We start from the raw sequence: 57,671 nt of genomic DNA on the forward strand, positions 1-57,671 counted from the left end.
CATCCGCGAAGAGCTCGTCTCTTACGTGGAGCGGACGGAAGGCAAGCAGGCCGATCAGGGACCTGTCGAAGGCGAAGCGGACTTAACGCCGATCCAGCGCTGGTTCTTTGAGAAAAACTTCACGGACAAACACCACTGGAACCAATCCGTCATGCTTCATGCGAAAGACGGCTTTGATCCGGACCTGGTGGAAAAAACCCTGCAAGCATTGATGGAACACCATGATGCACTCCGTATGGTTTACCGTGAGCAAAAGCCATATTACAGAGGGCTTGAGGAGGCGTCTGTTGAACTGAACGTCTTTGAGCTGAACGGACTCAGCGAAGATCATGAAGACCGTATCGAACGGGAAGCAGACCGTCTTCAAAGCAGTATTTCACTGGAAACAGGATCTCTGCTGAAGGCCGGGCTCTTCCGGGCGGAAGACGGAGACCACCTTCTCCTTGCGATCCATCACTTAGTCGTAGACGGTGTATCTTGGCGGATTTTACTGGAGGACTTCACCTCCGTTTATACACAGCTCAAGCAAGGCAATGACCCGGCGCTGCCGCCGAAAACACATTCATTCGCCGAATTTGCCGAGAGAATCAAAGAATACGCAAATACGAAGGCGTTTCTGAAAGAAGTTGATTACTGGAAAGAGCTTGAGGAGAAAGAGGTATGCACTCAGCTCCCGAAAGACAGGCAGTCTGGGGATCAGCGCATGAGACATACAAGAACGGTCAGCTTCTCTCTGACGGCTGAACAAACTGAACAGCTGACCACAAACGTCCATGAAGCCTACCACACAGAAATGAATGATATTCTGCTGACGGCGCTCGGACTGGCGCTCAAGGAGTGGACGGGTGAAGACACGATCGGCGTTCATTTGGAAGGCCACGGACGTGAAGACATTCTTGACGGCTTGAATATCACCCGGACGGTCGGCTGGTTTACGAGCATGTATCCGATGATCCTTGAGATGAAACACGCCGACGACCTTTCATATCAGCTGAAACAAATGAAAGAAGACATCAGGCATATCCCGAACAAAGGAGTCGGCTACGGCATTCTGCGTTATGTAACGGCGCCTGAGCATAAAGAGAATCTTTCGTTTGAGATTGATCCGGATATCAGCTTTAACTACTTAGGCCAGTTTAATGAGATGTCGGATTCCGGCTTATTTACAAGATCCGATATGCCGTCCGGACAATCGCTGAGCCCGGACACAGAGAAGCCGAATGCGCTTGATATTGTCGGATTTATAGAAAATGGGCAGATGACGATGACGTTTGCCTATCATTCTCTCGAATTTCATGAAAAAACCATCCAATCGTTCAGTGACAGCTTTAAAGGGCACCTCCTGAAAATCATAGATCATTGCCTGGCTCAAGACGGTCCTGAACTTACGCCTAGTGATCTTGGTGATGATGATCTGACGCTTGATGAACTTGATAAATTAATGGAAATTCTCTAACAGAAAAGACAGAGGTGACATATGAGCAAAAAATCGATTCAAAAGGTGTATGCACTCACACCGATGCAGGAGGGAATGCTGTATCATGCGCTGCTTGATCCGCATTCTTCCTCCTACTTCACACAATTAGAGCTTAGGATTTACGGAAGTTTTCAGCTCGAGCTTTTTGAAAAAAGCGTCAATGAGCTGATCCGGACATATGACATCCTGCGAACGGTATTCGTGCACCAGCAGCTTCAAAAACCGCGCCAAGTCGTATTGGCCGAACGGAAGACGAAAGTGCACTATGAAGATATCAGTCAATTAGATGAAGCTCGTCAAACCGAATATATTGAACGCTATAAACGCGACGTGCAGCAGCAGGGCTTTCATCTGGCGAAGGATATTCTTTTTAAAGCGGCGGTATTCAGACTCAGTGAGAAGGAGCTTTATCTCGTCTGGAGCAATCATCATATCGTCATGGACGGCTGGAGTATGGGCGTTTTGATGAAAAGCCTGTTTCAAAACTATGAAGCGCTTCGTGCCGGCCGGCCCGCCGGAGGAAGCCAGGGCAAACCTTACTCTGACTATATCAAATGGCTCGGAGGCCGGGATTATGATGAGGCGGAACAATATTGGAGCAGCCGCTTAGCGGATTTCGAACAGCCAAGCCTGCTCCCGGGCCGTCTGGCAGCGGAAAAGAAAGACTATCAAAATGAAGAATATTCTTTTGTCTGGGATGAAGAGCTGGTTTCGCAGATTCAGCAGACCGCCAACCGGCATCAAGTCACGGGGCCTAACCTGTTTCAAGCGGTGTGGGGCGCAGTGCTCAGCAAATACAACTATACAGACGATGTGGTGTTCGGCACTGTTGTATCAGGCCGTCCTTCAGAAATCAACGGCATAGAAACAATGGCCGGGCTGTTCATCAATACGATCCCTGTCAGAATCAAGATTGACAAAGAAGCAACCTTTTCTGACGTGATGACGGCAGTTCAGAAAAACGCCGTGGAAGCCGAGCGCTATGATTATGTGCCGCTCTATGACATTCAAAAGCGCTCTGCTCTGGACGGCAGCCTTTTGAATCATTTGGTCGCCTTTGAAAACTATCCGCTGGACAAAGAGCTGGAAAACGGGGGCATGGAGGAAAGACTCGGCTTTTCCATTAAAGTTGAACATGCTTTTGAGCAGACGAGCTTTGATTTCAATCTCATCGTGTATCCGGGAAAAACGTGGACTGTCAAAATCAAATACAACGGAGCGGCTTTTGCTCATGATGCCATCGAACGAACGGCGCACCATCTGACCCGCATGATGAAAGCGGCGGTCGGAACGCCTGACGCGCCCGTGCGGGATCTCGGCCTTGTTTCAGGCGAAGAAGAGCGGCAGATTGTTGACATATTCAATGATACGAAAACGGCGCTTCCGGAAGAGGAGGCCGTTCACCGTTTGTTTGAAGCACAGGCAAACCGGACGCCCGCAAGCATCGCGATAAAAGAAGAGGGGCGCGAATGGACGTACCGTGAAGTGAACGAAGCGGCCAACCGCCTGGCGAGATATCTTGTGAAGAACGGGCTGGAAAAAGGCCGGACCGCCGCTATTATGAACGACCGGTCTGCGGAAACCGTTATCGGCATGCTTGCCGTCCTAAAAGCAGGCGGCGCATATGTGCCGATTGATCCTGCTTTTCCGGAGGACCGTCTCCGCTTTATGGCGGAAGACAGTTCGATTCAGATCGTGCTGACAGTTCAGGACTATCTGGAACAAGCGGGCACATTGCAAGTCCCGGTCATCATGCTGGATGAAAGCGCGGATGAAACGGTAAGCGGAGCAAACTTGAGTCTCCCTGCCGGCGGAAACGACTTGGCGTATATTATGTATACATCCGGGTCGACCGGCAAACCGAAAGGCGTCATGATTGAACACAGAAATATCATCAGGCTCGTCAAACATTCGAATTATGTGCCGGTTCATGAAGAAGACCGCATGGCGCAAACGGGAGCCGTCAGCTTTGATGCCGGAACCTTCGAAGTCTTCGGTGCATTGCTGAACGGAGCTGCGCTGTATCCTGTTAAAAAAGAGACGCTGCTTGACGCCGGACAATTCGCCCAATTTCTGAAAGAGCATCGGATCACGACCATGTGGCTGACGTCTCCGCTGTTTAATCAGCTTGCCCAAAAGGATGCCGGCATGTTTAACACGCTCCGGCACCTTATCATCGGCGGTGATGCGCTTGTACCGCATATTGTCAGCAAAGTGAGAAAGCAGTCACCGGAGCTGTCTCTTTGGAACGGCTACGGCCCGACGGAGAATACGACGTTTTCGACGAGTTTTCTCATTGATCAGGACTACGACGGCTCGGTCCCGATCGGGAAGCCGATCGGAAATTCCACTGCGTACATTATGGACGAAAACCGCAACCTCCAGCCGATCGGCGCTCCCGGTGAGCTGTGCGTCGGCGGAAGCGGAGTGGCAAGAGGCTATGTGAATCTGCCTGAATTAACGGAGAAGCAATTTGTCCGCGATCCGTTCAGACCGGATGAAATGATATACCGGACGGGAGACTTGGCGAAGTGGCTTCCGGACGGCACGATCGAGTTTCTCGGCAGAATTGACAATCAAGTAAAGGTCCGCGGGTTCAGAATCGAGCTCGGCGAAATCGAGGCGAAAATCAGCCAGGTGCAGAATGTGACGGAATCTGCAGCTGTGATCCGGAAAAATAAAGCGGATGAAAATGAAATCTGCGCTTACTTTACCGCAGACCGGGACCTTTCACCGGAAGACCTGCGCAAAACACTTTCGGAATCACTTCCTGAATATATGATTCCCGCGCACTTCATACAGATGAGTCAGTTTCCGCTGACGGCGAACGGAAAAATTGATAAAAAGGCACTGCCTGAACCGCAGACTGAAGCCGTTCAAAAAGAATACGAAGCGCCGAAAACGGAAGCGGAGCAGAAACTCGCGGACATTTGGGAAGGCATTCTCGGCGTAAAAGCGGGTGTGACTGACAATTTCTTTACGATTGGCGGACATTCTTTAAAAGCCATGATGATGACCGCTAAAATTCAGGAGCACTTTCAAAAAGAAGTGCCGATCAAAGTGTTATTTGAAAAGCCGACCATTCAGGAGCTTGCGCATTATTTGGAGCATGAGAGTGAGGAGGAGCAGCAGTTTGAACCGATCCGGCAAGCGCCTCATCAGAAGCATTATCCTGTTTCCTCAGCACAGCGCAGGATGTATATCCTTAATCAGCTCGGACAGGCCAGCACGAGCTACAACGTCCCTGCTGTACTTCTGCTGGAAGGATCAGTAGACAAAAACCGCCTTGAAGAGGCCATGCAGGCATTAATCAACCGTCATGAGACACTGCGTACATCGTTTGACATGGCGGATGGAGAAGTCGTGCAGACCATTCATGAAAATGTGAGCTTTCAGCTGGAAACCGCCGAGGGCCGGGAAGAAGATGCGGAAGAGCTGACAAAAGCCTTTATCAGACCGTTTACGCTCAACCGTGCGCCGCTCGTCCGTTCGAAGCTGATCCGGCTTGAAGCTGACCGTCATCTTCTGTTGATTGACATGCATCACATTATTACGGACGGAAGCTCTATGGGCATTTTCATCGGTGATCTGGCAAAGCTTTATCAAGGTACGGAGCTTGCGCTGCCAAAGATTCATTATAAGGATTTTTCAGTCTGGCAGCGTGAAAAAGCAAATCTCGATCAGCACGAGGCCTACTGGCTCGAAACGTTCAAAGGCGAACTGCCGGTGTTGGATCTGCCGCTTGATTTCCCGCGTCCTGCCGAGCGCAGTTTTGAAGGGGAACGCGTCATCTTCGGGCTTGATAAACAGGTGACGGCGCAGATTAAGACATTGCTGGCTGATACGGATACGACGATGTACATGTTCTTGTTAGCCGCTTTTCAAGTGCTGCTGTCCAAATATTCAGGGCAGGAAGACATCATAGTCGGATCTCCGGCGGCCGGAAGACAGCATCCTGATCTCCAAGAGGTGCCGGGCATGTTTGTCAACACAGTCGCGCTTCGGTCGCATCCTGCCGGCAAAAAAACGTTCAAGCAATTCCTGGACGAAGTGAAGACGGCGAGTCTTCAAGCTTTCGAGCATCAAAGCTATCCGCTTGAAGAATTAATTGAAAAACTGCCGTTAACGAGGGACACAAGCCGGAGTCCGCTGTTCAGCGTGTTATTTAATATGCAGAACATGGAGATCCCGTCTCTGCGGCTCGGAGATTTGGAGATTTCTTCTTACTCCATGCATCATCATGTCGCTAAATTTGATCTTTCCTTAGAAGCGGCTGAGCGCGGAGAAGAGGTCGGATTGAGCTTTGATTACGCGAAAGCCTTATTTGCGGACGAAACCATCCGCCGCTGGAGCGCTCATTTTGTCAATCTGATTAAAGCCTGCGCTGAAAATCCGGATATTCAGCTGGCCGAAGCAAGCCTGTTATCTGAACCTGAGCGGGAAGCGCTCCTCTCTGATGAAAAACGTACGGAAGCGGATCTCCCTGAGGGCACTTTTGTTTCACTGTTTGAACGGCAAGCGCAAAAAACGCCTGATCTCACGGCGGTTGCAGGCGGAACAAGTCTGACATACCGGGAACTTGATGAACAGTCGAACCGGTTTGCGCGCCATCTTCAGGCGTGCGGAGCGGGCAGTGAGGACATCGTGGCTATTATGATGGATCGTTCGGCCGACTTGATTACCGCGATTCTCGGCGTCATGAAAGCCGGAGCGGCATTTCTCCCGATTGATCCGGAGACTCCTGAAGAGAGAATCCGCTATTCTCTTGAAGACAGCGGAACGAAGCTTCTGGTCGTCAATGAGAGAAACATGACCGCTGCCGCCGTTTATAAAGGAAAAACGGTCGTAATGGAAGGCGGAGAATGGCGGAACGAAAGCGCCGATCGGCTCGAAACGAATCCTGACGCCGACCAGCTTGCATATATCATTTATACCTCGGGAACAACGGGCAAACCGAAAGGCGTCCAGCTGGAGCACCGCAATCTAGTCAATTATGTCACGTGGTTCAGCCGTGAAGCCGGTTTGACCGAAGCTGACAAATCCGTGCTGCTGTCTTCTTACGCATTTGATCTCGGATATACGGCCATATTCCCGATTCTTCAGGCGGGCGGCGAGCTGCACATTGTGCCGAAAGAGACGTACACTTCGCCTGACCAGCTTGGTGAATATATACAGAAAAACGGCATTACGTATATGAAACTGACGCCGTCATTGTTCCATATGATCGTCAATACTGCCCGTTTTACGGCAGAACGCCGTTTCAGCCCGCTTCGTTTAGTGGTGCTCGGCGGTGAAAAAATCATCACGTCCGATGTCCGCAAGTTTCATGACGTATACGCCCATACTGACTTCATCAATCACTACGGGCCGACAGAAACGACGATCGGCGCCATTGCCGGACGGATCAATATGGAGCGGCTTGATCAATATGAGCAGCGTCCCGTCATCGGCCGCCCGATCGCAAATACCGGCGCCCTTGTGCTGGACGGATCAATGCAGCTCGTTCCTCCGGGCGCAAGCGGCGAGCTTTATATTACCGGGAAGGGGCTTGCAAGAGGATATCTTCACCGTCCGCAGCTGACGGCGGAGAAATTTCTCTCAAATCCTTTTTCACCGGACAGCCTCATGTACAAAACAGGAGATGTCGTCCGAAGGCTTTCTGACGGGACGATTGAATTTATCGGCCGCGCCGATGATCAGGTGAAAATCCGGGGCTACCGTATCGAATTAAAAGAGGTTGAAACTGTGCTGTTAAGCGTAAACGGCATTCAGGAGGCGGTCGTTCTCGCAGTCAGCGAAGGCGGACTGCCGGAACTGTGCGCGTACTATAAAGCCGACAGCGAGATGAAAGGCTCTGAGCTTCGCAAACAGCTTTCCGAAACGCTGCCGTCTCATATGCTTCCGGCCTATTTCGTGCAAGTAGACCGCATTCCGCTCACAGCCAACGGAAAAACAGATAAAAACGCCCTTCCGAAACCGGGCGCAAGCCAGACGGCGCAAACGGCTTCAGCCTTGCCGGAAACGGAGCTGGAAGAGAAGCTTTGCCGCATTTGGCAAAAGACTCTCGGTGCAGATATGCTCGGCATCGACGATAATTTCTTCGATTACGGCGGGCACTCTTTAAAAGGCATGATGCTCCTTGCCAATATCCAGGCTGAACTGGACAAAACAGTTCCGTTAAAAGCGCTGTTCGAACATCCGACGGTCCGTCAGCTTGCCGCATATATCGAGAATTCAGCGGTATCTGAGCAATATCGGATGATCTCACCGGCAGACAGCTCTGACGCGTACCCTTTATCATCCGCCCAAAAACGGATGTACGTCCTGAACCAGCTTGACCGTGACACAATCAGCTACAATATGCCGTCCGTTCTTCTGATGGAGGGAGAAGTCGATATTTCAAGGCTTCAGGAAGCGCTCAATCAGATGATCAATCGTCACGAATCTTTGCGGACGTCCTTTATCGATCAAAATGGCCTGCCGATGCAGCGGATCACAGAACAGGCTGACATCGAGCTTCACATCTTTGAAGCAGCGGATGAAGAGAAAGCCGATCTTATCATTCGGGCATTCATTAAGCCGTTTGATTTGAGTGCGGCTCCGCTCATTCGGGCCGCTCTTGTCAGACTGAATGAAAAGAAACACCTGCTGCTGCTGGATATGCATCATATTATTGCCGACGGCGTGTCCAGAAGCCTGCTGGTCAAAGAGCTCGCTCACCTTTACAAAGGCGGAAGTCTGCCGGCGCCGAACCTGCACTATAAAGACTTCGCCGTCTGGCAGAATGAACCCGGGCAGGCCGAACGGATGAAAGACCATGAGCGTTATTGGCTCTCCGCATTTTCCGGCGAGCTTCCTGAATTGAATCTGCCGACCGATTTTCCGCGTCCACCGGTTCAAAGCTTTAAAGGACAGTCCGTCCGCTTCAGAGCGGGGCGTGAAACGGAAAAAGCGGTGCGTGAATTAATGGAGCAATCGGGAGCGACTCTTCATATGGTGCTTCATGCCGCGTTCCATGTTTTCTTAGGCAAAATCACGGGGCAGCGCGATATCATTATCGGCTCGGTGACTGCCGGAAGAACGAGCGCCGAAGTTCAGGAAATGCCGGGGATGTTTGTCAATACGCTTGCGCTTCGCAATGAAACGCGCAAAGAGCAGACCTTCGCCGGGCTGCTCGAACAGGTGAAACAAACCAATCTCGACGCGCTGGCGCATCAAGATTATCCGTTTGAAGATCTGATCGGAAAGCTTGACCTGCCGAGAGATATGAGCCGAAATCCATTGTTCCAAGTCATGGTGACGACAGAAGATCCGGATAAAGAAACACTGGAACTGGAGAACCTGCGCATCACTCCGTATGAGTCGAACCAAGGCACGGCGAAATTCGATCTGACACTCGGCGGCTTTACGGATCAAGAAGGCCTCGGTCTTCAGCTTGAATATGCGACTGATCTGTTTAAAAAAGAAACAATTGAAAAGTGGAGCGCCGGGTTCCTGCGTATTCTGAAGCAAGCGGCAGAAAACCCGGACAGAAAGCTGCCGGAGATTTCCCTGATCAGCGATGCTGAAAAACAAGCCCTCCTTGACGCTTGGAAAGGAAAAACACTCTCCGTGCCGCGGGACAAAACGGTTCACCGTCTCTTTGAAGAAACGGCCGCCCGCCACGCGAACCGTCCGGCTGTGGCATACAACGGCGCGAAATGGACGTACGGCGAGCTGAACGCAAGGGCGAACCGCATCGCGCGCATTCTCATGGACTGCGGTGTTACAGCTGACGAACGGGTCGGCATTTTGACGAAACCGTCCTTGGAAATGGCTGCGGGCGTACTCGGCGTCTTGAAAGCGGGCGCGGCATTTGTGCCGATTGACCCGGATTACCCGAAAGAGCGGATCAGCTACATTCTGCAGGACAGCGGGGCCAAGCTGCTTCTCACGCAGGAAGCGCTCGACGTGCCGGAAAGCTACACAGGAGACACGATCCTGCTTGACGGCAGCCGCTCTATTCTGAGCCTGCCGCTTGATGAAAACGATGAAGCGAACCCGCAGACGGAAACCACGGCGGATCATCTCGCTTATATGATTTACACGTCAGGAACGACCGGACAGCCGAAGGGTGTCATGGTCGAACACCATGCGCTGGTGAACCTGTGTTTCTGGCATCATGACGCATTCGCCATGACGGCGGAGGATAAAAGCGCCAAATACGCGGGCTTCGGTTTTGACGCCTCCATCTGGGAGATGTTCCCTACATGGACCATCGGCGCGGAGCTTCATGTCATTGACGAAGCGATCCGGCTGGATATCACCCGCTTAAATCACTATTTCGAAGAGCACGGCGTGACCATTACCTTCCTGCCGACACAGCTGGCCGAACAATTTATGGAGCTGGAAAATAGCTCTCTCCGCATGCTTCTCGTCGGAGGCGACAAGCTGAAGCGGGCGGTGAAGCAGCCGTACACGATCGTCAACAACTACGGCCCGACGGAGAACACCGTCGTCGCGACAAGCGGCGTCATCAATCCGGAGGAAGGATCGCTTTCGATCGGACGGGCGATTGCCAATACGAGAGCTTATATTCTCGGCGACGGCAATCAGGTGCAGCCGGAAGGCATTGCCGGTGAATTGTGCGTGGCAGGCCGCGGACTTGCGCGCGGATACCTGAACCGTGAGGAAGAAACGGCGAAGCGGTTTACCGCAGATCCGTTTGTGCCAGGCGAGCGCATGTACCGGACCGGCGACCTCGTCAAATGGAACGCGCAGTGCGGTATCGAATACATCGGCCGCATCGACCAGCAGGTCAAAGTGCGCGGCTACCGGATCGAGCTTTCAGAAATTGAAGTCCGCCTCGCGCAGCTTGCGGACGTTCATGACGCGGCGGTGACGGCGGTGGAAGACAAAGCGGGCAATACCGCCCTTTGCGCCTATGTCGCACCTCAGCAGGACGATATCGAAGCGCTCAAAGCCGCGCTGAAAGACACGCTTCCGGACTACATGGTCCCTGCGTTCTGGGTGGAAATGGACGAGCTTCCGGTCACCGCAAACGGCAAGATTGACAAAAAAGCCCTGCCGGCGCCTGACATTGAAGCGGGAAGCGCCGCCTACAAAGCGCCGGAAACAGAGATGGAAACGCTGCTTTCTGACATTTGGCAGGAAGTGCTCGGACTGGACCAGATCGGCGTAAGCGATAATTTCTTCACGCTCGGCGGCGACTCGATCAAAGGCATTCAAATGGCGAGCCGCCTGAACCAGCACGGCTACAAGCTGGAGATGAAAGATCTCTTCCAGCATCCGACCATTGAAGAGCTCGTCTCTTACGTGGAACGGACGGAAGGCAAGCAGGCCGACCAGGGACCTGTCGAAGGCGAAGCGGAATTAACGCCGATCCAGCGCTGGTTCTTTGAGAAAAACTTTACGAACAAACACCATTGGAACCAATCCGTCATGCTTCACGCAAAAGACGGCTTTGATCCGGTTCTGGTGGAAAGAACCCTGCAAGCATTGATGGAACACCATGATGCACTGCGGATGGTTTACCGTGAAGAAAGGGAAGGCATCATTCAGACATATCTCCCTGTCAGTGAATGCAAGGCAAGCTTTGAAATCGTTGATCTGTACGGAACAGACGAAGACATGCTGAAAAGCCAGATTCAGCGGCTTGCCGAACAGCTTCAGGGCAGTCTTGATCTGAAGAACGGCCCGCTGTTAAAAGCAGAGCAATATCGGACAGAACAAGGCGATCATCTGTTAATTGCGGTTCACCATCTCGTCGTGGACGGGGTTTCATGGAGAATTTTGCTTGAGGATTTCGCTTCAGGTTATAAACAGGCGCAGCAGCAAAACAGCATCGTCCTCCCGCAGAAAACCCACTCCTTTAAGGATTGGGCAGAGGCGCTGAGCACGTTTGCGCAATCAGAAGAGCTGAAGAAGCAGGCGGATTATTGGGCGCAGGCAGATGCAGAAGAACTCCGGCCGCTGCCGAAAGACCATGAGCCGACAAAACGGCTCGTCAAACATACGGCGGCCGTGAAATGTGAACTAACTGAGGAAGAAACGGCGCAGCTGCTTACAGATGTTCATCATCCGTACGGAACGGAAATCAACGACATTCTGCTTAGCGCGCTCGGCTTAACAATCGGTGAATGGACGGAAAACGGTAAAGTCGGCATCAACTTAGAAGGACACGGCCGGGAAGAAATCATACCGAATGTCAATATTTCACGGACGGTCGGCTGGTTTACGGCCCAATATCCGTTGATTCTGCAGATCAGCAAAGAAGACGGCGTCTCTTCCGTCATTAAAACGGTAAAAGAGACGGTGCGGCGCGTTCCTGATAAAGGCGTAGGATACGGGATTCTCCGGTATCTGTCATCCGATGAAACAGAAAAAGGCGTCACGCCTGAAATCAGTTTTAACTACCTAGGGCAGTTTGACAATGAAGTGAAAACTGAATGGTTTGAACCGTCACCATATGATATGGGGCGTCAAGTCAGCGAAGAGTCAGAGGCGTTATACGCACTGAGCTTCAGCGGGATGGTTACAGGCGGCCGCTTCGTCATTTCCTGCTCATACAATCAGGAAGAATATGAAAGAAGCACAGTCGAAGCACAGATGCAGCGATTTAAAGAAAACCTCTTAATGATCATCCGCCATTGCACGGCCAAAGAGGAGAAAGAATTTACGCCGAGCGACTTCAGCGCGCAGGATCTGGAGATGGATGAAATGGGAGACATCTTTGACATGCTTGAGGAGAATTTAACGTGACAAAAACAGTTAACAGAAGGGGGGAGCGGAGCAGATGAGCCAGTTCAAAAAAGATCAAGTTCAGGACATGTATTATTTGTCGCCGATGCAGGAGGGAATGCTGTTTCATACTCTCCTGAATCCCGGCCAAAGCTTTTATATCGAACAAATGACAATGAAAGTAAAAGGCAGCTTGAATATCAAATGCCTTGAAGAAAGCATGAATGTGATCATGGACCGGTACGATGTATTTCGTACCGTGTTCATTCACGAAAAAGTAAAAAGGCCGGTCCAAGTCGTATTGAAAAAAAGGCAGTTTCAGATAGAAGAAATCGATCTGGCACACTTACCGGGCAGCGAGCAAGCAGCCAAAATCAATGAATACAAAGAACAGGATAAGATCAAGGGGTTTGATTTGACGCGGGATATCCCAATGCGTGCGGCTATTTTTAAAAAAGCTGAAGAAAGCTTTGAATGGGTGTGGAGCTATCATCACATGATTTTGGACGGCTGGTGCTTTGGCATCGTCGTGCAGGATCTGTTCAAGGTATACAATGCCCTGCGCGAACAAAAGCCATACAGCCTGCCGCCGGTCAAACCATATAAGGACTATATCAAGTGGCTTGAAAAGCAGGATAAACAAGCATCACTGCATTACTGGCGCGAGTACTTAGAGGAATTTGAAGGACAAACGACATTTGCGGAGCAAAGAAAGAAACAAAAGGACGGCTATGAGCCGAAAGAGCTGCTCTTCTCACTGCCGGAGGCGGACACAAAGGCGTTTAACGAGCTTGCAAAATCACAGCATACCACTTTGAGTACGGCGCTGCAGGCAGTGTGGAGTGTATTAATCAGCCGCTACCAGCAGTCCGGCGATTTGATCTTCGGCACAGTCGTTTCCGGGCGTCCCGCAGAAATCAAAGGCGTTGAACATATGGTCGGGCTGTTTATCAATGTTGTCCCGAGGCGGGTGAAACTGTCTGAGGATACCACATTTAACGGATTGCTCAAGCAGCTGCAGGAACAATCGCTGCAGTCTGAGCCGCATCAATACGTGCCGCTCTATGACATCCAAAGCCAGGCCGATCAGCCAAAGCTGATTGACCACATCATTGTGTTTGAAAATTATCCGCTTCAGGATGCAAAAAATGAAGAAAACAATGAAAACGGCTTTGAAATGGAGGATGTCCATGTTTTTGAGAAGTCGAATTATGATCTCAACCTGATGGCTTCCCCGGGAGACGAGATGCTGATCAAGCTTGCCTATAATGAGAATGTGTTTGATGAGGCATTTATCCAGCGCTTAAAATCACAGCTTCTCACAGCGATTCAGCAGCTCATCCAGAAGCCGGATCAGCCTGTTCATACGATCAGTCTTGTTGATGAAAAGGAAAGAGAGTTTCTGCTTACAGGCTTAAACCCGCCTGCTCAAAACCATCAGGCGAAGCCTCTGACGGATTGGTTCAAAGAGGCGGTGAATGTTCATCCTGATGCGCCGGCGCTTACGTATTCCGGCCAGACGCTTTCCTATCGCGAATTAGATGAGGAAGCGAACCGCCTTGCGCGCCGTTTGCAAAAGCAAGGTGCGGGTAAAGGCTCCGTTGTCGCGTTGTACACGAAGCGCTCGCTTGAACTGGTGATCGGCATTCTCGGCGTACTAAAAGCAGGAGCGGCTTATCTCCCGGTTGATCCGAAGCTGCCGGAGGACCGAATCTCGTATATGCTGACTGACAGTGATGCAGCCTGTCTGCTGACACATCAGGAGATGAAAGAAAAAGCGGATCAGCTGCCGTATACAGGAACAACACTCTTCATTGATGATCCTGCACGGTTCGAAGAGCAGGCAAGCGACCCTGCAGCCGCAATTGAACCCGATGATCCGGCATATATTATGTATACGTCCGGCACAACCGGAAAGCCGAAGGGCAATATCACCACTCATGCCAATATTCAAGGATTGGTCAAGCATGTAGACTACATGGCATTTTCTGAAAAAGATACGTTCTTATCCGTTTCGAATTACGCCTTTGACGCATTTACCTTTGATTTCTACGCGTCAATACTGAATGCGGCACGTCTCATTATCGCAGATGAACAGACACTGCTTGATACAGAACGGCTGACTGACTTGATCCGGCAGGAGAATGTCAATGTCATGTTTGCGACGACTGCACTTTTCAATCTTCTCACCGATGCGGGAGAGGATTGGCTGAGGGGGCTTCGCTGCGTGTTATTCGGAGGTGAGCGCGCGTCTGTGCCTCACGTCAGAAAAGCGTTTGAGATCATGGGGCCGGGCAAGCTGATTAATTGCTACGGGCCGACTGAGGGAACAGTGTTTGCGACAGCTCACGTCGTGCATGATTTACCGGATTCCATCTCTTCATTGCCGATCGGAAAGCCGATCAGCAATGCCAGTGTTTATATTCTTAACGAGCAAAATCAGCTTCAGCCATTTGGAGCTGTCGGTGAACTGTGCATCAGCGGAATGGGTGTATCAAAAGGGTATCTGAACCGTCATGATCTGACGGAGCAAATGTTTATCCCAAACCCGTTCAAGCCGGGAGAAACGCTTTACCGCACAGGGGATTTGGCACGCTGGCTGCCGGATGGCACGATTGAATACGCCGGGCGTATTGATGATCAGGTCAAAATACGCGGACACCGGATCGAGCTTGAAGAAATTGAAAAGCAGCTGCAGGAATACCCGGGTGTGAAAGATGCGGTTGTTGTTGTTGACCGCCACGAGTCTGGAGATGCATCAATCAACGCCTACCTCGTGAACCGGGCGCAACTGTCAGCTGAAGACGTAAAAGGGCACCTGAAAAAACAGCTTCCTGCTTACATGGTGCCGCAAACCTTTACTTTCTTAGAGGAGCTTCCTTTAACGACAAACGGGAAGGTCAATAAACGGATGCTGCCAAAACCTGATCCCGCTCAGCTGGCGAAAGAATGGATCGGGCCCCGAAATGCGACGGAAGAAATGATTGCACACATCTGGTCCGAAATTCTCGGCAGACAGCAGATAGGCATTCATGATGATTTCTTTGCACTCGGCGGGCACTCCTTAAAAGCGATGACGGCTGCGTCCCGTATTAAAAAAGAGCTCGGTACGGATATCCCGGTGAAGCTGTTGTTCGAAGCGCCGACAATCGCAGGCATTGCCGATTATCTGATTCACGGTGAAGAAAAAGGGATGAAAGACCTCACCATCATGAATAAAAATCAGTCTGACACACTGTTTGCGTTCCCGCCTGTTCTCGGTTACGGGCTGATGTACCAGCCGCTGGCAAAACATCTGTCCGGCTATAGAATCTGCGCGTTCGATTTTATCGAGGAAGACAGCCGTATCGAACGCTACACAGAGCTGATCAATCAGCTGCAGCCGGAAGGCCCGGTCAAGCTGTTCGGATACTCGGCAGGATGCACGCTCGCCTTTGAAACCGCCAAACGGCTTGAAGCCGAAGGACGTAAAGTGGAGCGGCTGATCATGGTTGATTCCTATAAAAAACAAGGCGTCAGCGACTTGGAAGGCCGCACAGTAGAAAGTGATGTCGAGGCGCTGATGAAGGTAAACAGGGACAATGAAGCACTGAATAACGAAGCTGTCAAAGAAGGGCTCGCCAAAAAAACAAATGCATTTTATTCTTATTTCGTGCATGCCGTCAGCACCGGCACCGTCAATGCGGACATAGATCTATTAACATCAGAACCGGACTTTGCGATGCCGCCGTGGCTCGCTTCGTGGGAGGAAGCTACGGCAGGTGAATACCGTGTGAAAAAAGGCTGCGGCACTCACGCAGAAATGCTTCAGGGTGAATGTCTTGAAAGGAATGCGGCATTTTTGCTCGAATTCCTAAGAAATGAACATCTGAAGCTGACAACTTCACGATAGAAAAGGAGGAAGCCGCTAATGGTCCAGCTCTTTAAATCGTTCGATACCACAGAAAAAACGCAGCTCATCTGTTTTCCGTTCGCAGGAGGCTATTCAGCATCATTCCGCCCGCTCCACACCTATCTCCAAGGTGAATGTGAGATGCTTGCCGCGGAACCGCCTGGACACGGGACAAATCAAATGTCAGCCGTTGAGGATTTTGAACAGCTCGTCAGCTTGTACAAGCAGGAGCTGAATCTCCGTCCTGACCGTCCGTTTGTGCTGTTCGGGCACAGTATGGGAGGCATGGTCGCTTTCAGGCTGGCGCAAAAGCTGGAGCGGGAAGGCATTTACCCTGAGGCCGTGATCATCTCAGCCATTCAGCCGCCGCATGTGGAAAGGAAAAAGGTTTCTCATCTTGATGATGAAAAATTTCTCGCCCATATTATCGAGCTTGGCGGAATGCCGCAGGAGTTAGTGGAAAATAAGGAGGTCATGTCATTTTTCCTGCCTTCTTTCAGATCCGACTACCGTGCGCTTGAAAGCTTCCGGCCGTCTGATCTTCACACCATTCAATCACCCGTCCATATTTTTAACGGGCGGAAGGATAAAAAATGTATCAAAGATGCGGACGGATGGAAAAAATGGGCCGCAAATCCCGTATTTCATGAGTTTTCGGACGGCCACATGTTCATATTAAGTGAAACTGCAAAAGTGGCGGAACGAATCTATGAGATTATTAACAGGAGCACTGCAGGCCAATTGTTATAGGTTATGACAGACAGCATTCGCTGTCTGTTTTTTGTAACAAAATCTGCCCGATCGTTTTCTCATTTATCAAAAATTTTATGTTATGATTTGATGGAATATAATTTTGAAGGGATTGTCGTACATGAATGATGCAGCAAAAGAGCTGAACAGAACATTATCTGAAGAAAACCCGCACGTGCTTCATATGCTTTCTGATTTGGGCAAAGATTTGTTTTATCCGAAAGGGGTGCTGACGCAATCAGCGGAAGCGAAAGCCAAGGCCGGAAAGTATAATGCCACGATCGGAATCGCCACCTCACAAGGGGAGTCCATGCACTTTTCCCATATTCAAGAGACGTTGTCCGCCTATAACCCCGATGATATCTACGATTATGCTCCGCCGCAGGGAAAAGAGCCGCTCAGACAGGAATGGCTGAAAAAAATGCGTCTCGAAAATCCTTCATTAGCCGGCAAAGACATCAGCACGCCGATCGTGACAAACGCTTTGACACACGGGCTGAGCATTGCCGCCGACTTGTTCGTCAATGAAGGGGATACGCTCCTTCTCCCTGATAAATATTGGGGAAATTACAACTTCATTTTCGGTGTCCGGCGCAAGGCATCTATTGAGACGTACCCGCTTTTTCAGCACGATGGGCGTTTTAATGCGGCAGGGCTGTCCGAGCTGCTGAAAAAGCAGGAAGAGAAGGCGATTGTCGTGCTGAATTTCCCGAATAATCCGACAGGCTATACGCCGGGAGAAGAGGAAGCGTCAGAAATCGTCAGCGTGATCTTGGAGGCGGCGGAGGCCGGCAAAGAGATTGTCGTGCTCGTAGACGATGCGTATTACAATCTGTTTTACGATGAAACGGCTATTCAGGAATCCATCTTCAGCAAACTCGCTCAAGTGCACGACCGGGTGCTTTGCGTGAAAATAGACGGCGCGACGAAGGAAAATTACGCGTGGGGCTTCCGCGTCGGTTTTATTACGTACAGCACAAAAAGCGAAAAAGCGCTGCGCGTGCTCGAGGAAAAAACAAAAGGAATCATCAGGGGGACGATTTCAAGCGCCCCGCACCCTTCCCAAACATTTATGCTGCGGGCGATGCAGTCACCGGAATACGAGAAAGAAAAATCGCTGAAATATAACATTATGAAAAAACGGGCTGACAAAGTAAAAGCCGTTCTTGCAGAAAACAAGCACTATGAAGACGTATGGACGCCTTATCCGTTTAACTCGGGCTATTTCATGTGTGTCCGGCTGAAAGATATAAACGCCGGTGAATTGAGAGTCTCATTGCTTGAAAAAAGAGGAATCGGGACGATATCCATCAATGAGACGGATTTGCGAATCGCATTTTCATGCGTCGAAGAAGAACACATCGCGGATCTGTTCGAAGAAATTTATCAAGAAGCAAAGCAGCTGCAGAAACAGGCGGAAATATCAGGCTGACAAAAAAGGAGGGGGACACCCTCCTTTTTCTATTTTTACCGCAGCTCTTCATACGTTTTCATCTCAATTCCGTCACAAAAATTGGGATGAGCCGCACAAACGGCCAGCTTATATTCCTCGTCCGCATCATATGTGCGGATGAAACAAGGTTCATGTCCGTCCGGGAGCTCAATGGACACATGGCCGTCGTCTTTGAGGCGGACGCTGAATGAATCAAGCGGCAGGGAAAGCCCTTTTCCGGCCTGTTTGATAAAGCTTTCTTTCATCGACCACAGGTGGTAAAAATAATCGGTCTGCCGGTCAGGGTGTTTTGCTTGCAGATCACTGTATTCCGTCGGCGAAAAAAACCGTTTGGCGATATCAATCGTGCCGGGCTTCATTTTTTCAATATCAATGCCGATCGGTTTTGAATCAACGGCACACACGACCCAGCGCCCGGAGTGGGAAATGTTAAAGTGCATGTCCGGAAGCGCGGGGATATACGGTTTTCCGTATTCCTGGACGCTGAATGAAATCGCAGCCGGATCAAGTCCGTAAGCCTTCCCCGCGGCGGTGCGGATCAGCATATCGCCGATCAAGGTGCGGTGAGCATCCTCCTTATGGTAAAAGCGCCGGCATTTTTCCCGCTTATTGGCGGACACGGCCGCCATCATCCGATCTTCTTCTTCCGGAGAAAGCGGCCGGTCCATATATACTCCGTAAATCTTCATGTCCAGATCCTCCGTCTGCAAATATTGTCAAAACCATCCTATCATATCAGACGCAAGCTGTCCGAAAATAAAAAAACAAAACCATTTCGGCTTTGTTTTTAATGTACGGACGTTGCCCGCCCTGAGATTGCATATGTTAACAGTTTAGAGGACTGAGGCAAAGAAAAGCGCAGAATCAGCCCAGTCAAAACCGCCGTAATAATCGTTCCGGCGCCGATCGGTCCGCCCATCGTCCAGGCTGCGGCCAGAACCGTCAGCTCAATGCCGTTCCGCACCCATTGCACGTTCCAGCCCGTTTTCTCAGATATCAGCATCATCAGAGAGTCCCGGGGGCCCGCACCGAGCCCGGCTGATACGTAAACCCCGACGCCGCAGCCGATCAGCAGCAATCCGAAAGAAAAAAACACGGCTGCTAAGGAAAAAGCGTGCGCCTCAGGAAGCAGAAACGAAAAGAAATCAATAAACATTCCCATCAGCACCATATTCAAGATGGCGCCGATTTTCGGAAGCGTTCTCGTGAACAGGCAGGTTAAAACGACGATCACCGCCCCGACCAAGATGGACCATTGGCCGACGGAAAGCCCGAAATGCTGAAAAAGCCCATAATGAAAGGCATCCCAAGGGCTGATGCCGAGAGCTTTTCCTTTAATGGTTAAAGATACCCCGAAAGACAAAATCAACAGACCGGCAAAATAAAACGTCCAGCGCATCACGAATTCCCGCTTCAAAGAGGTCCCTTCTTTCATAAAATTTCATTAATTGTCATTGTAGCATAAACGCCGAAAAAAAGAAGAAGCGAAATCAGTGTTTCGCTTCTTCTCCGGATCCTACAAAGGATTCAGTATACGATTTAAGAACCGCTGCGTACGTTCTTCTTTCGGCGCGGAAAAAATTTGGGCCGGCGGTCCTTGTTCCACAATGACGCCGCCGTCAATGAAGATGACCTCATCGGCCACTTCCTGCGCGAATTTGATTTCGTGCGTGACGACAACCATCGTCCACCCTTCGTTCGCCAAATCCTTAATGACTTTAAGCACCTCGCCGACCAGCTCCGGATCAAGCGCTGACGTCGGTTCGTCAAACAGCATCAGCTCGGGCTGAATCGCAAGCGCGCGGGCGATGCCGACACGCTGCTGCTGACCGCCGGAAAGCTGGAACGGGTATAAGTTCATTTTGTCTTTCAGCCCGACTTTTTCAAGAAGCTCCATCGCTTCTTTTCTGACTTGCTCCTTGTCGCGCTTTTGCACTTGAATGGGTCCTTCCATGACGTTTTCAAGCGCCGTGCGGTGAGGAAACAGATGATACGCCTGAAAGACCATGCCTGATTTGCGGCGGAGGCGGAGGATATCAGCCTGCTTCACTTTTTTGGAGAAATCTATAGAAAAATCGGAGAATGCCAGTTCGCCGCGGTTGGGGATCTCAAGCGCGTTCAGACAGCGCAGGAGCGTCGTTTTTCCTGAACCGGACGGTCCCAGAATGGCGATGACTTTCCCTTTTTCTATCTCCATATCTATCTTTTTTAAAATTTCATTCTGTCCGAATGATTTATTCAATCCTTTGACGGAAAGCATATCGAAACCTCCTTATTTGGCCACATAACGGTCGAGACGCCGTTCGATCACATGCTGTACGATTGACAGCAAGAAGCAGATGATCCAATAAATAAAGGCGGCTTCAATATAGATGACCAAGATTTGATCAAGGTTTTGCGCGCCGATCTCCTGCGCTTTTCTGAACAGCTCCGCGACGAGAATCTGTGACGCGAGAGATGTATCCTTGATCAGGCTGATAAATGTATTTGATAATGGCGGAATGGACACGCGAAACGCCTGCGGCAGGATTACGCGGAACAATGTCTTGCGATAGGTCATGCCGATCGTATAACCGGCTTCCCATTGCCCTTTCGGCACGGATGAAATAGATGCCCGGATGATTTCAGAAGCATAGGCGCCCACATTTAATGAAAATGCGATAACTGCGCTTGGGAAAGGGTCCAGCGTAATATTAAAGGTCGGGAACAGATAAAAAATGATGAACAATTGAACGAGAAGAGGAGTGCCGCGCACTGCTGATACGTATACGCTGAACACCCATCTCAATGGTTTCATATTTGACATTCTGGCGAGCGCCGTAATCAGCGCGATGATCATTCCGAAAATAAAGGAAAGAATAGTAAGGGGAATCGAGTAATAGATTCCCCCGGAAAGAATCGGCCAGAATGACTGCTGCACCAGGTCCCAAGGAATGGCTGCCGCAATCACCGGCTCGGGCATGTTACTTAGAAACATCTTCGCCGAACCATTTTTTAGCTATTTTAGAAAGAGTCCCGTCCTCTTTCATGTCTTTTAACGCTTTGTTGACGTGAGTCACAAGTTCGCCGCTTCCTTTTCGGAATGCGAAATATGTCTGCTGCGGCTGGCCTGCTTCAAACGCGATTTTCACGTTTTTATTGCCGGACGTTTTTAAGTAGTTCAGTACGGCAAGTTTATCGTTGTAAGTCAGATCAGCGCGGCCCTGCTGAATGAGCTGAAGGGATTGCGCCATGCCTTCAACGCCTTCAACTTTCGCGCCGGCATCTTTCGCTAATTTATTGTAATTGCTTGTTAATGACTGAGCCGCTGTTTTTCCTTTGACATCAGCTTCTTTTGCAATCGTGCTGTCTTTTTTCGTCACGACGACGGCATTTGACGTTGTGTATTTATCAGAAAAATCATATTGGTTCTCACGGCCTGTTTTGCCGACTTGGTTAGCGACGACGTCAAACCGCTTCGAGTTTAGACCGGCAAACATGCTGTCCCATTGCGTTTCTTTGAAGTCAGCTTTCAGACCGAGACGTTTCGCGACTTCTTGAATCACTTCCACATCATATCCGGTCAGTTTATCAGTCTTTTTATCATGGAAGGTAAACGGTTCGTACGTTCCTTCTGTACCGACGGTCAGTACGCCTTTTTTCTTGACAGAAGCCCAAAGATCGCTGTCTTTTGACTTAGATCCGCTGCCCTGTGAGTTTCCGCAGGCTGCAAGCACCGCGATGCTGACCATCATGAATAAAGCGAACAATGCTTTTTTCATCTTCTTTATTCCCCACTTTTCTGAGTAGTTTTATTGAGAAAAAATAGCTCCCAATTGTAAAGGATAACTTTTTTTTAGTATGAGTCAAGTAATTGGTTTTCATGAGTGTGAAATCTTCGTGTTTTCACGATCAAAATAATTCCAAAAACTGTCTGACCGGCTTCGGGAGATAGCTGTCTTTTCTCCAGATGACGGCCGGCGTCATGACAAACGGGTTGTCCTCGATGATAACCGTTTTGACATGCGAACGCATATGGACGGGAATCATCGTCAAAGGCAGAATCGTGGCGCCGAATCCTGATGATACGAGGCTCAAGAGCGTCGCGGAATCATGACATTCACAGACAACACGTAGGTCGAGATCGTACTGTTCACAAACATGGAGGACTTGATCATACACACCCTTTCCATTGACGGTGCGCAAAAGGATCAGAGGCAAAGAGGCGATATCATTCAGCTTAATCGTTTCACCGCACAGACGTTTCGTATGCTCGGACAGCACCAAGACGCACGGAATGTCTTCAAGTTCCTTCGATTCAATGCCGTCGTTTTTAATCAAAGTGGTGGTGACAGCAGCGTCAATCTGTCTGGATTCCAATAGCTCCAGCAGTGAGACGGGTTCATCTTCCCAAATGTTAAAGGTGAGATGCGGATACCGTTCTTTCATCTGTGACACTTTTTCAAGCATGAGCGCGGCGCAGTAAATGGTTGACCCTACGGCAAGCGTGCCGGCCACTTCCTCCTTCAGCTCTTGTACCTCGATAATGGCATCCTCAAACTTATGAAGAATCTCTTTCGCTCTTTTCAAAAAGACATTTCCTTCATATGTAAGGGTCATTTGTTTCTTTTTATTGCGGTCAAACAGGATGACGCCCAATTCATCTTCCAGCTGTTTCAGCTGTCTGCTTAACGGCGGCTGCGCCATATGAAGCTTTTTGGCGGCCGTCGTGATTTTCTGCTCTTGGGCGATGGTGACGAAATAACGCAATTGCCTGATATCCATAAGCCACGCTCCTTTCTTATATACTTTTAAGGTATGATACATAGATTTAACGAATATTTTTCATATGGATATATCAGGAGTATGATGGTTTTGACACCATATTTCAAGCGTAAAGGAGGGTCAATATGAAGCTCGTCATCGGAATGACCGGGGCTACGGGGGCCATATTCGGGATCAGGCTTTTAGAATATTTAAAAGCCGCGGAGATCGAAACCCATCTTGTCGTGTCACCTTGGGCAAATGTCACCATCACACATGAAACCGATTATACGTTAAAAGATGTCGAGAAACTGGCGTCCTATACGTATTCTCACAAAGACCAGGCGGCGGCGATTTCAAGCGGCTCGTTTGAAACGGACGGGATGATCATCGCTCCGTGCAGCATGAAATCACTTGCAAGCATCCGCACCGGAATGGCTGACAATCTGCTGACAAGAGCGGCAGACGTCATCCTGAAAGAGAGGAAAAAACTTGTGCTGCTGACAAGAGAAACGCCGCTCAGCCAAATTCATTTAGAAAATATGCTAGCGCTTACAAAAATGGGTTCCGTCATTCTTCCGCCGATGCCGGCCTTTTACAACAAGCCGGCTGACATGGACGAATTGATCGACCACATCGTGTTCCGGACGCTCGACCAGTTCGGGATCCGTCTGCCGGAAGCGAAACGGTGGTACGGAATTGAAAAACAAAAAGGAGGAATCTGATAATGGCCTATCAGGATTTTAGGGAATTTCTCGCCGCTCTTGAAAAAGAAGGGCAGCTGCTGACAGTCAACGAAGAGGTAAAACCGGAGCCGGATCTGGGCGCCGCCGCGCGTGCAGCCAGCAACCTCGGGGATAAAACCCCCGCGCTTTTGTTTAACAATATTTACGGACATCACCATGCGCAGGTCGCCCTGAATGTCATCGGCTCATGGCCGAATCACGCGATGATGCTGGGCATGCCGAAAGATACGCCTGTAAAAGAACAATTCTTTGAGTTCGCCAAACGGTACGATTCATTCCCGGTAGCGGTCAAACGTGAAGAAACCGCGCCGTTTCATGAAAATGAAATTACTGAGGACATCAACCTTTTTGACATCCTTCCGCTATTCAGAATCAACCAGGGGGACGGCGGGTATTACTTGGATAAAGCGTGCGTCATTTCCCGCGATCTTGAAGATCCGGACAATTTCGGCAAGCAGAATGTCGGCATTTACAGAATGCAGGTGAAGGGAAAAGACCGCCTCGGCATTCAGCCCGTGCCTCAGCATGATATTGCGATTCATCTTCGCCAGGCTGAAGAACGCGGCGTCAATCTTCCCGTTACGATCGCGCTCGGCTGTGAACCGGTGATTACGACGGCCGCGTCAACTCCGCTGCTATACGATCAATCCGAGTATGAGATGGCCGGCGCGATTCAAGGGGAGCCCTACAGAATCGTCAAATCTAAGCTGTCTGATTTAGACATCCCTTGGGGCGCCGAAGTCGTTCTGGAAGGAGAGATCCTCGCGGGAGAACGGGAATACGAAGGCCCTTTCGGTGAGTTCACAGGCCATTATTCAGGCGGCCGCAGCATGCCGGTCATCAAAATCAAACGGGTATATCATAGAAACAATCCGATCTTTGAACATTTATACTTAGGCATGCCGTGGACGGAGTGCGATTATATGATCGGCATTAATACGTGCGTGCCGCTTTACCAGCAGCTGAAGGAAGCCTATCCGAACGAAATCGTCGCCGTCAACGCGATGTATACGCACGGCCTGATCGCCATCATTTCAACGAAAACACGCTACGGCGGCTTTGCCAAGGCGGTCGGCATGCGCGCCCTGACGACGCCGCACGGACTCGGCTACTGCAAAATGGTCATTGTCGTGGATGAGGATGTCGATCCGTTTAACCTCCCGCAAGTCATGTGGGCGCTCTCAACGAAAATGCATCCGAAACACGACGCGGTCATCATTCCTGACCTGTCTGTCCTTCCGCTTGACCCTGGGTCTGATCCGGCTGGGATGACACACAAAATGATTCTTGACGCCACGACGCCAGTCGCGCCGGAAACAAGAGGCCATTATTCGCAGCCGCTTGATTCTCCGCTGACAACGAAAGAGTGGGAACAAAAACTGATGGACTTAATGAATCAATAAGAAAGGATGAGTTTGCTATGAAAACATGCCCGCGCTGTGAATCGAAAAAAGGAGAAACCGTCAGCCAATCGCCGGTCAAAGGCGCTTGGGAAATATACCAATGCCAAACCTGCTTTTTCACATGGAGATCCTGTGAACCGGAAAGCATCACCAATCCGGCGGCGTTCAACCCGGCATTTAAAATTGATCCGAAAGAAACGGAGACGGCCACACATGTTCCCGCTGTCCCGGAAAGAAAAGCGTAATGCTGACGGAGCACTTGCCGGCGGCGCTTTACACGCTTTTAGACGGAACGGAGCTTGAAAAAAAACAGCACGACGCATTTGTGCTGCAATCCGTGACAAAAGAAGGCCGTCCGCACGCGGCCATGATAAGCGCCGGTGAAATATTGGCTGTAAGCCGCACAAATCTCCGGCTCGCCTTATGGAAAAACACGACGACCGTAAACAGCCTGCTGCATTCGGGACAAGCTCTTTTCATCGCCTGGCACGGAGGAGCCGCATATTACGTGACATTGGAATGTGAGGCGCTTCCGCCGCTGAAAGAGGCGAAATACGAAAGGGAGCGGTTCAGCTGCCGCGTGATCACCGTCAAGGAAGATCGGGCGAAATACGCGGATCTGACATCCGGACCGGTCATCCGTCTTCACGAGCCGGAAGGTGTCCTGAAGAGGTGGAGCGAAACGCTTGAGGAATTAAAACGATAGACGCACAAAAAAAAGCCTGCGGAACCGTCCGCAGGCTTTTTTAGTTATTGTACGCCTTTCATCGCCCGTTTAATAACAGGAGAAAGAAGTACTAAAATAATACCGAGAATGATCGAAATAAGACCGATTGAACCGAAGTAGGCCGCTTCAGAAACCTTATCAAACAAACCGACTACTTTTGCGTTCAGGGCTTGACCGCAGGCGTTTGTTAAGAACCACATGCTCATGGTCTGCGCTGAGAAGGCGGCAGGCGCGAGCTTCGTTGTGACGGATAAACCGACCGGTGAAAGACAAAGCTCGCCAAGCACAACCAAAAGGAAGCTGAGCACAAGCCAAAGCGGGCTCACAAGCTCGCCGCTTCCGCCCATAACCGGAAGCACCATGACTAAAAATGACAATCCGGCAAGAATAATGCCGATCGCGAATTTAATCGGTGTTGAAGGCTGGCGTTTGCCGAGCTTCAGCCAGATCCAAGCAAACACAGGTGCGAAAATGACGATGAATAATGGGTTCAGAGACTGAAACCATGATGACTCAAGATGTATGCCCGCAAAAGAAAGTCTCGTGCGCTGATCGGCATATAAAGCAAGAATCGTCGCGCCCTGCTCCTGAATCGCCCAGAACATAACCGCCGCAATAAACAGCGGAATATAAGCCGCAAGCCGTGATTTTTCCGTTTTTGTCGATTTTTTGCTCATGAACATCACAATAAAGTAAATAACCGGAATGGCAATGCCGAGGATACTGACGATGTCAATCACACGCTGGATCGTCAGCCAGCCGGTTTGAATCAGAACGATGATAACGGCTGCTGCGATGATTATTCCGATTCCCGTTCCGATCACTGACGATTTAGAAATCGGATTCGGTACATTGGAGCCTGCTTTGCCGAGGTATTTCTTTCTCGTAAGAGCGAAAACAATCAGTCCGAGGAACATACCGGCCGCGGCGCATCCGAAGCCTAAGTGGTAGTTGTACTTCTGTCCGAGTGTTCCGACAATTAGCGGCGCAAGCAATCCGCCGAGGTTGATCCCCATGTAAAAGATACTGAAACCTGAGTCGCGGCGCTCGTCTTCTTTCGTATATAAAGCTCCGACAACGCTGGATACGTTTGGTTTAAGCAGGCCGGTTCCGATAATGATCAGAGTCATGCTTGTAAAAAACGCCGCCGTGCTGCCAGGGAAGGCAAGAGCGATGTGCCCGAACATAATTAAAATTCCGCCGTAAAAAACGGTGTTTGCCGTACCGAATACCCGGTCGGCCAGCCACCCGCCGATGACGCTCGACATGTATACGAGAGACCCGTATATGGACATGATGGCAACTGCGGTGGTTTTATCAAATCCGAGACCGCCATGAGCGACTTCCGTGTATAAATAGTAAAGCAGTATAGCTCTCATACCATAGTAGGAGAAACGCTCCCAAAATTCAGTAAAAAACAGTGTGAACAGGCCGCGGGGATGACCGAAAAAGCCTCGTTGCGGCACAGTTTCTGTTATAGATTCCTTTTCAATAGATGCCACCTGAGCCAACCCTTTCTTAAAAAAGTGTATTACAAAAATCATATTCTTATATAATACTTGTGTCAATATAATTTATACTGAATTCAAAAAATTCCAGAATGAAAAGATATTAAAACGTTGAATATAGATGGATTTTCCTAATTCCAATGGCTTATTTTGTCATATAATCTGACTAAACTATCTATATAAACTTTTTTAATAAAATTTAAAGTATGTACAGGCGGAGCGGATTATGACGGAATAAGATGAAATAAGAGAGGAAGGAGGAGATTATTACTTGCCGAATCGTATTTTAGATATAACGGATTGCGGTGTGGCAGCAGACGGGACTGCCGATGTGACGGCCGCCATCAATCAATGCCTGGCCAAGGCCGTCAGCGAGGGCAGTCATACGGTGTTTTTTCCGCCTGGAACATATAAAATCAACGGCACGCTCGGCGGTGACAAAAGCCAGCCGTTTAGGAACGCGGGAATTAATGTGCCGAGCCATCTCTCCATCATCATGGATCCGGAATGCACGATTAAAGTGTCGCCGAACAGCTCCTGGGGTTATTCGGCTTTCTATATAGGCAGGCGGGAAAATGTCACCATCACCGGCGGCCGCATCATCGGGGAACGGGATGAACACACGTATACCAATGTTCCTTTACGGTCGACTCATGAATGGGGGTTTGGCATCTGTATTGAAGGCAGCAGCAATGTGCTGATCGAAAATGTGAAAATATCGGATTTTACGGGAGACGGCATTATTGTCAGCCCGCTCGGTTTAAAAACAAACAGTGATTACGAAACATCAGAACGTGTGACCATCCGCCGCTGTGAGATCAGGCAGTCAAGACGGAACAACATTTCAATCACCGGCTGCAATACCATTACGGTGGAAGAATGTGTGATCGAAGACGCCGGGCAAGGGAACGGAACAGCTCCGAAATTCGGAATCGACATTGAATCGTACGGAGAAGGCGATGTCGATTATGAAGAAGCTCTTCATATTACGATTCGCAACAACTTCTTTTACGGAAACGCCGCAAGCTCAGTCACCAACTTTAACGGATATAATGTGTTAATTGAAGGAAATCATTCCGACAACACAATCAGCTACGGATACGGCGCACATACCGTCATTTCCGGGAATGTTCTCTTTTGGTCAAACGGCGGCTCAAGAACCGGAATCGCCGGACAAGGTGTCTCCCAAGGGCAGGACAGCAGCAATGCCGTCATTTCCAACAATCTGATTACCGGTTTTTCCACGGGAATAGATGTAAGAGGAAAAAGCGTCCTGGTCACTCACAACAAAATCAATCAATTTGAAAATGCGGGTATTTCCGTCTATCAGGCGGAAGATGTGACCGTTGACGGCAATGTCATTGAAAACGGACGTTCCGAAACGAGACGAAGCACGGGGATGCGGGCGACGCTCTCGGACAACGCCGTCTTTATGAATAACACTCTGAATCAGGTAACAGACGGAATCAGCATGTCAGCCGGCAATATCACCGTAAAACAGAATGTGCTGAAATCATTCAGCCGGGGCATATGGGTCACAAGCGGAAATGCCGTCATTGAAGGAAATACGCTCATCCCGAATGCGTTTCAGGGCGCCGCGGAGTCCTATGCCGTATCTGTTACAAATGACGCCAGGGCTGTCATTAAGGGAAATCTCTTCAAAAGCTACAAAAACTACCCCATTTTCAGTTCAACATCCTCAGGAACCTCTGTCATCGGCAACCGCTTTGAATCATCACCGCTTATCGTTACCGTGTATCTGAACTCAGGCACGCATGAAGTCATAGACAATACGATCACGATCAACCGAACGGCGGGCAGCCCGATCGGCATTTATTTGAACGGTGCCTCCAATTCCCTCATTTCGGGCAATACCATCAACAACCTTTCCGCCGCTTCTGCTTCCGCCATCCAAACCAGTTCCTCGGCAAGCACCAAAATCATCGGCAATCGCATTATCAAAGGCGTCATTGTGAAACACACGACAGATACGGAAATCGGAAATATCGTCATCTGAAAACAATCCCCGCCGGAAAAATAAAAAGAACACATGAACTCCGACAAAGGGAGGGATGTGTTCTTTTTTGACACCATACAGACGTGCGCCTGTCAGGCATCTTTTTTACCTGATTTATATAAAGCCAGCATTTCTTTCATTAAAAAGAGGGCGAAGAAAAACAGCATCAGCCATTCTGAGAAGGTCATCAATTTAAAAGCGGACAGGTTGTTTCGAACCGCTCCATAGAGACTGAATCCTTGCAGCATATCCATTCCTATCGAAATCATCAGACAGGAAGCCAGCAAAAAAATTGAAACCCCCAATATTTTCATGCACATCACTCTCCCTTTTTATCCTTTTCGATTACGCAAAACTTATACAGACTATCCGCCGTGCATAATCTTTTGCCGTACAGGAAGAATATGAAAAAAACAAGGAAAGGTTTTTTGCGATATGCCGCCATTTTTTAAGCAGAAGAAACGAAAAAAAGACGATCAAAAGAACGGTGACAATGAAGACAGAAAAGAAGCGGAAACCAAATCAGACAAAGAGCGGGAAGAGCCGATCTCCATCAGCTTAAAGGAAAATATGAAGAAGCTGTCTGAGAGATTCGGCAACAGTGCCGATGTCGTCATCCGCCGGCTGAAAATCGGAAAAGAAGAGCTTCCGGCAGCGATCGTGTATATCGCCGGTTTGGTAGACGAGCAGCTTGTCAGCCAATCCCTGCTGGAGGATTTAATTGACATCCCGTCCGTTCAGCCGGAACAGGCGGTCTGCCTGATATATGAAAAAACGCTTGCGATCGGCGGAGTAAAAGAGGAAGAGAAATGGAAAAGCCTTTATGCCGGGCTGGTGGCGGGCAGTACGCTCATTTTTGTCGACGGGGCTGACAAGGCGCTGATCGCCAGCACGGAAGGAGGAGAGCAACGGTCCATTGAAGAACCGAGCACCCAGGTGTCCTTCCGCGGACCGCGGCAGGGATTCACTGAATCCCTGCAAACCAATATTTCCATGATCCGCAGGTATGTAAAAAATCCTGATGTATGGGTGGAAAAAATGGAGATCGGGCACGAAACGAATACGGACGTCGCGCTGATGTATATTAACGGAATCTGCGAAAAAAAGCTGATTAAGGAAGTCCGCAGCCGGCTCAAGCACATTAACATCGACAGCATTCTGGAATCCGGCTACATTGAACAGCTTATTGAAGACGCGCCGTTTTCTGTATTTCCCACTGTGTATCATACGGAACGGCCGGACGTTGTGGCGGGGAATCTGCTGGAGGGAAGATTTGCGATTATTGTGGACGGAACGCCGTTTGTTCTCATCGCGCCAGCCTTATTCATTCAATTTTTTCAATCGGTCGAGGATTATTATTCCCGATTTGATATCGCTACGAGCATCCGGCTGCTTCGGGTTTTGATTTTCTTCATTTCGCTGGTGGCGCCGGGGATTTACGTGGCGGCGACAACCTTTCATCAAGAAATGATTCCGACGCAGCTGCTGATCGTCATCGCGGCCCAGCGGGAGACCGTGCCGTTCCCGGCCGTAATTGAAGCGCTGACGATGGAAGTGGCCTTCGAGATTCTCAGGGAAGCGGGCGTCCGTCTTCCGAGAGTGGTCGGCTCCGCCGTTTCCATAGTCGGAGCGCTTGTCATCGGCCAGGCTGCTGTACAGGCCGGCATCGTCTCCCCGGCCATGGTGATCGTCGTCGCGCTGACGGCGATTGCCAGCTTTGCGACTCCGGCTTTTGACATGGCGATATCTGCGCGCCTGATCCGGTTTGTCTTTATTCTGATCGCGGCCGTCATGGGATTTTACGGGCTGATTCTGGGCATTATCATGATGTTTGTCCATCTGTGCGGACTGCGTTCGTTCGGTTTTCCGTATATGTCCCCGCTCGCTCCTTTGACCCCGGGCGGGCTGAAGGATTCCATTTTCCGCGCTCCGTTATGGGCGGATGAAAAAAGGCCGGGGCTGCTCGTGCAGAAAAACAACAGGCGCCAAGGAGAACATCAAAGACCGAAACCAGAGACCTCCAGAGGAATGGTTAATAAAGATGTAGAAGAGGGCGGCGGCAATGAAAAGACGTAAATGGATACTCCTCCTTTGTACGATGGTTTCCCTTATGTTTGTATCAGGATGCTGGGATAAAAGAGAGCTGACCGATTTGGCCGTAATCTCCGCCATCGGTATTGACCGTACCGAATCGGGAAAATACGTCCTTCACTTTCAGATTATCAACCCGGGAAACGTAGCCGGCGGCCTGCAGGGCGGCGGAGCGGGAGACCGGCCGCCGGTTTCCGTCTATTCCGTGTCCGGAGACAATATGACGGAAGCTTTGAGAAAAGCCTCGATGAAGGTGTCCAGAAGGCTCTATTTTGCGCATACGAATCTTGTGGTGTTCAGTGAAAAGCTCGCGAAAGAGGAAGGACTCAATTTTATTCTGGACAATCTTGACCGTGATACCGAATTCAGAACCACCGCAACCGTGGTTATTGCGCATAATTGCAAGGCTGAAGACATTATTAAAGTGCTGACGCCGATTGATAAAATCCCTTCCAATAAAGTGAACAAGACGCTCAGTTTCACACAGGAACAATACGGCAGAGTCGTGAAAACAAGCCTTCAGGACGTTCTGATTGATCTTGCTTCTCCGACCGGGTCGCCGTTTATTCCGGGTTATGAAATGCACGGAGACGATAAAGCCGGCCCTACGATGGAAAATACGCAGACGACTGAACCGAAAGCGGTGCTGTCAGCGGACGGACTGGCAGTGTTCAAAAAGGATGGGAGACTGGATTATTGGATTGAGGATGACGACAGTGTCGGTGCGGTATGGCTGCTGAACAAAATCAAGCATACGTTTATCAATGCGGATTGGAAGAACGTGAAGCATGCAATCAGTCTGCAGGTCACCCGTCAGAATACAAAGGTGACGGCTACTTTTCAGAACGGAAAACCGCATATTCACGTTCGTGCTCAGGTTGAAGGGCTGGTGGACGCTGTCAGATACCCTTTCCATCTGTCTGATCCGAAAGTGATCATGGTCATGCAAAAGGCGCTCAGCACGCAGCTTGATAGAGATATCACCAAATCAATTGAAGATATTAAAGCCCATAAGAATGATTTCGTCGGGTTCGGAGACCTGATCTATCGGAAACATCCGGACAAATGGAAAAAGCTCGAAGGGAAATGGGATGAAGAAATTTTCCCCAACCTCCCCGTGGACGTAAAAACGGAAGTCATTATCAGAAGAACGGGCTTGCGGAATAATCCTCTCTCAGACAAGCTTGATCACGATTGATTTGAGGAGAAAGGAGCGAAGCGTATGGAAAATGCGAAAATCGGCACACGCCAGCTGTTTGTTATGATCATTTTGTTTGAATTGGGCAGTTCGTTATTGATCCCGCCGGGCACGATGGCCGGGCGGGATGCATGGCTGTCCGTGCTTCTCGGGTGCGTTACCGGTCTCGGACTTTTCTACGTATATCAGGCGCTGTATCAATATTTTCCTGAGTCCTCTCCGAGAGATTACATGACCGAACTGATCGGCAGGCATCTGAGCTGGGCGGTCTCTCTTCTTTATATTCTCTATTTTGCTTATATCGCCGCCCGCATATTGAGGGATTTTGGCGAAATGCTTGTCACCTTCGCATATCAGGACACGCCCCTTCTAATTGTGAATGGCATGCTGATGCTCGCCGCGATATTTGCGGTCAGAAAGGGAATTGAAGTCATAGCGAGAGCCGGCGAGCTACTGTTTAGCATTATGTATTTCCTGACGGCCATCGGGCTGATCCTCATTATCAGCTCCGGCACGATAAACCTGAGATTTCTCCAGCCTGTTTTAGCGGACGGGATGGGGCCGGTCATTTATTCCGTATTTAAACAGACCATGTTCATCCCGTTCGGTGAATTAATCGTGTTTGTCATGATATTTCCCTACTTAAAAGATCGGAAAAAGGTGAAGAAAACAGGGTTTCTGGCGATTATCATCAGCGGCCTGTTTTTGGCGATGTCAGTGGCGATTAATATTTGTGTGCTGGACGTCAACTTAATGCTCCGCTCTCAATTCCCGCTGCTGAGCACCATACAGACGATTAAAGTGGAAGAGTTTTTAGACCGGCTGGATGTCTTTTTCATGCTCGTGCTCGTCATCGGCGGTTTTTTCAAAGTCAGCCTTTTTACATATGCGGTAGTCGTGGGCGTGTCCACGCTGTTTAAAGAAAAAAATCCGTCCCAGCTGGCCTTCCCGGTCGGATTGGGGGTGCTGATTCTCTCCATCAGCATCGCAAGCAATTTTTCGGAACACATGAACGAAGGGCTGAAAATTGTCCCGATCTATATTCATCTTCCGTTTCAAGTGCTGTTCCCCGTCTTGCTGCTTATCATTGCCGTCATCAAGAAAAAAGTCAAAGGGAGCGTCTATACAGTTTCGAAGAAATAACCCGGCCGGTGCGCCGGGTTATTTTTAAAATCATGATTTTTTTCTTAATGCATTGACAAACTTGCCTGACAATTGTACATTTTGATTTATTCTTATAAATTTAATAGGAAATATAGGTTTAGTGGTGTTAATATGTTCCGTACCGTATTTCATTATAGAAGGAGATCCGTCATGACAAAGAAAAAAGAAATCAAACTCGGTGTGTTTCTCGCAGGCACCGGCCATCATGTCGCCTCTTGGAGACATCCTGAGGCGCCGGCGGACGCGAGCATGAATTTGGATTATTTCAAAGAACTGGCGAAAACAGCGGAGCGGGGGAAATTGGACATGCTGTTTTTGGCGGACAGTTTATCAATAGACAGCAAATCGCATCCGAATGTGCTGACGCGCTTTGAGCCGTTTACCCTGCTGTCGGCGCTGGCTCAGGTCACATCCCGCATCGGTCTGACGGCGACCGCGTCTACCACATACAGCGAACCGTTCCATATCGCGAGACAATTTGCATCTCTGGATCATCTTTCCAACGGCCGCGCGGGCTGGAATGTCGTCACATCATCAATTGAATCGACCGCGCTCAATTTCAGCGGCGAAACGCATCTGGAGCATCATCTCAGATATCAGCGCGCGGAAGAATTCGTGGAAGTCGTCAAAGGATTATGGGATTCGTGGGAGGAAGACGCCTTTATCCGCGACAAAGAGTCAGGGACATTTTTCGAAAAAGACAAAATGCATGAATTGAATCATAAAGGAACCTATTTTTCAGTGAGAGGGCCGTTGAATGTCGCCCGCACACCTCAAGGCCGCCCGGTCATTATTCAGGCTGGCTCATCAGGTGACGGAAAGGCGCTGGCAGCCAAAACCGCGGAGGTCATTTTTACCGCGCAAAATCATCTGGAATCCGCGCAGGAATTCTATCAATCTATTAAAGAACAAGCGGCTTCTTACGGCCGGGATCCTGAAAAAATCGCGATCATGCCGGGGATTTTTCCCGTTATCGCCGATACCGAAGAAGAAGCGCGGGCCAAATATGAAGAGCTTCAAGACCTCATCATCCCGTCTGTCGGCCTGAACATTCTGCAAAACTATCTGGGCGGCGTCGATCTTTCCGCTTACCCGCTTGACGGCCCGCTGCCTGAATTGGATGCGGAAGCGTCAAATGCCGTTAAAAGCCGGTTCAAGCTCGTTCAGGAGATGGCCAAACGCGATAACATGACCATCCGCGAGCTGTACAAATATGTGGCGGGTTCAAGAGGCCATCACATCTTTGTCGGAACGCCTGAACAGCTTGCCGATAAGATGGAGGAATGGGTCGAAAAACAAGCTTGTGACGGCTTCAACATCATGCCTCCGCTTTTGCCTGAAGGTCTCACTCTTTTTGTAGACAAAGTGATTCCGATTTTACAAGAACGGGGCGTGTTCAGAAAAGAGTATGAAGGAACGACGCTGAGAGAACATTTCGGACTGGAAAAACCGGCAAACCGATATGCCGATTAAAGGAGGGCTCATTATGTCAAAACGATACCGGCTCGCAACGGAAGCGGACGCTGATGAACTGCTTTCACTGACACTGAGGGCATATGAACCGATCCGCAAGCTCGGCATCAACTTTGCCGCGGCAACGGCGGATAAAGAGCTCGTTTTGAATAACATACAAAAAAACGCCTGTTACGTTCTGGAGGAAGACGGACGCATCGTGGCGACGATTTCTTTGCGGATGCCGTGGGGGCCGAATCCCGGTCCGTACGGTGTCCCTCATATTTGGTGGTTCGCCGTCGACCCTGAAACCGGAAAAAAAGGGACGGGCTCAGACATGCTGGCGTGGCTGGAGAATACAGTGCTCCGCGATACATTAAAAGCGCCCTTCGTATCATTGGGCACAGCGGACAAGCATCCGTGGCTGATCGGCATGTACGAGCGGAAAGGCTACGTCCGCGCAGGCGAAAAGGATTTAGGAAAAGGGCACATCACCATCTATTTAAAAAAACAATTGCACGATTAACATAGAAATAGGAAAAGGCGGGATTTCAATGAAGAAGAAAACATGGGCTTTGCTGCTGTCTGCCGCTCTTCTGGCGGTCTTATCAGCATGCGGTAACGGCAAAGAAAGCGAAGGCGGCGATAACGTGCTGCATGTCGGCGCCACGGGGCAAAGCTATCCGTTCGCATATAAAGAAAACGGCAAGCTGACCGGCTTTGACGTGGATGTCATGGAAGCCGTTGCGAAAAAAATCAACATGAAACTGGACTGGAAGCTGCTCGAATTCAGCGGCCTGATGGGAGAGCTCCAGACCGGCAAACTCGACACCATCTCAAACCAGGTCGCTGTCACGGACGAACGCAAAAAAACGTATAACTTCACAGAACCGTATTCGTATGCGGGCACTCAAATCGTCGTCAAAGACGATAACAAAGACATCAAATCAGTCAATGATCTAAAAGGAAAAACAGTGGCGGCCGTTCTCGGCTCAAACCATGCGAAAAACCTTGAAAGCAAGGACCCGGATAAAAAAATCAACATTAAAACGTATGAAACACAAGAAGGTACGCTGAAAGACGTAGCTTACGGGCGCGTTGACGCTTACGTAAACAGCCGCAGCGTTCTGATCGCCCAAATCAAAAAAACCGGTCTGCCTCTGAAACTAGCAGGAGAGCCGATTGTCTATGAAAAAGTCGCTTTCCCGTTTGCGAAGGATGCGGCTCACGATAAAATCCGCAAAAAAGTAGACAAAGCCATTGAAGAACTGCGGAAAGACGGCACGCTGAAAAAGCTGTCTGAAAAGTACTTTAAAGAAGATATCACAACGGAAGCAAAGCATTAAGAAACGGCGGTGAAAATCGAGAATGAACAGCATTGATTGGGGATTTATGTTTTCAGCTTTTCCCGCGTTAATCGAAGCCCTGCCGATCACATTACTAATGGCCGTCGCGGCCATGGTATTTGCCGTGATCGGCGGCCTTATATTAGCGCTTATCACAAAAAATCGTATTCCTGTGCTTCACCAGCTGTCAAAGGTGTATATTTCATTTTTTCGGGGCGTGCCGACACTCGTCCAGCTTTTCTTAATTTATTACGGACTGCCTCAGCTGTTCCCAGGAATGAGCAAGATGACGGCGTTAACGGCGGCGATTATCGGGCTAAGCCTGAAAAATGCCGCCTACCTCGCTGAAATTTTCCGCGCCGCGCTCAACTCAGTCGATGAGGGGCAGCTTGAAGCCTGCCTGTCCGTCGGAATGACAAAATCACAGGCATACAGACGGATCATTTTCCCGCAGGCCGTCAGAAACGCGCTTCCCGCAACGGGAAATACGTTTATCGGCCTGTTAAAAGAAACATCGCTCGCCTTTACATTAGGAGTGATGGAGATGTTCGCCCAAGGAAAAATGTACGCATCAGGCAACCTCAAATATTTTGAGACGTATTTAGCCGTTGCGATCATGTACTGGATTCTTACGATTATTTACAGCGTGCTGCAGGATCTGCTCGAACGGGCGATCAGCAAGCCTTATCGCACATAGGAGGAGGCTCAGGATGATACAAGTCAGACATATTCGAAAAGCATTTAAAGACCTTACCGTACTTGACGGGATCGATCTTGAGATCAAAAGCGGCGAAGTCACGGCCATTATCGGCCCGTCCGGCTCGGGAAAATCAACGCTCCTCCGCTGTCTGAATCTGCTGGAGCGCCCGGATGGCGGCATCATTGAAATCGGTGATGCCAAGCTGAATGCAGCGTCCTATTCGCGCAAAGACGTACACAAGCTTCGCCAGCAGACGGCGATGGTGTTTCAGAATTACAATCTCTTCAAAAACAAAACCGCGCTGCAAAACGTGACAGAAGCGCTGATCACAGCGCAAAAGAAACCGAAAAAAGAAGCGGAACAGATCGGTATGGATCTGCTGCGGCAAGTCGGTTTAGAGCAAAAAGCGGACAGCTATCCGATTACGATGTCAGGCGGGCAGCAGCAGCGGATCGGCATTGCTCGCGCCTTGGCCGTTGATCCTCACGCGATTTTACTGGATGAACCGACTTCGGCCCTTGACCCTGAGCTTGTAGCCGGGGTGCTTCAAGTCATCAAATCAATTGCCGAAAAACAGACAACCATGGTCATTGTCACACATGAGATGGCCTTTGCGCGTGAAGTGGCCGACCAGGTCATCTTTATGGCGGACGGACGCATCATCGAGCAGGGAACACCGGAAGAGCTGTTTGACAATCCGCAGAACGAACGGACGAAAAAATTCATAAAGCAAGTGGGAGAGCCTGCTGAGCTTGTATAGGAAGGGACGAAGAAGAAATGGCAAGAGAAACGTATGAATCATTAAACAAACGTTTAATCAATATCCGCCGCGACCTTCATGAACACCCTGAGCTGTCAGGCGAGGAATACGAAACGACGAATAAAATCCGCCGCTGGCTGGAGGAAGAGGGTATCACGGTTGTTGATGTTCCGAAACTTCAAACCGGAGTGATCGCCGAAATCAAAGGAGACAAAACCGGCCCCGTCATCGCCGTCAGAGCGGACATTGACGCATTGCCGATCGAAGAGAAAACAAACCTTCCGTTTGCTTCGCGAAACAGCGGCGTCATGCATGCCTGCGGCCACGACTTCCATACGGCATCTATTCTCGGCACGGCTTTCTTATTAAATGAGAGAAAGCACGAGCTGAAAGGAACGGTGCGGTTTATTTTTCAGCCCGCGGAAGAAATCGCCGCCGGAGCGAGACAGGTCATTGAAGCCGGCGCGCTTGACGGTGTATCGGCAATATTCGGCATGCATAACAAACCCGACCTCCCCGTCGGCACGGTCGGCCTGAAAGAAGGCCCGCTGATGGCGAGTGTGGACCGCTTTGAAATCACTGTTAAAGGAAAAGGCGGCCACGCCGGAATCCCTGATAACAGCATTGATCCGATTCAGGCGGCAGGGCAGATCATCGGCGGCCTGCAATCAGTTGTCAGCAGAAATATCAGCTCGCTTCACAATGCCGTCGTCAGCATCACAAGAGTTCAAGGCGGCAGCTCTTGGAATGTCATCCCGGACCATGTTGAAATGGAAGGCACCGTCCGGACGTTTCAAAAAGAAGCGCGTGACGCTGTTCCGAAACATATGAAGCGGGTTGCCGAAGGAATCGCGGCCGGATTCGGGGCAGAAGCCGAATTCCGCTGGTATCCTTACCTTCCGTCAGTGGTAAACGACGCCCGTTTCATCCAGGCGGCGGAACAGACGGCTGAAGATCTCGGGCTTCAAACGGTTCGGGCAGAACAGTCTCCCGGCGGGGAAGACTTCGCGTTATATCAAGAAAAAATCCCCGGCTTCTTCGTCTGGATGGGAACAAACGGCACGGAAGAATGGCACCATCCGGCCTTCACACTCGACGAAAAAGCGCTCCCGCAAGCGGCTGATTTTTTCGCCCGGCTGGCCGTCAATGTATTGGAGCAGACGGAATGAATACGGAACATCTGACGGCCGGGCTTGCTCAGGCCGTCATGTCGTCTGTACCGGAAACATCCGCCGAAGCGATGAAAGAAGCGCGCAAAGGCCTGCTTGATTTTACAGCGGCAGCCTTTGCGGGGAGACGGGATAAAGGCATTGAGAAGCTGATTAAACTGGCCGAAGAAGAAGGGGGGGCGCCGACAGCTCCGCTTATCGGCAGAAATCAAAAAGCAACGCCGTCCCAATCCGCGCTGATTAACGGATTCATCGCCCATGCGCTTGATTTTGACGATGTTCATTCTGATGTAAGAGGACATCCGAGCGCGGTCATCCTTCCGGCTCTGATCGCAGCGGCATCATCCGGCCATATAGACAAAACCCGTTTTCTCGGTGCTTACGTGACAGGCATCGAAGTGATGGCGCGGCTCGGTCAGTCAGCGGGAAGACACCATTACGAGAAAGGCTGGCACAATACGGGAACGTTAGGCGCGATTGCGGCGGCCTGCGCCGTCGGTTTCGCGGAGAATCTCAATCAAAACGAATTGCAAAAAGCGATCGGATTTGCGGCCGCCCGTTCCGGAGGCATGCGGGTGCAGTTCGGGACAGAAATGAAGCCGCTTCATGCCGGACTGGCCGCTCAAGCCGGGTTGTTCGCCGTAAAGCTTGCGAAGGCCGGTTTTGGCGGGTCGGATCATGCGCTTGACGGGGAGAAAGGCTTCTTCGGGCTGTACGGCGATCTTGAACGGGCAGAAACCGTGCTTTTAAACGGATGGGGAAAACCTTGGCGGATTGTGAGCCCTGGGCTTTGGTTTAAGGTTTATCCGTTTTGCTCGGCGGCCCATCACGCGGCGGACGCCATTCTCAAGCTGAAGGCTGAGCACGGCCTCACTTTCGGCCAAACGGAACGGATCGACGTGATTTATCCGCCGGGCGGGGATGCCGCATTGACAGAACGGCGCCCGAAAACAGGCGAAGCGGGGCGTTTCAGTGTGGAATATGTGATTGCCCTGGCTCTGCACGGTAAAGATTTTTCAGCAAAACACTTCACCTCCGAGCCGATTCCGGAATCCCTTCAAAAGGGGTTTGCGAGGATTCACCGAAGCTATGATGATCAAATTCAGCCGGCTGACAACGCCGTGCCGATGGGGCGTTTTACAATTGTACGGGTCACGGCTTCCGGCAATCATGTCTATGAAACACGTATCGACTGTCCGAAGGGAGCACCGGGAAACGGTCTTTCTGAAAAAGACATTGAAGACAAACTCCGGCTCGCTTTGCCGGGGGAAGAGGAAAAGGCGGAAGAATTGATCAAAGCAGCCGGTCAATCAAATATTGAACGCTATTTACAGCTGATATAAATAAAAAAGCGAGGGGATGCAGCCCTCGCTTTTTTTACGTTCACTTCTATTGAATAGGGGGATATAGGGTGCGCCCCTGTCTGCGCTGGCAGGGGCGCGGTATCAGGACACGGCCGTGCCGTTTTCTTTTACTGTGAAACTTCCTCTTGATAAGCGGATGTTGATATCAGACACTTTGGCAATTTGTTCGTCGTGCGTAACCATGATGACGCATTTGCCGCCTTTATGCACCAGATCCTGAAAGAGCCGGACGATTTCCTTTGACGTATCTTCGTCGAGGTTTCCCGTCGGCTCGTCCGCGCAAATCAAATCCGTGTCACAGCAGAAAGCCCGCGCAATTGAAACGCGCTGCTGCTGTCCGCCGCTTAATGTCAGCACCCGCTGACGGGCCTGCTGTTCGGTGATGCCGACTTTATCCAGCATGCTGAGCGCGCACGCATCTTTGTTTTTCTCCTTAGATCCGGTAATCTCCATCGCCGTTGTGACGTTCTGGAGCGCCGTCATATACGGAATCAGATTATAAGATTGAAAGACGATAGAGACATATTGATTTCTGAATTTGGTTAATCCGATTTTGGAGATGTCTTCGCCGTTATAAAGGATGCTTCCCTCTTTAGGTGTGTCAAGGCCGCCCGCCAGAGACAGAAACGTGGTTTTTCCCGTTCCGGAGGCGCCGGCAATTGTATAAAACTTCCCTTTTTCAAAGCTGATCGTTATATCCTGAAACAGCGGCTGTGATTTATCTTGGTACCAGTAGCCAGTCTGTTGAAAGGTTAATAGGCTCATTATACTGCCTCCTCTTATTCCTGCTTGGTCAGGATCGTTTTAGGGTGAAGCCGCATGACTGATACAGACGGCAGTAATGTGGCGATGACGGCAATTGCGACGCCGATCCCGCCGAGAATCAGAAGGTCATTCAGCGAAACGTTTACCTGCATTGTACTGATGACATCTGCACCGGATGAATGCTGACCGAACATGCCGCCTCCCCGCGGCATTTCTCCGCTGCCCCAGCCGCTTGTTTGCTGCTGTGAATTATCGGCTGAGCTGACCTGCTGGGAAAGAAGCTGATTTCCCAGCTGATTCGCCACAAGGCTGCCCGTGACGGATGCGATCCCGATGGCGATAACCGCGACAATCAGAATTTCCGTTAAGAATTGTCCGATGAGCTTCCGGCGCTTTTCGCCGATCGCCATCAAGACACCCATTTCATACTTGCGTTCCCTGATCGACATCATCACGATCAACCCGAGAATGACCGCGCCCGCGATGGATACAAGGTACACCACATTTTTAGAAAATGACGCGACATTTTCAATCGGGCCGACCATTTGCTGATACACCTGATCATTTGTCGTCAGCGTGTAGGTTTTATCATCTATAGATGTTTTTTTCGCAGCCGCAACGAATGAATCAATATATTTTGCATCATCCATATAATAAACGGCTGAGCTGATTTTGTTTTTGTTATCAGACCCTTTTAACGCCGCCGCGGCGGTGTAAGGCGTGTAGATTTTATTGTCAGGATTTAAGAATGAAAAATGCTCTGCCTGATCGTCTCCTGATGATGTTGTTTTATAGATTCCCACAATTTTAAGCTTCGTTTTCACAGAATCATCCGTTGCTGAGGAAACCGTAATGGAGCCGCCGACCTTCAGCTTGTTTTGATCTGCCAGCGTTTCATTAATCACGGCGACTTTTGCGTCCGCATCTGCTTTTGTGATGGCGCGGCCGTCAGTGATTTTTGAGCTCCCGCCTGTGAAATCATCAAGCAACACCGTAGAGAGCACGCCTTCGACCGAAATGTCCGCTGAAATCATCTGTCTTCCGCCGCCTTGAAAACGTCTTCCGCCGGAACTGTTATCGGCTGAGTCGCCTGAGCTTTTTATCGCGTCAAAGCTTTCTGCGTTTGCTGACGCTGTCGTGAGAAAGTTGTAATTTTTAACATGCTGTAAGGATGTAAGCTTCTTGGCATCCGAGACGGAAATCGGCGTTGATTCAAACGTCCTCTTTTCACCGTCTTTTTGCTGCTGCGTCATTTGCTTTTGGCGGTCAGCCTGGAGTGTGACACTCCCGCCGAGCTGCTGCCTTGCCAGTTCGCTTGATTTCTTTGCCGCTGACTGGATCGTAAGACCGGACAGGACAAAAATGCAAATCACTGAAAACACAACCAGCTGCATAAACGTTTTTCCCTTTTTTGCCTTCATGCTCCAAAAGGCTCTTTTAATAAAGTTCATGTCTGTTCCTCCATGTGGGTGTCATATATTGCGAAAACACCCTTCTTTAGAACCGGTTATCCGATATGTATATAGTAGGAGAAATGTATGAAAAAAATATGAACAAACTATTTCCGGGTGATGAAATAAAAACTAACAATTGTGAAACGCGAAAATATCCGGGTAAAATGGTGCTATTATAAGTAAAAGCGTCAAGATAAGCGGAGGAACCAATGAAGATATTAATGATAGAAGACAATATAAGCGTATGCACCATGACGGAAATGTTCTTTTTTAAAGAAGGATTTGAAGCCGAATTTGTCCATGACGGAGTGGAGGGCTATCAGCGGTTCACAGAAGAGGAGTGGGATTTGGTCATCTTGGACATTATGCTTCCGTCTATGGATGGAGTGACGATCTGCCGAAAAATAAGAGAGACGAGCAGTGTGCCGATTATTATGCTGACCGCAAAGGACACGGAGTCTGATCAGGTGATCGGGTTTGAGATGGGGGCTGACGACTATGTCACCAAGCCGTTCAGCCCGCTGACGCTTGTAGCGCGAATTAAAGCGGTGATCAGAAGATACCGGGCGACGGGGCAGGCCGTAAAAAGCGATGACTTGATCGAAACAGCGTGTTTTTCAATCAATAAGAAGACGCGGGAAGTGTTTCTGCACGGAAAACCTGTCGAGAATCTGACGCCGAAGGAATTTGATCTGCTCTTTTATCTCGCGCAGAACCCGCGCCAGGTTTTTTCGAGAGAGCAGCTGCTTGAGCAGGTGTGGGGCTATCAATTTTACGGCGATGAACGTACGGTTGATGTTCATATTAAACGGCTGCGCAAAAAACTGTCCAGTGACGAAAAAACGTTTTTATACACGGTGTGGGGGGTAGGATATAAATTTGATGAGGATTAAATACTTATATCAGCTGCTGCTGAGCCATGTCAGCATTTTGATTTTGGCCTTTTTCATCATCATTTCCCTGTTTTCGCATTTTGTAAAAGATTTTGCGTATCAAAATAAAGTGGATGAGCTGTCTTCTTACGCCCAGCAGATCACAAGTGAGCTGAACGGACGCGATCTTGATCTGCGCCGCCTGTATCCGTATCAGGACATGTTAAAAACGCGCGAGACAAGGTTTATTATTTTTGATGAACATCAGCGGCCTTACTTTTTTCCTGACGATATGCCGCCGCGCGAGAAGCTGAAAAGTAAAGAGTGGCACATGCTGAAGCAAGGGAAAACCGTTCAGATCAGAGCGGAGGTGAATCGTTTTAATACGGAAGGCTTAGAAGTATCGCTCGTCGCAAAACCGCTTTTTATCAACGGTCAATTTAAAGGCGCGGTGCTGCTCGTGTCTCCCGTCAAAGGGGTCGAGCAGATGATCAGCCAGGTCAACCGCTATATGATTTACGCGATTATCAGCACCCTTATCATCACGATTTTGTTAAGCTGGCTTTTATCTAAGTTTCACGTCAAGCGGATTCAGACATTGCGGGATGCGACGGGAAAAGTGGCTTCCGGTGATTACGATATTTCGCTCAAGAACAGCGGCGGCGATGAAATCGGCATGCTGGCGTCCGATTTCAATACGATGGCTAAAAACCTGAAGCAATCGAGAGAGCAGATTGACCGCCTTGAAAAGCGGAGGCGCCAATTTATCGCCGATGTTTCCCATGAGCTGAGAACGCCTCTGACGACCATTAACGGGCTGGTGGAGGGCCTTAACAGCAACACCATCCCGGAAAAAGATAAAGAGAAATGCTTCTCGCTGATCAGCGAAGAAACGAAGCGGATGCTCAGGCTCGTGAAAGAAAACCTGGATTATGAAAAAATCAGATCCCAGCAGATCAAGCTGGACAAGCTGAGTCTGCCGCTCATCGAGGTGTTTGAGATTATTAAAGAGCACCTCAATCAGCAGGCCGAGGAAAAACAAAACCGGCTCCGGATTGAAGCGGAGGACGGCGTCAAAGTGTTCGCCGATTATGACAGGCTGATCCAGATTCTCGTCAACATTACGAAAAACAGCATTCAATTTACGCAAAACGGAGACATTACGCTGCGCGGGTATGAAGGCTATAAGGAAACGGTTATTGAAATTGAAGACACCGGAATCGGTATTTCGAAAGAAGAAATCGAGCACATATGGGAGCGTTTTTATAAGGCGGATGTGTCCCGAACGAATACGGCATACGGCGAATACGGACTCGGCCTGTCCATCGTCAGGCAGCTCGTCGAAATGCACAAAGGCACGATAGACATTGAAAGCGACAAGGGAAAAGGCACAACCTTTACAATCCGCCTTCCGCTGAATACGAAACATGAATCATGTTAAAACCGGCAGTCCTGTTTGGCTGCCGGCTGTTTCATCTTCACTGCGCAAAATTGCGCTCTGCCGAAACAAAGTTTGCGTGTTTTTCGGGATGGAAAGACACGGAAACGTGATAAAATAACTGGTAAACAGGTCTTGGATGGGGAGGGTGAAGGAATGAAGAGCGGGTTAATTCCTTCTTCAGCAGTCGGGCAGAAGATTAACGAGTGGTATCGATACATAAGAACATTCAGCGTGCCGGATGCGGAGATCTTGAAGGCCGAGATCAAACAAGAGCTTGACCATATGGAGCCTGATTCGAACTTGGTGCTTTATTATTCCCTCATGGAATTTCGCCATCAGCTGATGCTGGACTACTTGGAGCCGCTGGAAAAACTGAAGATAGAAGACCAGCCGACCCTGTCGGAAATTCTTGATAACATTGATAACAGCCAGGCCGGCCTCAAAGGGCTTCTCGATTATTACGTCAACTTTTTCAAAGGCATGTTTGAATTTGATAAAAGAGAATTTATATCAGCAATTACGTATTATAAACAGGCTGAGAAAAAACTGGCCTTCGTATCGGACCACGTGGAGCGGGCAGAGTTTTATTTTAAGGTGGCCGAAGCTTATTATCATATGAAACAAACGTATTTTTCTTTGATACATATAAAGAATGCTTATGAAATTTACGTAGAGCAGGACACATACAACGTCCGGATCATTCAATGCCATTTTGTGTTCGGCGTCAATTTAATGGATGAAAGACGTTTTGAACAGGCGGCCAAACATTTTCAGCACGCTCTGCAAATGGCTGAAAAAGAACAAAAAGCGCAACTTGTCGGGAGGGCGCTGTATAACCTCGGACTGTGCTACTACAATCAGGACCGCACCGACGAAGCGATTCCGTACTTTGAACGGGCGGTTGATACATTTGAATCACAAAGAATCGTCAATTCTCTTCCTCAAGCATATTTTCTAATCACACTCATTTACTTTAAACTCGGAAAAAAAGATAAAGCGTCGGAATATCACAGGCGGGGATATGAATATGCTAAAGAAACAGACGATCCCGTTTACACGGTAAAATTCGAATGGCTGCAGGCTCTGTATCAGGCGAAACCGGATGAGGAAACAATCAGCGCATGTTTCCGTTACCTGGAGAATAAAAATTTGTACGCCGATATAGAGGATTTAGCACTAGAAGCAGCTAAATATTACTATGAACAAAATTGCTTTAAAATTTCTTCTGACTATTTTCTGAAAGTCGAAGAGGCAAGAAAACAAATACAAAGGAGTGAGGGTTTGTATGAAATTGAAATCTAAATGGTTTGTTATTTGTTTAGCAGCCGCCGCGATTTTTACAGTTGCAGGTGCAGGCCAGACAGATCAGGCTGACTTCCATGTAACTGAAAGAGGAATGACGTGAGAAGAAAATAACCTGAACAAAAGAAAAGACTGCCAGAGAATGTTCTCGGCAGTCTTTTTTTGCGTACGGAAGCGGCTCAAAGAAAAAAAGAAAACGCCGCAGGTCAAAACCCGCAGCGTCCTCATATAGACGGAGTGATGCTTAGAAACCGCCAACAAAGGCAGTACCTACAATTACTAACAGGATAAATAAAACAACGATCAAAGCGAAAGAGCTAATTCCTTCTCCTGAGTATCCCATTATGCTTCACCTCCATATTGTCTATACCATACAATATGTTTCAGAAACTGTTTTGTAAGGGATAGTAGTGGACAAGAGAAAAAAAGAGGCTGTGCCCTATGAGAGTAAGACCCCGGCGAAAAATTCGTCATACAGTGCCCGCACCGCGTGTTTTTCCTGTTCTTCTTTCACCCCGAACATCATGCTGACTTCCGATGATCCCTGATTGATCATCTCGATGTTGACGCCGGCTCCCGACAGTGCTTTGGATGCCCTGGCGGTTGTGCCGACATTTTGGCGCATCGCTTCGCCCACTACCATAATCAGCGCCAGATTGTGCCTGACGGTGACTTCATCTGCTTGAAGTTCCTGCTTCAGACGGGTGACGAGCTTCTGTTCCAGCTCTAAGTCCATCTGATTGTGCCGAAGGATGATTGTGATATCGTCAATCCCAGATGGAACGTGCTCATACGTCAATCCTTCTTCCTCCAAAATGTGAAGGGCTTTGCGGCCGAAGCCGATTTCCCGGTTCATTAAATATTTGCTTATGTAGATGCTGCAAAAGCCCGTGTCGCTTGCGATGCCGATGACAGGCCCGTTCGTATTGTCACGGCTGCTGACGACGCGCGTTCCTTTCGCATCAGGATTATTCGTGTTTTTAATCTGAACGGGGATGCCGGCCCGAAAAGCGGGAATCAGCGCTTCATCATGAAAAACGGAAAACCCGGCATAGGAGAGCTCACGCATTTCCCGATACGTCAGTTCGTTAATTTCTTTCGGGTGCTGCACGATCGACGGGTTGACGGAATAGACGGCGTCCACATCGGTAAAGTTTTCGTACAGGTCGGCCTTTAAGCCGTTGGCGAGAATGGAGCCGGTAATATCTGAACCGCTCCGGGAAAACGTCACAATCTCATGCTCCTTCGTATAGCCGAAAAAACCAGGAAAAATGATCAAGCCTTCACGGTTTCTCAGACGGTACAAATGATCATAAGACTCAGGGAGCACCTGGGCGCTGCCGGGTTCATTCGTCACAAACAGCCCCGCTTCTTTCGGGCTTACGTATTCGGCTTTCACGCCCCGCCTGCGGAAGTAGGCCGCAATCAGCTTCGCGTTATTGTCCTCGCCGCTCGCTTTCACCGCATCCATATACTGATCGGGATTGGCTTTGCTGCTGTTTAAGAGAGCGAATAAGTCACGGCGGATTCTTTCTATAATAGAGGGATCGAGATCCAGCTCGCGCGCGATGGCGGCGTACCGCTCAATGACCGCTTCGGCAAGCTCGGGAGCCGCTCCTTTTTGCAAATGATGCTCCGCACACCGGATTAACAGATCCGTCACCTTTGTATCGTCCGAGAAGCGTTTTCCCGGCGCCGATACGACGACGGCTTTCCGCGCGGGATCGGCCGTCACGATTTGAAACACTTTCTTAAGCTGGGCTCCTGACGCAAGGGAGCTGCCTCCGAATTTTACAACTTTCATGATTTACATCCCCTAATATTTAAATTTTCTCACAAATTTAATTTTTATTATCTCTCTTTCAAAGAGGTAAATCAAGGGTTTTTTCTACGTGGTAAGAACATTTGTATTCTCAGAGAGGAATTTCGTCGCTGTTTGTCAGATTTGCTTCCTTAAAGTGTGTCATCCTGTGCAAAAAATGATAAGCAGCCAAATGAAGGTTATAGTAAATCCTGAAAATTCTTGATAGACTGATTGTAAAAGAATTTAGTGTACGGCCCGCGGATGACCGCTTTGAAAAGCAAAACTGTATTGACTGCGCTTGGAAAGATGATAAGATTATAATTGTCGTTGATAATGATAATCATTACGAGTGGGGATATATGGGAGTTGTTTGGCAATGAGTCATACCGTTTGTGATGGGTGCGGGGAGGCAGCATGAAGCTACGTTACTTACTTTTGCTACTGGCGGTATTGGCGTGTACTTCTATTTTTATCGGTGTAGAAGACTTGTCGCCGCTGGATATTTTTCATTTAAATAAAGAACAGGCAAGTACATTATTTGACAGCCGGCTGCCGCGTTTGGTGAGCATTATCATTGCCGGCATGAGCCTGAGCATCTGCGGATTAATCATGCAGCAGATCAGCCGAAATAAATTTGTATCGCCGACGACTGCGGGAACGATGGACTGGGCAAGGCTCGGGATTTTGATTTCATTAATGCTTTTTACGTCAGCGAGTCCGCTTGTGAAAATGTCTATCGCTTTTATTTTCGCATTGGCGGGAAATTTCCTGTTCATGAAAATCCTCGAGAGAATCAAGTTCAATGATGCGATTTTTATTCCTCTCGTCGGTTTAATGCTTGGGAATATCGTCAGTTCAGTCGCCACGTTTATCGCGTATAAATACGATCTGATCCAAAACCTATCGTCCTGGCTGCAGGGGGATTTCTCATTGGTCGTCAAAGGCCGGTACGAGCTTTTATATCTGAGTATCCCGCTGGTGATCATCGCTTATGTCTATGCGGATAAATTTACGGTGGCGGGAATGGGAGAGAGCTTTTCCGTCAATCTCGGCATGAAATACAAACGCGTCGTCAATATCGGTCTGATTATCGTGTCGCTCATCGCGTCACTTGTGATTCTGACCGTCGGGATGCTGCCGTTTCTCGGTTTGATCATTCCCAATATCGTGTCGATCTACAAAGGGGACAACCTGAGGAGCAGCCTGCCCCACACAGCTCTCTTGGGCGCTGTTTTTGTGCTGTTTTGCGACATTTTGGGAAGGGTGATCATCTTCCCTTACGAAATTTCCATCGGCCTGATGGTCGGTGTTATCGGCAGCGGCATCTTCCTGTATATGCTGCTAAGGAGAAAAGCATATGAGTCATAATAAAAAAATTACGCTGCTGGCGGCGCTCGCCATGATATGTATCGGATTCTTTTTGTTCTACGGGCTGGGCAACTGGGAATACTCCCTGCCGAGACGGTGCTTCAAAGTGCTCGCCATGATGCTCACCGGGGGAGCGATCGCATTTTCAACGGTCATCTTCCAGACGATTACAAATAACCGCATACTGACACCGGGCATTCTAGGCCTCGATTCCCTGTATATGCTCATTCAGACCGTCATCGTGTTCCTGTTCGGTTCAATGAATATCGTCATGATGAACAAAAACCTTAATTTCGTCATCTCCGTCGGGCTGATGGTGCTCTTGTCACTCGTTTTGTATCAGCTCATGTTTAAAGGCGAGGGGCGGAACGTGTTTTTCCTTCTGCTTGTCGGCGTCGTGTTCGGCACGCTGTTCAACAGTCTGTCATCATTTATGCAGATGCTGATTGATCCGAATGAGTTTCAGGTTGTACAGGACAAAATGTTTGCCAGCTTTAACAATATCAACACCGATCTTTTAGGATTTGCCGGTGCCGTCTTTCTTCTGACAGGCATTTATGTCTGGCGGTTCACACGGTTTTTTGACGTGCTGTCGCTTGGCAGGGAACACGCCGTCAACCTTGGGATTGATTACGATAAGCTTGTGAAGCAGATGCTCATTGTTGTCGCTATTCTTGTGTCTGTCTCTACGGCTCTTGTCGGGCCGATTATGTTTTTAGGGCTGCTTGTCGTCAATCTGGCGAGAGAGTTTTTAAAAACCTTCAGGCACACGTATTTAATCGCGGGGTCTGTTCTGATCAGCATTATCGCGCTTGTCGGAGGCCAGTTCGTCGTGGAAAAAGTGTTCACGTTTTCCACAACGCTGAGCGTCATCATTAATTTTGCCGGCGGGATTTATTTCATCTATCTGCTGTTAAAGGAGAATAAATCATGGTAGAGGTCAAAAATGTAAGCAAACAATACGGCGGGAAAGTCGTCCTTGAGAAAACGTCTCTTTCCATTCAAAAGGGCAGGCTGACCTCGTTTATCGGTCCGAACGGCGCGGGAAAAAGCACGCTGCTGTCTATCATGAGCCGGCTGATTAAGACGGATTCCGGAGAAATCACGGTTGACGGGCAAGAGATCGGTTCCTGCAAAAGCAATGATCTGGCGAAAAAAATCAGCATCCTGAAGCAGACGAACCAAATCAATATCAGGCTGACGATTAAAGACCTGGTCAGCTTCGGCCGATTTCCGTATTCCCAGGGGAAACTGACGGATGAAGATTGGGTGCATATCAACCAGGCTCTCAGTTATATGAAGCTTGATGACTTAAAGGATAAATATCTCGATCAGCTCAGCGGAGGACAGTGCCAGAGGGCGTTTATCGCGATGATTATCGCTCAGGATACGGATTATATTTTTCTCGATGAGCCGCTGAACAATTTAGATATGAAGCATTCCGTTGAAATGATGAAGCTGTTGAAGCGGCTTGTGGAAGACTTCGGAAAAACGGTCGTCGTAGTGATTCACGATATCAACTTCGCTTCCGTATACTCAGACCATATCGTTGCTCTGAAAAACGGCCGGATCGTCAAAGAAGGGCCGGCGGAGGAGATTATTGACACTTCCGTGCTTGAAGACATTTATGATATGACCATTCCGATTCAAGAGATTGACAGTCAGCGGATCGGTGTGTATTTTTCTTAAAAACCAGATGAGGTGAGAGACATGAAAAAATTCGCATTGCTATTCATTGCGCTAGTTACGATTTTTGTTGTTTCTGCATGCGGAAACGGGGACAAAACATCCGGCAAATCAAAAGAAATGATCACGATTAAGGATGACATGAACAAAGAAGGAGTCAAAGTGCCGAAGAACCCGAAAAAAGTCGTCGTATTCAACTTCGGAATGCTGGACACGATGGATGAACTCGGTTTACAGGACCATGTCGCGGGACTTCCGAAACAAAACCTTCCAAAATACTTATCTTCATATAATAGTGATAAATACGCCAATACAGGCGGTTTAAAAGAACCGGATTTTGAAAAAGTCGCGGATATTGATCCGGATTTAATCATTATCGCCCACAGACAATCTGATTCTTATAAAGAGTTCTCAAAAATCGCGCCGACAATTTATCTTGATGATGACTATACAAACTACGTTGACAGATTCAAACACAACACCGAAGTGATCGGCAAAATCTTTAACAAAGAAAATGAAGTGAAAGATAAGCTTGCGAAAATTGACAAGTCCATTGCCGATCTGAAGAAAAAGACAAGCAGCACGGATAAAAACGGTTTAGTGGTGATGGCGAACGACGGCAAAATCAGCGCGTTCGGCTCTAAATCAAGATACGGCTTCATTCATGATGTGTTCGGCGTTAAACCGGCTGACAAAAACATTGAAGCCTCACTGCACGGACAAAGCATTTCCTATGAATATATCGCCAAAACCAACCCTGATTACATGTTTGTCGTTGACCGCGGAACAGCGATCGGCACAAAATCTTCAACAAAACAAGTGGTTGAAAATGATTATGTGAAATCGGTGAAAGCCGTGAAAAACAACCATGTTGTCTACCTTGACTCAGCTACATGGTATTTATCAGGAGGCGGCCTGGAATCCATGGCGCAAATGGTGAAAGAAGTAAAAGACGGAATCGAGAAGTAAAAAAAGAACCCGGTCACATAAGTGATCGGGTTCTTTTGGATTTAACGCGTGACGGCCTGCTGCTGCTCAGGCTGGCGCGGTTTTTTCTTCAAAGTGAAAGATAGCAGGAAGCCGGCCAGCGCGATGCAGGCGGCCACGACAAATGCCGCATTCATGCCGTGCAGAGCGGCGTTTGCCGGAGCTGACGTATTTGCGTGCGCAGCCTGGCTGCTCATAATGGAAACAAGCAGCGCCGTACCGATAGAACCGCCGATTTGGCGGACGGTATTGTTCATGGCTGTGCCGTGCGGAATTAAGTGGCGCGGCAGGGCATTGATTCCCGCTGTCGTCACCGGCATCATAATCATGGCTGTTCCCAAAAGCCGCGCGGTATAAACGACGACAATCCAAATAAGAGACGTCGAGTCCGTCAGATTCATAAACGGCAGGGACGTGAGCAGGATGATAAAGAATCCGGTCATCGCAAGGCCCTTTCCGCCGATTTTGTCAAAAATCCGGCCGATAAACGGAGACATCATCCCCATCACAACCGCGCCCGGCAAAAGCATTAATCCGGTATCAAACGCGGATACGCCCCGGACCTTCTGCGTGTAGAGCGGGAGAATGGTTTCCGTTCCGATCAGCAGCGCGAAAACAAGCGTGCCGAGCAGGGTGGTCAGGCTGAAAATCCCGAAAGAAAACACGCGGAATTCCAGCATCGGTTTTTTGAGCTTCATCTGTCTTGCGATAAAGAAAATCAGCGCGACCGCTCCGACAAGCAGCGAGGTCAGCACTTCAGTACTGGTCCACCCTGATGAACCGGCGCTTGAGAAGCCGTAAAGCAGGCCGCCGAATCCGAGGGTCGATAAGATCACGGATAAAATATCAATCTGTGTTTCTCGTAATGTCGTGACGTTTTTCATCAGAATAATCGCTAAAAGCAAATCGATGACCGCGATCGGAAAGATGATATAAAACAAAGAGCGCCAAGAGAATGCTTCGACCGCCCATCCGGAAAGCGTCGGGCCGATTGCCGGCGCGAACGAGATCACCAAGCCGACCATACCCATTGCGCGGCCGCGCTTTTCAATCGGGAAAATCGTGAGAAATACCGTCTGCATGAGCGGCAGCATGATTCCGGCGCCGGCCGCCTGGATAATCCGGGCTGTTAACAGTACCGGAAAGTTCGGAGCGAATGCACCGACAATGGTTCCGGCCGTAAAAATACTCATGGCGGTAATCAAGAGGGTGCGGCTCGTAAATTTCTCTATTAAAAACGCTGTAATCGGGATTAAAATCCCGTTCGTCAGCATAAACGATGTTGTCAGCCATTGCGCTTTGTTGGCGTCTATATTGAAGTCATTCATAATGTGCGGCAGCGCCGTAATAAGCAGCGTCTGGTTCAAAATGGCGACGAACGCTCCCGCCAAAAGAATCCCGACAATGACAGAGCGGTTGTATGGTGCAGTTTCAATACTCTTATTCAAGCTGATTCCTTCTTTCTTTATAGTTTGAGCAATGTTTTAACGGCTGCAAGCGGCTGGTGCAGCGGTCCGGCCTGTTCCAAATAACCGATGAGCGCTTTTATGAGAAAATCCCGCGGCTGTTTGTCCGCTGATTCTTTCTCCAGCATGGCCGCCGCGGAAGCGAGACCCGCGGCATCATATTTCTCCTCAGGAAGGGCTGAGACGGCTTCTTTCAGCTCCTTCAGGCTTTCAGCCAGCAATACGGTTTTGTCTTTCGGCTCAAATGAGGAAGCGGAGGCGATATAAAGGTCAATCATCTCCTGCGGCAAAGCGGTTTCGGTTTTCCTGTTTTCGACGATGAGATTGAGATGGCGGATGATAAACTCCGTGAGAGGTTCCAGGTCGAGCGGTTCTTTTTCCAGCTTAATCAGCGTGATGCATTCTCTCAGGAGCCCCTGCAGGACAATCACCAGCTCCCATACATAAGGAATGATGTCTTCGCCGTACGTCTGAATCAGTGAATCGCGATGCCAGCAGATAAAAGTGGAACGGGCCCTGTGAATATGCCGTTTTACCCGGTCATTAATAGAGGAAGGGCTTCCGTACATCAGCATATTAAAAAACTGCTGATTGCGCCTGAAGCCTTCAAGCTCAGCCATCAGTTTTTTGGCAAACCGATCCTCAGGGGACAGGCTTGTTTCTTCATTCAATAGTGAAGCGGCCGCTACCATCTGTTTCTGGTTAAAATCGAGCAGCTCCAGAAGCAGGTCTTCCTTCGATTCAAACAGCTTATATAAAGATGCTTTGGAGACTTTGCACTCCTCAGCAATCGCCTGCATCGATACCGACGAAAAGCTTTTCCCCGAAAAAAGCTTTCTTGCCGCCAACAGAATATCCGTTTTCTTATCATTCATAAGCCCAGATTCCTTCTTTCGTCACAATAGAAAACCCATCGGTTCACAGAAAACCAATGAGTATATGATGAAAATATTAACAAAAATTTTTGCGCAGTGTCAACGCTTTTGTTTGAGAAATAGAAAAAACCTGCCGGAGCGTTTCCGGCAGGCTGATACGTTTATTTATCCGTCTTAAATCCTTGTTTTTCAAGCATTTCACGAATGTGAGGATAATAAACCTGCTTATAGTAGGAAGTGATGCCTTGTGACCAGTTTCTTGTTTCCTGCCCGCCTGTGCGGTTTTTCATGTATTCGGACATCTGCTTGTCATAGGCTTCGATATGTGTTCTTAAATCTTCCTCTTGATACGTTTCATGATGCAGAACGGCTGCTTGCGGCAGACGCGGTTTTTTCGCGGAGCGGTCTGCCGGATGGCCGATGACGAGACCGGAAACCGGGAAAACGTATTTCGGGAGTTTCAGCATTTCAATGAGTTCATCCGGCTTGCCGCGCACGGCTCCGATCGGCACAGTGCCGAGTCCCATTGATTCAGCCGCGGCTGTTGCCGTACCGAGCGCAATCCCGACGTCTACTGCGCCGACAAGAACGGACTCTAAACCGTTCGTGATCTCAAGCGGCGTATCATTGTATTCTTCAAGCGCAATTTTGGCGCGGTTAAAATCAGCGCAGAATAAAAGGAAAACCGGCGCTTGGTCAATCCACGGCTGGCCGCCCGCCAATTCGGATATTTTTTTCTTCCGTTCCTTATCTTTCACGGCAATAACGGTAAATTGCTGGCCGTTAATGGAAGTCGGCGCTGCCTGAGCGGCTTGAATGATAAGATCCAGCTGTTCATCTGATACGGGCTCATCTGTGTAGCTGCGGATGGAACGGTGGTCTGTTAATATTTGAAGGACTTCGTTCATGTCATTCATCCTTTCGTTACTCTGACAGTTCTGTGCGGACGACGTCAAGCGGCGCACTCAGCACTTCTTTTGCTTTTGCCACGAATCCTTGGAAATGGTCAGTGGCGTTGTGGGATTTCATCGCTTCTTCATCTTTCCATTGTTCAAGCATGACGAACGTATTTTCTTCACCGATTTTTTCGAAAAGATCGTATTGCACATTTCCTTCTTCCGCACGTGAATGCTGAACAAGTGATTGCGCTTCTCCTAAAAATTCCTCGCGTTTATCCGCTTTTACTTTCATGTAAGCCTGTAAGACGATCATTGTTATTCCTCCTGATTGGGTTTATTTGTTATAGTTCGAATATTATCGAACTAACTGTAACATGTTTCGCAGTGAATGGTAAAGAAAAAACCCTCACCGCCTAAATTGTCACCCGCCGCTTTTATGTGTTACATTTGACTCATGAACATTCCAAATCATCCTGAAACCGACCGCTTACAGCTGACAAAGGTTCTTCATGCTCTGAGTGATCCGCTCCGCTTAGAGCTGGTCAAACAATTGGCGGAAACAACTGAAAAAACGTGCGGCACATGTGCGGATGTCCGGGTCGCCAAATCAACGCTGTCCCATCACTTTAAAGTGCTCCGGGAAGCGGGGATCGCCCAAGTGCGCATAGACGGGAAGCACCGTTATTATTCCCTGCGCAAAGATGATTTACAAGCGGCGTTTCCCGGCCTGCTGAAGGCGATTTTGCAGACAGAGCCGGACCGCTGGTAAATAGTCCCCGAATTCCGGGGTTTTTTTTATGCGCCGAAAACCGTCCGGTAAAGCCTTGTGACTCCTTCCTGAATATCGCTCTCCTTCAGGCGGGCGAAGCCGAGAATGAGCTGCGGCTTATTTGAATCGCCTCCCGTTTTCAGGCGGAACCGGCTCATCGCAAACAGATCGAGCTGTTCTGCATCCGCCCGCGCCAACATTTCTTTTTCTGAACGGGCGCAGTCAAACTCCGTGACAAAATGAAGCCCGGCATTGGCGCCCTTTACATGGATTCTTTCCCCGAAGGTTTCTTCCAAAGCCGAAATAAGGCGCTCCCGCATGTTCTTATAATGCTGCTTCATCTTTTTTATATGTTTCTGATATTCACCTGAATCGATAAATTCTTTAAGCGCCAGCTGAGCAAGCGTGCTGCACGTATTAAGGTCATACGTTCTCTCTTTAAACGTCCGCAAAAGCCCGGGCGGCAGAACCATGTAGCTGATGCGCAGGCCGGGGAAAAGGGACTTTGAAAAGGTCCCCATGTAGATGACATTTTGAAACCGGTCAAGGCTTTGAAGCGCAGGGATCGTGTCGGCGTCATATTTAAATTCACTGTCATAGTCATCCTCAATAATGAAGCGGCCGTTCTGTTCGGCGGCCCAGTTTAAAAGCTGAATCCGCCGGGAAGCGGGCATGATTACGCCTGAGGGAAATTGATGGGACGGCGTGGTGATCAATACACTGGGCCGGCGCCTTTCGATTTCGGCCATGGACATGCCTTTTTCATCGAGGCTGATCGTGGCCGTCTTTTTCCCGAGGTTTTGCAGCAGCCGGTACATCCTCATATATCCCGGGTTCTCCATCGCGTACAGCGCGTCTTTTGGCAGCAGTTCCGTCAGCAGCTGCATCAGCATTTGCGTGCCAGCCCCGAGCACGATTTGTTCCGGGCGGCATGTAACGCCCCTTGTCAGGGAAATAAGCCTCGAAATTGTTTCGCGGACTTCATATAAGCCTTGCGGATGGACGAGTTCTCCGAGTGTATGAAATGAACGGGCGGCTGCTTTATGCTCACAGCGGAACCAGCTTTTCAGGGGGAAATGCGCCGTATCCACGCTCATATGTGAAAATGAAATCCAGCCGCTTTTATCCGTCTCCCGCTCTTTTAAATCTTCAGGCAATGAGAGTGAAGGCGTTTCTTCATGATAAACCGTATCAATTTCCTCCACGAAAAAACCTTTTCTTTCGACTGCATATAAATAACCTTCCGAAAGCAGCTGCTGATAAGCCGAATTCACTGAATTCAC

Annotated in this window: 45 protein-coding genes and 1 pseudogene (1 of these 46 only partly in view); 29 read left to right on the forward strand and 17 right to left on the reverse strand. The window is 49.3% G+C overall.

All coding sequences use genetic code 11. The features are described from left to right. From AD710_RS20005 to AD710_RS09670, 5 genes are all read left to right on the forward strand, one after another. Positions 1-1,456: condensation domain-containing protein (locus AD710_RS20005; RefSeq protein ID WP_231595048.1), on the forward strand; the 1,456-nt coding region annotated here is incomplete at its 5' end. Positions 1,457-1,477: 21 nt separating this feature from the next. Next, entirely contained in the window at positions 1,478-12,238 is a 10,761-nt protein-coding gene (gene srfAB / locus AD710_RS20020) for a surfactin non-ribosomal peptide synthetase SrfAB (protein WP_049627868.1), read from the forward strand. A 34-nt stretch (positions 12,239-12,272) separates the two neighbouring features. Continuing rightward, positions 12,273-16,109: a surfactin non-ribosomal peptide synthetase SrfAC gene (gene srfAC, locus AD710_RS09660; RefSeq protein ID WP_049627869.1), complete on the forward strand. Its 3,837-nt coding sequence runs from the start codon at positions 12,273-12,275 to the stop codon at positions 16,107-16,109. Between the two features lie 18 nt (positions 16,110-16,127). Then, the gene (gene srfAD / locus AD710_RS09665) at positions 16,128-16,859 is read left to right on the forward strand and encodes a surfactin biosynthesis thioesterase SrfAD (RefSeq protein WP_049627870.1); all 732 of its coding nucleotides are present in this window, start codon (positions 16,128-16,130) and stop codon (positions 16,857-16,859) included. Positions 16,860-16,980: 121 nt separating this feature from the next. Next, the gene (locus AD710_RS09670) at positions 16,981-18,291 is read left to right on the forward strand and encodes an aminotransferase class I/II-fold pyridoxal phosphate-dependent enzyme (RefSeq protein ID WP_016937289.1); all 1,311 of its coding nucleotides are present in this window, start codon (positions 16,981-16,983) and stop codon (positions 18,289-18,291) included. Positions 18,292-18,326: 35 nt separating this feature from the next. Here the strand turns inward: AD710_RS09670 and AD710_RS09675 are convergent, their stop codons facing one another. The 6 genes from AD710_RS09675 to AD710_RS09700 all read right to left on the reverse strand — a co-directional run bounded on the left by AD710_RS09675 (position 18,327) and on the right by AD710_RS09700 (position 23,076). After that, positions 18,327-19,001 (reverse strand): 4'-phosphopantetheinyl transferase family protein, encoded by a 675-nt coding sequence (locus AD710_RS09675; RefSeq protein WP_016937288.1) that lies wholly within the window; start codon positions 18,999-19,001, stop codon positions 18,327-18,329. Between the two features lie 98 nt (positions 19,002-19,099). After that, entirely contained in the window at positions 19,100-19,729 is a 630-nt protein-coding gene (locus tag AD710_RS09680; RefSeq protein WP_016937287.1) for a YczE/YyaS/YitT family protein, read from the reverse strand. Positions 19,730-19,828: 99 nt separating this feature from the next. Next, complete coding sequence (gene tcyC, locus AD710_RS09685) at positions 19,829-20,572, reverse strand: cystine ABC transporter ATP-binding protein TcyC (RefSeq protein ID WP_049627871.1); 744 nt, start codon at positions 20,570-20,572, stop codon at positions 19,829-19,831. Between the two features lie 12 nt (positions 20,573-20,584). After that, positions 20,585-21,289, reverse strand: coding sequence for an amino acid ABC transporter permease (locus AD710_RS09690; protein ID WP_016937285.1), 705 nt, complete (start codon positions 21,287-21,289; stop codon positions 20,585-20,587). Beyond that, on the reverse strand, positions 21,276-22,073 hold the full coding sequence (gene tcyA / locus AD710_RS09695) for a cystine ABC transporter substrate-binding lipoprotein TcyA (protein WP_016937284.1): 798 nt from the start codon (positions 22,071-22,073) through the stop codon (positions 21,276-21,278). The genes AD710_RS09690 and tcyA overlap by 14 nt, the downstream gene beginning before the upstream one ends. A gap of 130 nt (positions 22,074-22,203) precedes the next feature. Continuing rightward, positions 22,204-23,076 (reverse strand): transcriptional regulator BsdA, encoded by an 873-nt coding sequence (locus tag AD710_RS09700; RefSeq protein WP_049627872.1) that lies wholly within the window; start codon positions 23,074-23,076, stop codon positions 22,204-22,206. A gap of 84 nt (positions 23,077-23,160) precedes the next feature. Between AD710_RS09700 and AD710_RS09705 the strand changes: the two are divergent. From AD710_RS09705 to AD710_RS09720, 4 genes and pseudogenes are all read left to right on the forward strand, one after another. Then, a pseudogene (locus AD710_RS09705) lies at positions 23,161-23,780 on the forward strand (non-oxidative hydroxyarylic acid decarboxylases subunit B). A 2-nt stretch (positions 23,781-23,782) separates the two neighbouring features. Beyond that, positions 23,783-25,204: a phenolic acid decarboxylase BsdC gene (gene bsdC, locus AD710_RS09710; protein WP_016937282.1), complete on the forward strand. Its 1,422-nt coding sequence runs from the start codon at positions 23,783-23,785 to the stop codon at positions 25,202-25,204. A 17-nt stretch (positions 25,205-25,221) separates the two neighbouring features. Next, complete coding sequence (locus AD710_RS09715; RefSeq protein WP_016937281.1) at positions 25,222-25,449, forward strand: non-oxidative hydroxyarylic acid decarboxylases subunit D; 228 nt, start codon at positions 25,222-25,224, stop codon at positions 25,447-25,449. Continuing rightward, positions 25,449-25,910 carry a hypothetical protein gene (locus AD710_RS09720; protein WP_047476204.1) on the forward strand — a complete coding sequence of 154 codons (462 nt, stop codon included), beginning with the start codon at positions 25,449-25,451 and terminating at the stop codon, positions 25,908-25,910. The genes AD710_RS09715 and AD710_RS09720 overlap by 1 nt, the downstream gene beginning before the upstream one ends. Before the next feature lie 44 nt (positions 25,911-25,954). Here the strand turns inward: AD710_RS09720 and AD710_RS09725 are convergent, their stop codons facing one another. After that, entirely contained in the window at positions 25,955-27,433 is a 1,479-nt protein-coding gene (locus AD710_RS09725; RefSeq protein ID WP_049627873.1) for a peptide MFS transporter, read from the reverse strand. A 277-nt stretch (positions 27,434-27,710) separates the two neighbouring features. Between AD710_RS09725 and AD710_RS09730 the strand changes: the two genes are divergently transcribed. Next, positions 27,711-29,456, forward strand: a complete 1,746-nt coding sequence (locus AD710_RS09730) for a right-handed parallel beta-helix repeat-containing protein (protein WP_049627874.1) — start codon at positions 27,711-27,713, stop codon at positions 29,454-29,456. A gap of 92 nt (positions 29,457-29,548) precedes the next feature. On the opposite strand, the gene AD710_RS09735 is transcribed toward AD710_RS09730, so the two are convergent. Further along, entirely contained in the window at positions 29,549-29,770 is a 222-nt protein-coding gene (locus AD710_RS09735; protein ID WP_047476210.1) for a YczF family membrane protein, read from the reverse strand. Positions 29,771-29,891: 121 nt separating this feature from the next. Between AD710_RS09735 and gerKA the strand changes: the two genes are divergently transcribed. From gerKA to AD710_RS09785, 10 genes are all read left to right on the forward strand, one after another. Beyond that, on the forward strand, positions 29,892-31,532 hold the full coding sequence (gene gerKA, locus AD710_RS09740; RefSeq protein WP_049627875.1) for a spore germination protein GerKA: 1,641 nt from the start codon (positions 29,892-29,894) through the stop codon (positions 31,530-31,532). Beyond that, a complete protein-coding gene (locus AD710_RS09745) occupies positions 31,519-32,745 on the forward strand; it encodes a Ger(x)C family spore germination protein (RefSeq protein ID WP_049627876.1) in 1,227 nt (408 codons plus the stop codon). The genes gerKA and AD710_RS09745 overlap by 14 nt, the downstream gene beginning before the upstream one ends. A 24-nt stretch (positions 32,746-32,769) precedes the next feature. After that, complete coding sequence (locus AD710_RS09750) at positions 32,770-33,888, forward strand: endospore germination permease GerKB (protein WP_049627877.1); 1,119 nt, start codon at positions 32,770-32,772, stop codon at positions 33,886-33,888. A gap of 171 nt (positions 33,889-34,059) precedes the next feature. Continuing rightward, positions 34,060-35,382: an LLM class flavin-dependent oxidoreductase gene (locus tag AD710_RS09755; protein WP_047476218.1), complete on the forward strand. Its 1,323-nt coding sequence runs from the start codon at positions 34,060-34,062 to the stop codon at positions 35,380-35,382. A 13-nt stretch (positions 35,383-35,395) separates the two neighbouring features. Continuing rightward, a complete protein-coding gene (locus AD710_RS09760) occupies positions 35,396-35,887 on the forward strand; it encodes a GNAT family N-acetyltransferase (protein WP_049627878.1) in 492 nt (163 codons plus the stop codon). A gap of 28 nt (positions 35,888-35,915) precedes the next feature. Further along, positions 35,916-36,707, forward strand: a complete 792-nt coding sequence (locus tag AD710_RS09765; RefSeq protein ID WP_049627879.1) for an amino acid ABC transporter substrate-binding protein — start codon at positions 35,916-35,918, stop codon at positions 36,705-36,707. A gap of 22 nt (positions 36,708-36,729) precedes the next feature. Continuing rightward, positions 36,730-37,404 (forward strand): amino acid ABC transporter permease, encoded by a 675-nt coding sequence (locus AD710_RS09770; RefSeq protein ID WP_016937270.1) that lies wholly within the window; start codon positions 36,730-36,732, stop codon positions 37,402-37,404. Between the two features lie 13 nt (positions 37,405-37,417). Then, entirely contained in the window at positions 37,418-38,167 is a 750-nt protein-coding gene (locus AD710_RS09775; protein WP_049627880.1) for an amino acid ABC transporter ATP-binding protein, read from the forward strand. A 17-nt stretch (positions 38,168-38,184) separates the two neighbouring features. Continuing rightward, positions 38,185-39,336, forward strand: a complete 1,152-nt coding sequence (locus AD710_RS09780) for a M20 peptidase aminoacylase family protein (protein WP_049627881.1) — start codon at positions 38,185-38,187, stop codon at positions 39,334-39,336. Further along, a complete protein-coding gene (locus tag AD710_RS09785) occupies positions 39,333-40,679 on the forward strand; it encodes an MmgE/PrpD family protein (protein WP_049627882.1) in 1,347 nt (448 codons plus the stop codon). Before AD710_RS09780 ends, AD710_RS09785 begins: the two co-directional genes overlap by 4 nt. Before the next feature lie 102 nt (positions 40,680-40,781). Here AD710_RS09785 and AD710_RS09790 read toward each other — a convergent pair whose 3' ends face one another. Together AD710_RS09790 and AD710_RS09795 are read right to left on the reverse strand one after the other, a co-directional pair. Continuing rightward, entirely contained in the window at positions 40,782-41,465 is a 684-nt protein-coding gene (locus AD710_RS09790) for an ABC transporter ATP-binding protein (protein WP_049627883.1), read from the reverse strand. Between the two features lie 14 nt (positions 41,466-41,479). Next, positions 41,480-42,916, reverse strand: a complete 1,437-nt coding sequence (locus AD710_RS09795; protein WP_045926252.1) for an ABC transporter permease — start codon at positions 42,914-42,916, stop codon at positions 41,480-41,482. Between the two features lie 212 nt (positions 42,917-43,128). Here AD710_RS09795 and AD710_RS09800 point away from each other — a divergent pair, with 212 nt between their 5' ends. The 4 genes from AD710_RS09800 (at position 43,129) to AD710_RS09815 (ending at position 46,637) form a co-directional block, all read left to right on the forward strand. Continuing rightward, positions 43,129-43,812, forward strand: coding sequence for a two-component system response regulator YclJ (locus AD710_RS09800; protein WP_016937264.1), 684 nt, complete (start codon positions 43,129-43,131; stop codon positions 43,810-43,812). After that, on the forward strand, positions 43,799-45,232 hold the full coding sequence (locus tag AD710_RS09805; RefSeq protein WP_197083934.1) for a two-component system sensor histidine kinase YclK: 1,434 nt from the start codon (positions 43,799-43,801) through the stop codon (positions 45,230-45,232). Before AD710_RS09800 ends, AD710_RS09805 begins: the two co-directional genes overlap by 14 nt. A 153-nt stretch (positions 45,233-45,385) precedes the next feature. After that, a complete protein-coding gene (locus tag AD710_RS09810) occupies positions 45,386-46,534 on the forward strand; it encodes a response regulator aspartate phosphatase (protein WP_049627885.1) in 1,149 nt (382 codons plus the stop codon). Further along, a complete protein-coding gene (locus tag AD710_RS09815; protein WP_016937261.1) occupies positions 46,518-46,637 on the forward strand; it encodes a phosphatase RapC inhibitor PhrC in 120 nt (39 codons plus the stop codon). Before AD710_RS09810 ends, AD710_RS09815 begins: the two co-directional genes overlap by 17 nt. A 141-nt stretch (positions 46,638-46,778) precedes the next feature. Here AD710_RS09815 and AD710_RS19085 read toward each other — a convergent pair whose 3' ends face one another. Then, positions 46,779-46,877, reverse strand: a complete 99-nt coding sequence (locus tag AD710_RS19085) for a YjcZ family sporulation protein (RefSeq protein ID WP_016937260.1) — start codon at positions 46,875-46,877, stop codon at positions 46,779-46,781. A 96-nt stretch (positions 46,878-46,973) separates the two neighbouring features. Further along, positions 46,974-48,338: an aspartate kinase gene (locus AD710_RS09820; RefSeq protein ID WP_049627886.1), complete on the reverse strand. Its 1,365-nt coding sequence runs from the start codon at positions 48,336-48,338 to the stop codon at positions 46,974-46,976. Between the two features lie 414 nt (positions 48,339-48,752). Between AD710_RS09820 and AD710_RS09825 the strand changes: the two genes are divergently transcribed. The 4 genes from AD710_RS09825 to AD710_RS09840 are packed head-to-tail and all read left to right on the forward strand — an operon-like array spanning position 48,753 to position 52,361. After that, complete coding sequence (locus AD710_RS09825) at positions 48,753-49,706, forward strand: ABC transporter permease (RefSeq protein ID WP_045926248.1); 954 nt, start codon at positions 48,753-48,755, stop codon at positions 49,704-49,706. Continuing rightward, positions 49,696-50,643, forward strand: a complete 948-nt coding sequence (locus tag AD710_RS09830) for an iron chelate uptake ABC transporter family permease subunit (RefSeq protein ID WP_049627887.1) — start codon at positions 49,696-49,698, stop codon at positions 50,641-50,643. Before AD710_RS09825 ends, AD710_RS09830 begins: the two co-directional genes overlap by 11 nt. Next, positions 50,637-51,395, forward strand: a complete 759-nt coding sequence (locus tag AD710_RS09835) for an iron ABC transporter ATP-binding protein (protein ID WP_047476235.1) — start codon at positions 50,637-50,639, stop codon at positions 51,393-51,395. Before AD710_RS09830 ends, AD710_RS09835 begins: the two co-directional genes overlap by 7 nt. A 21-nt stretch (positions 51,396-51,416) precedes the next feature. Further along, entirely contained in the window at positions 51,417-52,361 is a 945-nt protein-coding gene (locus AD710_RS09840) for a siderophore ABC transporter substrate-binding protein (protein ID WP_016937255.1), read from the forward strand. Between the two features lie 41 nt (positions 52,362-52,402). Here AD710_RS09840 and AD710_RS09845 read toward each other — a convergent pair whose 3' ends face one another. The 4 genes from AD710_RS09845 to AD710_RS09860 form a co-directional block, all read right to left on the reverse strand. Beyond that, entirely contained in the window at positions 52,403-53,827 is a 1,425-nt protein-coding gene (locus AD710_RS09845) for an MDR family MFS transporter (RefSeq protein ID WP_045926245.1), read from the reverse strand. A 17-nt stretch (positions 53,828-53,844) separates the two neighbouring features. Continuing rightward, a complete protein-coding gene (locus AD710_RS09850) occupies positions 53,845-54,720 on the reverse strand; it encodes a TetR/AcrR family transcriptional regulator (protein ID WP_049627888.1) in 876 nt (291 codons plus the stop codon). Positions 54,721-54,881: 161 nt separating this feature from the next. Next, positions 54,882-55,628 carry an oxygen-insensitive NADPH nitroreductase gene (gene nfsA / locus AD710_RS09855; RefSeq protein ID WP_049627889.1) on the reverse strand — a complete coding sequence of 249 codons (747 nt, stop codon included), beginning with the start codon at positions 55,626-55,628 and terminating at the stop codon, positions 54,882-54,884. Between the two features lie 16 nt (positions 55,629-55,644). Further along, entirely contained in the window at positions 55,645-55,932 is a 288-nt protein-coding gene (locus AD710_RS09860; RefSeq protein WP_016937251.1) for a putative quinol monooxygenase, read from the reverse strand. Between the two features lie 141 nt (positions 55,933-56,073). On the opposite strand from AD710_RS09860, the gene AD710_RS09865 reads away from it, so the two are divergent. Further along, positions 56,074-56,388 carry an ArsR/SmtB family transcription factor gene (locus tag AD710_RS09865; protein ID WP_049627890.1) on the forward strand — a complete coding sequence of 105 codons (315 nt, stop codon included), beginning with the start codon at positions 56,074-56,076 and terminating at the stop codon, positions 56,386-56,388. A gap of 26 nt (positions 56,389-56,414) precedes the next feature. On the opposite strand, the gene gabR is transcribed toward AD710_RS09865, so the two are convergent. Then, on the reverse strand, positions 56,415-57,671 hold the 3' portion of the coding sequence (gene gabR, locus AD710_RS09870) for a MocR-like transcriptional regulator GabR (protein ID WP_049627891.1). 153 nt of this gene lie beyond the right edge of the window; only the last 1,257 of its 1,410 coding nucleotides appear in the window; its start codon lies beyond the right edge, outside the window; the stop codon is at positions 56,415-56,417.

This window comes from Bacillus sp. JFL15 (genome assembly GCF_001184225.1).
Taxonomy (GTDB): Bacteria; Bacillota; Bacilli; order Bacillales; family Bacillaceae; genus Bacillus; species Bacillus siamensis.

Bases quoted from the DNA above. Each gene is read 5' to 3' on its own strand.
- AD710_RS09765 (WP_049627879.1), top strand. From the start codon at position 35,916: ATGAAGAAGAAAACATGGGCTTTGCTGCTGTCTGCCGCTCTTCTGGCG.
- AD710_RS09670 (WP_016937289.1), top strand. From the start codon at position 16,981: ATGAATGATGCAGCAAAAGAGCTGAACAGAACATTATCTGAAGAAAAC.
- bsdC (WP_016937282.1), top strand. From the start codon at position 23,783: ATGGCCTATCAGGATTTTAGGGAATTTCTCGCCGCTCTTGAAAAAGAA.
- AD710_RS09755 (WP_047476218.1), top strand. From the start codon at position 34,060: ATGACAAAGAAAAAAGAAATCAAACTCGGTGTGTTTCTCGCAGGCACC.
- AD710_RS09815 (WP_016937261.1), top strand. From the start codon at position 46,518: ATGAAATTGAAATCTAAATGGTTTGTTATTTGTTTAGCAGCCGCCGCG.
- AD710_RS09780 (WP_049627881.1), top strand. From the start codon at position 38,185: ATGGCAAGAGAAACGTATGAATCATTAAACAAACGTTTAATCAATATC.
- AD710_RS09785 (WP_049627882.1), top strand. From the start codon at position 39,333: ATGAATACGGAACATCTGACGGCCGGGCTTGCTCAGGCCGTCATGTCG.
- AD710_RS09700 (WP_049627872.1), bottom strand. From the start codon at position 23,076: ATGGATATCAGGCAATTGCGTTATTTCGTCACCATCGCCCAAGAGCAG.
- AD710_RS09770 (WP_016937270.1), top strand. From the start codon at position 36,730: ATGAACAGCATTGATTGGGGATTTATGTTTTCAGCTTTTCCCGCGTTA.
- AD710_RS09690 (WP_016937285.1), bottom strand. From the start codon at position 21,289: ATGTTTCTAAGTAACATGCCCGAGCCGGTGATTGCGGCAGCCATTCCT.
- AD710_RS09715 (WP_016937281.1), top strand. From the start codon at position 25,222: ATGAAAACATGCCCGCGCTGTGAATCGAAAAAAGGAGAAACCGTCAGC.
- AD710_RS09775 (WP_049627880.1), top strand. From the start codon at position 37,418: ATGATACAAGTCAGACATATTCGAAAAGCATTTAAAGACCTTACCGTA.
- AD710_RS09850 (WP_049627888.1), bottom strand. From the start codon at position 54,720: ATGAATGATAAGAAAACGGATATTCTGTTGGCGGCAAGAAAGCTTTTT.
- srfAD (WP_049627870.1), top strand. From the start codon at position 16,128: ATGGTCCAGCTCTTTAAATCGTTCGATACCACAGAAAAAACGCAGCTC.
- AD710_RS09760 (WP_049627878.1), top strand. From the start codon at position 35,396: ATGTCAAAACGATACCGGCTCGCAACGGAAGCGGACGCTGATGAACTG.
- nfsA (WP_049627889.1), bottom strand. From the start codon at position 55,628: ATGAACGAAGTCCTTCAAATATTAACAGACCACCGTTCCATCCGCAGC.
- AD710_RS09825 (WP_045926248.1), top strand. From the start codon at position 48,753: ATGAAGCTACGTTACTTACTTTTGCTACTGGCGGTATTGGCGTGTACT.
- AD710_RS09865 (WP_049627890.1), top strand. From the start codon at position 56,074: ATGAACATTCCAAATCATCCTGAAACCGACCGCTTACAGCTGACAAAG.
- AD710_RS09790 (WP_049627883.1), bottom strand. From the start codon at position 41,465: ATGAGCCTATTAACCTTTCAACAGACTGGCTACTGGTACCAAGATAAA.
- AD710_RS09735 (WP_047476210.1), bottom strand. From the start codon at position 29,770: ATGAAAATATTGGGGGTTTCAATTTTTTTGCTGGCTTCCTGTCTGATG.
- AD710_RS09720 (WP_047476204.1), top strand. From the start codon at position 25,449: ATGCTGACGGAGCACTTGCCGGCGGCGCTTTACACGCTTTTAGACGGA.
- AD710_RS09750 (WP_049627877.1), top strand. From the start codon at position 32,770: ATGGAAAATGCGAAAATCGGCACACGCCAGCTGTTTGTTATGATCATT.
- AD710_RS09860 (WP_016937251.1), bottom strand. From the start codon at position 55,932: ATGATCGTCTTACAGGCTTACATGAAAGTAAAAGCGGATAAACGCGAG.
- AD710_RS09810 (WP_049627885.1), top strand. From the start codon at position 45,386: ATGAAGAGCGGGTTAATTCCTTCTTCAGCAGTCGGGCAGAAGATTAAC.
- srfAB (WP_049627868.1), top strand. From the start codon at position 1,478: ATGAGCAAAAAATCGATTCAAAAGGTGTATGCACTCACACCGATGCAG.
- tcyC (WP_049627871.1), bottom strand. From the start codon at position 20,572: ATGCTTTCCGTCAAAGGATTGAATAAATCATTCGGACAGAATGAAATT.
- srfAC (WP_049627869.1), top strand. From the start codon at position 12,273: ATGAGCCAGTTCAAAAAAGATCAAGTTCAGGACATGTATTATTTGTCG.
- AD710_RS19085 (WP_016937260.1), bottom strand. From the start codon at position 46,877: ATGGGATACTCAGGAGAAGGAATTAGCTCTTTCGCTTTGATCGTTGTT.
- tcyA (WP_016937284.1), bottom strand. From the start codon at position 22,073: ATGAAAAAAGCATTGTTCGCTTTATTCATGATGGTCAGCATCGCGGTG.
- AD710_RS09835 (WP_047476235.1), top strand. From the start codon at position 50,637: ATGGTAGAGGTCAAAAATGTAAGCAAACAATACGGCGGGAAAGTCGTC.
- AD710_RS09745 (WP_049627876.1), top strand. From the start codon at position 31,519: ATGAAAAGACGTAAATGGATACTCCTCCTTTGTACGATGGTTTCCCTT.
- AD710_RS09820 (WP_049627886.1), bottom strand. From the start codon at position 48,338: ATGAAAGTTGTAAAATTCGGAGGCAGCTCCCTTGCGTCAGGAGCCCAG.
- AD710_RS09795 (WP_045926252.1), bottom strand. From the start codon at position 42,916: ATGAACTTTATTAAAAGAGCCTTTTGGAGCATGAAGGCAAAAAAGGGA.
- AD710_RS09675 (WP_016937288.1), bottom strand. From the start codon at position 19,001: ATGAAGATTTACGGAGTATATATGGACCGGCCGCTTTCTCCGGAAGAA.
- gerKA (WP_049627875.1), top strand. From the start codon at position 29,892: ATGCCGCCATTTTTTAAGCAGAAGAAACGAAAAAAAGACGATCAAAAG.
- AD710_RS09800 (WP_016937264.1), top strand. From the start codon at position 43,129: ATGAAGATATTAATGATAGAAGACAATATAAGCGTATGCACCATGACG.
- AD710_RS09840 (WP_016937255.1), top strand. From the start codon at position 51,417: ATGAAAAAATTCGCATTGCTATTCATTGCGCTAGTTACGATTTTTGTT.
- AD710_RS09830 (WP_049627887.1), top strand. From the start codon at position 49,696: ATGAGTCATAATAAAAAAATTACGCTGCTGGCGGCGCTCGCCATGATA.